The sequence below is a fragment of the Kribbella antibiotica genome (assembly GCF_004349055.1).
GTDB classification, from domain to species: Bacteria; Actinomycetota; Actinomycetes; order Propionibacteriales; family Kribbellaceae; genus Kribbella; species Kribbella antibiotica.
Genome location: NZ_SMKX01000031.1, coordinates 1 through 56,122, shown reverse-complemented (window position 1 = coordinate 56,122; position 56,122 = coordinate 1). Strand labels below are relative to the sequence as shown.

Annotated in this window: 55 protein-coding genes (1 of these 55 cut by a window edge); 35 read left to right on the top strand and 20 right to left on the bottom strand. The window is 67.4% G+C overall.

What is annotated here, in order from left to right; genetic code table 11:
• Both E1263_RS13640 and E1263_RS13635 read right to left on the bottom strand, forming a co-directional pair.
• Window positions 1–65, bottom strand: partial view of a FadR/GntR family transcriptional regulator gene (locus E1263_RS13640; RefSeq protein WP_132167645.1) — the start only. The gene continues 604 nt to the left of window position 1, outside the view; the window shows 65 of its 669 coding nt (coding positions 1–65); its start codon is at window positions 63–65; its stop codon lies beyond the left edge, outside the window.
• Window positions 62–982 (bottom strand): dihydrodipicolinate synthase family protein, encoded by a 921-nt coding sequence (locus E1263_RS13635; RefSeq protein ID WP_202868865.1) that lies wholly within the window; start codon window positions 980–982, stop codon window positions 62–64. Before E1263_RS13635 ends, E1263_RS13640 begins: the two co-directional genes overlap by 4 nt.
• A gap of 97 nt (window positions 983–1,079) precedes the next feature.
• Between E1263_RS13635 and E1263_RS13630 the strand changes: the two genes are divergently transcribed.
• A complete protein-coding gene (locus E1263_RS13630) occupies window positions 1,080–3,101 on the top strand; it encodes a HelD family protein (RefSeq protein ID WP_132167644.1) in 2,022 nt (673 codons plus the stop codon).
• Here E1263_RS13630 and E1263_RS13625 read toward each other — a convergent pair.
• A complete protein-coding gene (locus tag E1263_RS13625; RefSeq protein WP_132167643.1) occupies window positions 3,040–4,194 on the bottom strand; it encodes a fatty acid desaturase family protein in 1,155 nt (384 codons plus the stop codon). The two genes, E1263_RS13630 and E1263_RS13625, sit on opposite strands and share 62 nt — an antisense overlap.
• Before the next feature lie 13 nt (window positions 4,195–4,207).
• On the bottom strand, window positions 4,208–5,305 hold the full coding sequence (locus E1263_RS13620) for a ferredoxin reductase (protein WP_132167642.1): 1,098 nt from the start codon (window positions 5,303–5,305) through the stop codon (window positions 4,208–4,210).
• Between the two features lie 85 nt (window positions 5,306–5,390).
• On the opposite strand from E1263_RS13620, the gene E1263_RS13615 reads away from it, so the two are divergent.
• Window positions 5,391–6,641: a PucR family transcriptional regulator gene (locus E1263_RS13615; RefSeq protein WP_202868864.1), complete on the top strand. Its 1,251-nt coding sequence runs from the start codon at window positions 5,391–5,393 to the stop codon at window positions 6,639–6,641.
• Here E1263_RS13615 and E1263_RS13610 read toward each other — a convergent pair.
• The 3 genes from E1263_RS13610 to E1263_RS13600 are packed head-to-tail and all read right to left on the bottom strand — an operon-like array spanning window position 6,638 to window position 10,260.
• A complete protein-coding gene (locus E1263_RS13610) occupies window positions 6,638–8,038 on the bottom strand; it encodes a hypothetical protein (protein WP_132167640.1) in 1,401 nt (466 codons plus the stop codon). The two genes, E1263_RS13615 and E1263_RS13610, sit on opposite strands and share 4 nt — an antisense overlap.
• Window positions 8,035–9,045: a hypothetical protein gene (locus E1263_RS13605; protein ID WP_132167639.1), complete on the bottom strand. Its 1,011-nt coding sequence runs from the start codon at window positions 9,043–9,045 to the stop codon at window positions 8,035–8,037. The genes E1263_RS13610 and E1263_RS13605 overlap by 4 nt, the downstream gene beginning before the upstream one ends.
• A gap of 15 nt (window positions 9,046–9,060) precedes the next feature.
• Entirely contained in the window at window positions 9,061–10,260 is a 1,200-nt protein-coding gene (locus tag E1263_RS13600; RefSeq protein WP_132167638.1) for an MFS transporter, read from the bottom strand.
• 90 nt (window positions 10,261–10,350) lie between these two features.
• Between E1263_RS13600 and E1263_RS13595 the strand changes: the two genes are divergently transcribed.
• The 4 genes from E1263_RS13595 (at window position 10,351) to tuf (ending at window position 17,001) form a co-directional block, all read left to right on the top strand.
• Window positions 10,351–10,662 (top strand): ArsR/SmtB family transcription factor, encoded by a 312-nt coding sequence (locus tag E1263_RS13595; protein WP_238161226.1) that lies wholly within the window; start codon window positions 10,351–10,353, stop codon window positions 10,660–10,662.
• 22 nt (window positions 10,663–10,684) lie between these two features.
• Entirely contained in the window at window positions 10,685–12,943 is a 2,259-nt protein-coding gene (locus tag E1263_RS13590) for an outer membrane protein assembly factor BamB family protein (protein ID WP_132167636.1), read from the top strand.
• 214 nt (window positions 12,944–13,157) lie between these two features.
• A complete protein-coding gene (locus E1263_RS13585; protein WP_132167635.1) occupies window positions 13,158–15,539 on the top strand; it encodes an outer membrane protein assembly factor BamB family protein in 2,382 nt (793 codons plus the stop codon).
• A 274-nt stretch (window positions 15,540–15,813) separates the two neighbouring features.
• Entirely contained in the window at window positions 15,814–17,001 is a 1,188-nt protein-coding gene (gene tuf, locus E1263_RS13580; RefSeq protein WP_132167634.1) for an elongation factor Tu, read from the top strand.
• Window positions 17,002–17,017: 16 nt separating this feature from the next.
• Here tuf and E1263_RS13575 read toward each other — a convergent pair whose 3' ends face one another.
• A complete protein-coding gene (locus E1263_RS13575) occupies window positions 17,018–17,302 on the bottom strand; it encodes a DUF4031 domain-containing protein (RefSeq protein WP_132167633.1) in 285 nt (94 codons plus the stop codon).
• Window positions 17,299–18,003 (bottom strand): copper homeostasis protein CutC, encoded by a 705-nt coding sequence (locus tag E1263_RS13570; protein WP_132167632.1) that lies wholly within the window; start codon window positions 18,001–18,003, stop codon window positions 17,299–17,301. The genes E1263_RS13575 and E1263_RS13570 overlap by 4 nt, the downstream gene beginning before the upstream one ends.
• 113 nt (window positions 18,004–18,116) lie before the next feature.
• On the opposite strand from E1263_RS13570, the gene E1263_RS13565 reads away from it, so the two are divergent.
• The 10 genes from E1263_RS13565 (at window position 18,117) to E1263_RS13520 (ending at window position 24,249) form a co-directional block, all read left to right on the top strand.
• Entirely contained in the window at window positions 18,117–19,151 is a 1,035-nt protein-coding gene (locus tag E1263_RS13565) for a LacI family DNA-binding transcriptional regulator (RefSeq protein ID WP_132167631.1), read from the top strand.
• 73 nt (window positions 19,152–19,224) lie between these two features.
• The gene (locus E1263_RS13560; protein WP_132167630.1) at window positions 19,225–19,434 is read left to right on the top strand and encodes a hypothetical protein; all 210 of its coding nucleotides are present in this window, start codon (window positions 19,225–19,227) and stop codon (window positions 19,432–19,434) included.
• Between the two features lie 38 nt (window positions 19,435–19,472).
• A complete protein-coding gene (locus E1263_RS13555; RefSeq protein ID WP_132167629.1) occupies window positions 19,473–19,817 on the top strand; it encodes a hypothetical protein in 345 nt (114 codons plus the stop codon).
• An 87-nt stretch (window positions 19,818–19,904) separates the two neighbouring features.
• Window positions 19,905–20,270, top strand: coding sequence for a hypothetical protein (locus E1263_RS13550; RefSeq protein ID WP_132167628.1), 366 nt, complete (start codon window positions 19,905–19,907; stop codon window positions 20,268–20,270).
• Entirely contained in the window at window positions 20,267–20,653 is a 387-nt protein-coding gene (locus E1263_RS13545; RefSeq protein WP_132167627.1) for a hypothetical protein, read from the top strand. Before E1263_RS13550 ends, E1263_RS13545 begins: the two co-directional genes overlap by 4 nt.
• On the top strand, window positions 20,650–22,152 hold the full coding sequence (locus E1263_RS13540) for a multicopper oxidase family protein (RefSeq protein ID WP_132167626.1): 1,503 nt from the start codon (window positions 20,650–20,652) through the stop codon (window positions 22,150–22,152). The genes E1263_RS13545 and E1263_RS13540 overlap by 4 nt, the downstream gene beginning before the upstream one ends.
• Before the next feature lie 70 nt (window positions 22,153–22,222).
• On the top strand, window positions 22,223–22,561 hold the full coding sequence (locus E1263_RS13535) for an ArsR/SmtB family transcription factor (protein ID WP_132167625.1): 339 nt from the start codon (window positions 22,223–22,225) through the stop codon (window positions 22,559–22,561).
• Window positions 22,558–23,025 carry an SRPBCC domain-containing protein gene (locus E1263_RS13530; RefSeq protein WP_132167624.1) on the top strand — a complete coding sequence of 156 codons (468 nt, stop codon included), beginning with the start codon at window positions 22,558–22,560 and terminating at the stop codon, window positions 23,023–23,025. Before E1263_RS13535 ends, E1263_RS13530 begins: the two co-directional genes overlap by 4 nt.
• A 2-nt stretch (window positions 23,026–23,027) precedes the next feature.
• On the top strand, window positions 23,028–23,615 hold the full coding sequence (locus E1263_RS13525) for a dihydrofolate reductase family protein (protein WP_132167623.1): 588 nt from the start codon (window positions 23,028–23,030) through the stop codon (window positions 23,613–23,615).
• 10 nt (window positions 23,616–23,625) lie between these two features.
• Window positions 23,626–24,249, top strand: coding sequence for a DUF6928 family protein (locus E1263_RS13520; RefSeq protein ID WP_132167622.1), 624 nt, complete (start codon window positions 23,626–23,628; stop codon window positions 24,247–24,249).
• Here the strand turns inward: E1263_RS13520 and E1263_RS13515 are convergent.
• Complete coding sequence (locus E1263_RS13515) at window positions 24,234–24,884, bottom strand: peptidyl-tRNA hydrolase (RefSeq protein ID WP_238161225.1); 651 nt, start codon at window positions 24,882–24,884, stop codon at window positions 24,234–24,236. The two genes, E1263_RS13520 and E1263_RS13515, sit on opposite strands and share 16 nt — an antisense overlap.
• A gap of 33 nt (window positions 24,885–24,917) precedes the next feature.
• On the opposite strand from E1263_RS13515, the gene E1263_RS13510 reads away from it, so the two are divergent.
• From E1263_RS13510 to E1263_RS13455, 12 genes are all read left to right on the top strand, one after another.
• The gene (locus tag E1263_RS13510; protein WP_132167620.1) at window positions 24,918–25,709 is read left to right on the top strand and encodes a thymidylate synthase; all 792 of its coding nucleotides are present in this window, start codon (window positions 24,918–24,920) and stop codon (window positions 25,707–25,709) included.
• Complete coding sequence (locus tag E1263_RS13505) at window positions 25,706–26,161, top strand: dihydrofolate reductase (RefSeq protein ID WP_132167619.1); 456 nt, start codon at window positions 25,706–25,708, stop codon at window positions 26,159–26,161. The genes E1263_RS13510 and E1263_RS13505 overlap by 4 nt, the downstream gene beginning before the upstream one ends.
• A gap of 125 nt (window positions 26,162–26,286) precedes the next feature.
• Window positions 26,287–27,567 carry a toxic anion resistance protein gene (locus E1263_RS13500; RefSeq protein WP_132167618.1) on the top strand — a complete coding sequence of 427 codons (1,281 nt, stop codon included), beginning with the start codon at window positions 26,287–26,289 and terminating at the stop codon, window positions 27,565–27,567.
• 26 nt (window positions 27,568–27,593) lie between these two features.
• A complete protein-coding gene (locus E1263_RS13495; RefSeq protein WP_132167617.1) occupies window positions 27,594–28,178 on the top strand; it encodes a hypothetical protein in 585 nt (194 codons plus the stop codon).
• The gene (locus E1263_RS13490) at window positions 28,175–29,572 is read left to right on the top strand and encodes an AAA family ATPase (RefSeq protein WP_132167616.1); all 1,398 of its coding nucleotides are present in this window, start codon (window positions 28,175–28,177) and stop codon (window positions 29,570–29,572) included. Before E1263_RS13495 ends, E1263_RS13490 begins: the two co-directional genes overlap by 4 nt.
• Window positions 29,569–30,897 (top strand): hypothetical protein, encoded by a 1,329-nt coding sequence (locus E1263_RS13485; RefSeq protein ID WP_132167615.1) that lies wholly within the window; start codon window positions 29,569–29,571, stop codon window positions 30,895–30,897. The genes E1263_RS13490 and E1263_RS13485 overlap by 4 nt, the downstream gene beginning before the upstream one ends.
• Window positions 30,894–31,841, top strand: a complete 948-nt coding sequence (locus tag E1263_RS13480) for a glutamate ABC transporter substrate-binding protein (RefSeq protein WP_132167614.1) — start codon at window positions 30,894–30,896, stop codon at window positions 31,839–31,841. Before E1263_RS13485 ends, E1263_RS13480 begins: the two co-directional genes overlap by 4 nt.
• A complete protein-coding gene (locus E1263_RS13475) occupies window positions 31,838–32,962 on the top strand; it encodes a hypothetical protein (protein ID WP_132167613.1) in 1,125 nt (374 codons plus the stop codon). The genes E1263_RS13480 and E1263_RS13475 overlap by 4 nt, the downstream gene beginning before the upstream one ends.
• The gene (locus E1263_RS13470) at window positions 32,959–35,238 is read left to right on the top strand and encodes a serine/threonine-protein kinase (RefSeq protein WP_132167612.1); all 2,280 of its coding nucleotides are present in this window, start codon (window positions 32,959–32,961) and stop codon (window positions 35,236–35,238) included. Before E1263_RS13475 ends, E1263_RS13470 begins: the two co-directional genes overlap by 4 nt.
• On the top strand, window positions 35,235–36,296 hold the full coding sequence (locus tag E1263_RS13465; RefSeq protein ID WP_238161224.1) for a PP2C family protein-serine/threonine phosphatase: 1,062 nt from the start codon (window positions 35,235–35,237) through the stop codon (window positions 36,294–36,296). Before E1263_RS13470 ends, E1263_RS13465 begins: the two co-directional genes overlap by 4 nt.
• A 46-nt stretch (window positions 36,297–36,342) precedes the next feature.
• Window positions 36,343–37,620, top strand: a complete 1,278-nt coding sequence (locus tag E1263_RS13460; RefSeq protein WP_132167610.1) for a vWA domain-containing protein — start codon at window positions 36,343–36,345, stop codon at window positions 37,618–37,620.
• Window positions 37,617–38,330 (top strand): FHA domain-containing protein, encoded by a 714-nt coding sequence (locus E1263_RS13455; protein ID WP_132167609.1) that lies wholly within the window; start codon window positions 37,617–37,619, stop codon window positions 38,328–38,330. The genes E1263_RS13460 and E1263_RS13455 overlap by 4 nt, the downstream gene beginning before the upstream one ends.
• Here E1263_RS13455 and E1263_RS13450 read toward each other — a convergent pair.
• The 3 genes from E1263_RS13450 to E1263_RS13440 are packed head-to-tail and all read right to left on the bottom strand — an operon-like array spanning window position 38,327 to window position 41,662.
• Window positions 38,327–40,198 carry a S9 family peptidase gene (locus E1263_RS13450; RefSeq protein WP_132167608.1) on the bottom strand — a complete coding sequence of 624 codons (1,872 nt, stop codon included), beginning with the start codon at window positions 40,196–40,198 and terminating at the stop codon, window positions 38,327–38,329. The genes E1263_RS13455 and E1263_RS13450 overlap by 4 nt on opposite strands.
• 28 nt (window positions 40,199–40,226) lie before the next feature.
• Window positions 40,227–40,685 (bottom strand): hypothetical protein, encoded by a 459-nt coding sequence (locus tag E1263_RS13445; RefSeq protein ID WP_132167607.1) that lies wholly within the window; start codon window positions 40,683–40,685, stop codon window positions 40,227–40,229.
• A gap of 38 nt (window positions 40,686–40,723) precedes the next feature.
• Complete coding sequence (locus E1263_RS13440; protein ID WP_132167606.1) at window positions 40,724–41,662, bottom strand: GNAT family N-acetyltransferase; 939 nt, start codon at window positions 41,660–41,662, stop codon at window positions 40,724–40,726.
• Window positions 41,663–41,877: 215 nt separating this feature from the next.
• Here E1263_RS13440 and E1263_RS13435 point away from each other — a divergent pair, with 215 nt between their 5' ends.
• Complete coding sequence (locus E1263_RS13435) at window positions 41,878–42,246, top strand: guanyl-specific ribonuclease (RefSeq protein ID WP_132167605.1); 369 nt, start codon at window positions 41,878–41,880, stop codon at window positions 42,244–42,246.
• A 69-nt stretch (window positions 42,247–42,315) separates the two neighbouring features.
• Here E1263_RS13435 and groL read toward each other — a convergent pair whose 3' ends face one another.
• From groL to E1263_RS13415, 4 genes are all read right to left on the bottom strand, one after another.
• Window positions 42,316–43,941, bottom strand: a complete 1,626-nt coding sequence (gene groL, locus E1263_RS13430) for a chaperonin GroEL (RefSeq protein WP_132167604.1) — start codon at window positions 43,939–43,941, stop codon at window positions 42,316–42,318.
• A 215-nt stretch (window positions 43,942–44,156) separates the two neighbouring features.
• Window positions 44,157–44,492: an MmcQ/YjbR family DNA-binding protein gene (locus E1263_RS13425; protein ID WP_132167603.1), complete on the bottom strand. Its 336-nt coding sequence runs from the start codon at window positions 44,490–44,492 to the stop codon at window positions 44,157–44,159.
• Between the two features lie 33 nt (window positions 44,493–44,525).
• Window positions 44,526–45,386: a PASTA domain-containing protein gene (locus tag E1263_RS13420; RefSeq protein ID WP_132167602.1), complete on the bottom strand. Its 861-nt coding sequence runs from the start codon at window positions 45,384–45,386 to the stop codon at window positions 44,526–44,528.
• Entirely contained in the window at window positions 45,383–45,874 is a 492-nt protein-coding gene (locus E1263_RS13415) for a SigE family RNA polymerase sigma factor (RefSeq protein ID WP_132167601.1), read from the bottom strand. The genes E1263_RS13420 and E1263_RS13415 overlap by 4 nt, the downstream gene beginning before the upstream one ends.
• Before the next feature lie 134 nt (window positions 45,875–46,008).
• Here E1263_RS13415 and E1263_RS13410 point away from each other — a divergent pair, with 134 nt between their 5' ends.
• A complete protein-coding gene (locus E1263_RS13410; RefSeq protein WP_132167600.1) occupies window positions 46,009–46,341 on the top strand; it encodes a PspC domain-containing protein in 333 nt (110 codons plus the stop codon).
• A gap of 23 nt (window positions 46,342–46,364) precedes the next feature.
• Window positions 46,365–47,621 carry a M48 family metalloprotease gene (locus tag E1263_RS13405; RefSeq protein ID WP_132167599.1) on the top strand — a complete coding sequence of 419 codons (1,257 nt, stop codon included), beginning with the start codon at window positions 46,365–46,367 and terminating at the stop codon, window positions 47,619–47,621.
• On the opposite strand, the gene E1263_RS13400 is transcribed toward E1263_RS13405, so the two are convergent.
• The gene (locus E1263_RS13400) at window positions 47,618–48,583 is read right to left on the bottom strand and encodes a glycerophosphodiester phosphodiesterase family protein (protein WP_165956600.1); all 966 of its coding nucleotides are present in this window, start codon (window positions 48,581–48,583) and stop codon (window positions 47,618–47,620) included. The genes E1263_RS13405 and E1263_RS13400 overlap by 4 nt on opposite strands.
• Before the next feature lie 96 nt (window positions 48,584–48,679).
• On the opposite strand from E1263_RS13400, the gene E1263_RS13395 reads away from it, so the two are divergent.
• The gene (locus tag E1263_RS13395) at window positions 48,680–49,828 is read left to right on the top strand and encodes a DUF418 domain-containing protein (RefSeq protein WP_132167598.1); all 1,149 of its coding nucleotides are present in this window, start codon (window positions 48,680–48,682) and stop codon (window positions 49,826–49,828) included.
• Here E1263_RS13395 and E1263_RS13390 read toward each other — a convergent pair.
• Window positions 49,763–50,392 (bottom strand): lysoplasmalogenase, encoded by a 630-nt coding sequence (locus E1263_RS13390; protein ID WP_165956599.1) that lies wholly within the window; start codon window positions 50,390–50,392, stop codon window positions 49,763–49,765. The genes E1263_RS13395 and E1263_RS13390 overlap by 66 nt on opposite strands.
• Window positions 50,393–50,468: 76 nt before the next feature.
• Here E1263_RS13390 and E1263_RS13385 point away from each other — a divergent pair, with 76 nt between their 5' ends.
• Complete coding sequence (locus E1263_RS13385) at window positions 50,469–52,202, top strand: ABC transporter ATP-binding protein (RefSeq protein ID WP_132167596.1); 1,734 nt, start codon at window positions 50,469–50,471, stop codon at window positions 52,200–52,202.
• On the top strand, window positions 52,199–53,935 hold the full coding sequence (locus tag E1263_RS13380; protein ID WP_132167595.1) for an ABC transporter ATP-binding protein: 1,737 nt from the start codon (window positions 52,199–52,201) through the stop codon (window positions 53,933–53,935). Before E1263_RS13385 ends, E1263_RS13380 begins: the two co-directional genes overlap by 4 nt.
• Before the next feature lie 3 nt (window positions 53,936–53,938).
• Here E1263_RS13380 and E1263_RS13375 read toward each other — a convergent pair whose 3' ends face one another.
• Window positions 53,939–55,114, bottom strand: a complete 1,176-nt coding sequence (locus tag E1263_RS13375) for a CapA family protein (protein ID WP_238161223.1) — start codon at window positions 55,112–55,114, stop codon at window positions 53,939–53,941.
• A 128-nt stretch (window positions 55,115–55,242) separates the two neighbouring features.
• On the opposite strand from E1263_RS13375, the gene map reads away from it, so the two are divergent.
• Complete coding sequence (gene map / locus E1263_RS13370; protein WP_132167594.1) at window positions 55,243–56,010, top strand: type I methionyl aminopeptidase; 768 nt, start codon at window positions 55,243–55,245, stop codon at window positions 56,008–56,010.
• Window positions 56,011–56,122: the final 112 nt, after the last annotated feature.

Sequence of the window (56,122 nt, the reverse complement as noted above, 5' to 3'; positions counted from 1 at the left end):
CCGGCTTTCAGGCCGCGCTCGAGAATGTAGGCCTTCATCTGATCGCGGATGAAGGTTTGGTTCACGCTGGTGAGTGTAATCCGGCCTGGTCCAGCAGCGGCCGGAGCGCGGCCAGCTCTGCCTCGTCGAACGGGATGCCGGGGTAGGCGGTGACCGGGCAGTCGATCACTCCCAGCAGATACAGCGCGGCCTTGAAGGCACCCAGTGCGGCGGAGCTGGCGCCCATCCGCGACCGGTCCGCCACCTCGACGATGTCGAACAGCCGGATGAGTCGCTCCTGCTCGTCCCAGGCCTCCGCACTGGTCGCACCGAACAGCCGCACGTACCCAGCCGGGTCTACGTTCCCCAACCCCGGTACGACGCCGTCCACGCCGAAGGCGAGCGCAGAGTCGACCGCCACCTCCGACCCGGTCATGATCGCGAACTCCTTGAGCCCAGCGTCTCGCCGTTCCATCACCAGCCGGCGCAGACTCGGCTCCTCACCACTGGAGTCCTTCACGCCAGCGATCACTCCGGCCTGGGCGAGTGAAATGACCAGTGCCGTCGGCAACTTGGTCCCGACCCGCGCCGGAATGTCATAGGCGTACAGAGGTGTCCCCTCCGCCAGCTCGGACAGACGGGTGAAGTGCCGCTCGATCTCTGCCGGATGCGTTGCCGCGTAGAACGGCGCAGTGGCAACCAGCCCAGCCACTCCGGCCTTCAGAGCTTGGGAGATGTGCGCACCGACCCGTGCAGTCGAAGTGTCGATCACTCCGGCCAGCACTGGCACCTGGCCGGCCACCTCACCCACCACGGTCTCCAGCACGACCTGCCGCTGCTCGTCGGTCAGAAACGTCCCCTCACCCGACGTGCCGAGGAGGAACAGCCCATCCACTCCGCCGGCCAACTGGTACTGGACCAAGCGGGCTAGCGAGGCCGTGTCCACCTCGTACGACGGAGTGAGCGGTGTGACAAGTGGTGGGACGACACCAAACAGAGTCATAGGACGTACTATGTCATCGCGCGGCATAATTCGGTACCGCCGCGGCAGGTGCTCAAGTAACGTTGCCGGGCTCCCCACCCCCTGCCGGAGGTCACTCATGCCCGCAGACACGTCCGATGACACCCTCCAGGCCGAGAAGAACTATCTGAAGACCTCCCGGGAAGCTCTGGCCCGGATGCGGGAGAAGACCGGCGCACTGGAGATCCACAGCGCGGACCCGGTCAGCGAGGAGTTCCTGAAGGCCGCGATCTGGCGGCGAATGCAGGAGTTGGAGGACGACCCGGAGATTCCGCTGTTCTTCGGGCGGCTGGACTACGTCGACCCGGCGCCGGAGACGTTCCACATCGGCCGCCGTCACGTGAACGACGACCTGGGCGAGCCCCTGGTGGTGGACTGGCGAGCAGACATCTCAGTGCCGTTCTACCGGGCCAGCCGCACCGAGACGATGGGAGTCGGCGCCCGGCGACGCTTCGGCTTCACGCACGGCGAGATGACCGCCTTCGAGGACGAGGACCTCACCGCAACCGCTCCGGTCGCAGAGCACAGCGACATCCTGGACTCCGAGATCGAGCGCCCGCGCTCCGGCCCGATGCGCGACATCGTCGCCACCATCCAGCCCGAGCAGGACGTGATCGTCCGCGCCGGTGTCGAGGACACGATCTGCGTGCAGGGCGCCCCGGGTACGGGAAAGACCGCGGTCGGCCTGCACAGGGCGGCGTACCTGCTCTATGCCTATCGGGATCAGCTCAGCCGCAGCGGGGTGCTCGTAGTCGGGCCGAACGCGAGCTTCCTGCGCTATATCGGCGACGTTCTGCCCGCACTGGGCGAGATCGAAGCCAAGCAGACCACTGTCGAGGAGATGGTCGCTCGGGTCCGCGTGGATGGGCCAGGTCCGGCAGCGCTCGATGTACTCAAGGGCGACGCTCGGATGGCGGAGGTGCTGCACCGGGCCGTGTGGTCCCAGGTGCGGACCCCCGAGGAGGCGCTGGTGGTCCCACGCGGATCGCACCGGTGGCGAGTCGCGACCTACCAGGCTGAGGAGCTCCTCAACGAGCTCAGAACCCGAGGCATCCGGTACGGCGCCGGTCGGGCGATGCTGCCGCAACGACTGGCCCACGCTGTTCTGCTGCGAATGGAGGCGGCCGGTGACTCACCAGATGACCGCGTCCAGGACGCGGTGGCACGCAGCCGCCCCGTCAAGCAGTACGCCGAGGCGCTGTGGCCGGCCGTGGATCCAGCCAAGCTGCTGTTCCGTCTGTTCACCGAGCCAGAACTGCTGGCCAAGCATGCCGACGGCATCCTGACCGCAGAAGAGCAGGCCATGCTGGTCTGGGAGAAAGCACCGCGGTCTGCTGGTGCGGCCAAGTGGTCGGTTGCTGATGCCACCCTGGTCGACGAGATTGCCGATCTGGTCGACCGGACGCCGTCACTCGGCCACGTGGTGCTGGACGAGGCGCAGGACCTGTCTGCGATGCAGCTGCGTGCTGTCGGCCGCAGGTGCTCGACCGGATCGATGACAGTGCTCGGTGACATCGCGCAGGGCACCACTCCGTGGGCCACACCGTCATGGGACGAGGCCCTGAAGCATCTGGGCAAGTCCGGCGCTCACACCGAGGAGCTGACCGCAGGCTTCCGCGTCCCCGGCCAAGTGATCGAGTACGCCGCTCGGCTGCTCCCGATCATCGCTCCGCACCTCACACCGCCAACCGCCGTACGGCGTGCGCGCGGTGAGCTCACCATCACCCGGGTCAGCGACAGTCTGGCTGCCGCGGTGACCACAGTGACCGAGGTGTCGAACCGGCTCGGCTCAATCGGTCTGATCGTTCCCGATGCGCTCGTCCCGGCCACTCGGAAGGCACTCCACGAGCAGGGGCTCACGTTCGCCGTACTGGGTGATGAGGACGACGTCGAGTCGCACCTGGACGTCGTACCGGCCTCACTGGCCAAGGGTCTCGAGTTCGACCATGTGGTGCTGGTGGAGCCGGCCGGCATCGTGGCCGGTGAGGCCGATGAGCGCACCGGCCTCCGCCGGCTCTACGTCTGTCTGACGCGAGCCGTTACCTCGCTGGCAGTGCTCCATAGCGAGAGCCTGCCGGCCGTCCTAGCGACCGCACCCTAGCGCCGAAGTCGTTCGGCAAGGAGAGGCGGAACACCTTCGCCCAGGCCGATGCGACCTGCTTCGGCAGCGGTCCGGTGGTGTAGCGCAGGTTGTACTCGTCGAAGATCGCCCGCACCTTGGGTGCGATCTCCTGGTACCGGTTGCTCGGCAGGTCCGGGAACAGGTGGTGCTCGATCTGGTACGAGAGGTTGCCGGTCATGATGTGCATCGCGCGGCTGCCATTGATGTTGGCCGAGCCGAGCATCTGCCGCAGGTACCACTCGCCGCGAGTCTCACCCACGATCGACTTCCGCTCGAACGTCTCCACGCCCTCCGGGAAGTGCCCGCACATGATCACCGAGTGGGACCAGACGTTGCGGACCACGTTGGCGACCGCATTCGCAGCCAGCGTGTGCAGGACGGACGGTCCGGACAGCAGCGGGTGCACCACGTAGTCCTTGGTCATCTGGCCGCGGATCTTCTTCAGCACCTGCTTGGTGCGCGCCTTGAAGTCCGGGTCCTGACGGCGTTCCTTGGTGGCCAGGTTCTTGCCCAGCTCCAGGTCGTACGCCGCGATGCCGTACTCGAAGAACATCGCGTTTACGAAGTTCCAGAACGGCTGCGCCAGGTAGAGGGGGTACCAGCGCTGGTCCTCGTCGACCCGCATGATGCCGTAGCCGAGGTCGTTGTCCTTACCGACCACGTTCGTGAACGTGTGGTGCAGGTTGTTGTGCGCGTGCTTCCACTGCTCGGCCGGCGACGCGTGGTCCCACTCGTAGGTGGTGGAGTGGATCTTCGGGTCCCGCATCCAGTCCCACTGGCCGTGCAGGATGTTGTGACCGATCTCCATGTTCTCCAGGATCTTGGCCACCGACAGCCCCGCGGTACCGATCAGCCAGGCCGGCGGGAACAGCGACAGCAGCAGCACCGCACGACTGCCCAGCTCCAGCTTGCGCTGCACACTGATCACCTTGCGGATGTACGCCGCGTCGCGGGCTCCACGGGTGGCGATGACCTCGTCGCGGATCGCGTCCAGCCGACGGCCGATCTCCTCGATGTCTTCGGGAGACAGGTGGCCGATGGGGTTGGCGGCCTTCTTCTGCAGAACAGTCACAGGGGTCTCTCTCTCAACAGTCGATGTCGCAGGCGCCGGCCGCGGCCGAGATACAGGTCTGGATCAGTACGCCGTCGCCAGGCGCGGCGGTGGTGACCTCCCCCGAGCGGAGGTCACGCACTGCGCCGGAACGCAGCGGGAGGACGCAGGAGAAGCAGATGCCCATCCGGCAACCAGACGGCATCAGTACGCCGTTCTGTTCGCCGGCGTCGAGGATCGGCGTCGTACCGTCGAGCTCGACGGTGGTTCCGGTCGCCGAGAAGGTGACGCTGCCGCCCTCGCCGGGCTCAGCCAGCGCAGTGCGGAATCGCTCGGTGTGCAGCTCGCCGATCTCCGTGAGCGACGCCCACTGCTCCTCGATCGCGTCGAGCAGGCCAGCAGGCCCGCAGGCCCACGTCTCACGCTCCGCAAGATCCGGTACGACGTCTGCCAGCGCGGCGACGTCAAGCCGGCCATGGGTGTCGGTGTGCTGTTCGACCAACCGCAGGTGTCCAGCGGCTGCATAGTCGCGCAACTCGTCGCCGAAGATCACGTCGTCAGCCCGGGCCTCGGAGTGCACCAGCACTGCGTCCTCGAACCGGCCAAGACCTGCGCGCAGCATGCCCATCACCGGCGTGATGCCGCTGCCGCCGGTGATGAACAGGATCTTGCGCGGCGCCGGGTCCGGCAGCACGAAGTCTCCGACCGCCTGGTCGAGGTGCACCAGTTGGCCCGGCTGCAGCTCCTGTGCGAGGTGCGCACTGACCACACCGTCCGGGACGGCTTTCGCAGTGATGGTGATCAGGCCGTCGCCCGGCGCAGAGGTGAGCGAATAGGAGCGCCACAGCCGGACACCGTCGACGTCGAGCCCGATCCGGACGTACTGGCCCGGCTGGTGACCACGCCAGGCCTGGCCGGGTCGCAGCACGACGGTCACTGCGTCACAAGTCTCAGGGCGGACCTCCACCACTCGGGCGCGCAGGTCGGCGCCTGCCCGGAGCGGCCGGAACATGTCGAGGTAGTCGGCGGGGTCACGCGGGTGGGTGGCCGCCGCCGCAATCTGCCAGGCCCGATCACGCAGCCGGCTGCGGAACGTGTCCCGCGCGACGGGGTCAGAGGCAAAGGTCGTCATACGTTCCAGCATCCTCGACCCGAGGTGTAGTTTCATGACCAAGGACGGTGAATCTGAATCCAGCTTTTGTTCGGAGGGAACAGTTTTGGCAGAGATCGACCCGGAGCGGCAGACCAGCCGGACGGCTCGCGGAGCGGCCGAGCTACACCTCGGCGCGGCGGCAATCGATCTCCTGCGTGCCCGCCTGCCGGAGATCGCCGGTCGGACGGTCACGGCGATCATCCTCGAGGTCCCGGGCTATACCAACGCTCTGGCCGGTCCGATGGGCGCCAAGATCGAGGGCGCGGTCCAGTTCGCCCTCGGCGGCTTCCTGCGCCTGGCCGACAGCGGAGAGCCCAGTACACCGCTCGCACCCACGCTCGAAGCCGCGTACGTACTGGGCCGCGGCGAGGCCCGCAGTGGCCGGAGCATGGACGCCCTGCTCGCCGCCTATCGCGTCGGCGCCCGGGTGTCCTGGCGAGAGCTCTCCCGGACCGCGGTTGAGGCCGGTCTACCCGCCGACACCTTGGCCAAGTTCGCTGAGTTGGTCTTCGCCTACATCGACGAACTGTCCGCAGCGAGCGTCTCCGGCCACACCGACGAGCTGGCCACCACCGGCCGAGTCAGGGAGCGCTATCTGCAGGCGCTGAGCCGCAGCCTCTTGCACGGCGACGCCGCTGACCATGTGATCGGCAGAGCGAAGCAGGCCGACTGGGACCCGCCGCGGACGCTGACTGCGGTGATCCTGCCGAGCGCACAGGTTAGGGGCGTCCTCGGCGCTCTGGATCCGCGGACCCTGCATCCAGAGGATGACCTGGCCGAGCTGGGCGATCTCACTGCCTCGCTGGGTGAAGAGGACCCGGCCGAGGTCGGCGTACTGCTGATCCCCGATGCCGACGGACCGGCCCGCGCCCCCCTGCTGCGGAACCTCCGCGGTCGCCAAGCCACCGTCGGCCCCGCCCAACCGTGGATGACTGTCCGCACGTCGTACCTGCGTGCTCTGCAGGCCCGCAGGCTCCGGCTCACCGCGGAGACCAACGCAGCCGTCGACACCGAGAGCCATCTGGCCACGCTGGTCGTCAGCTCCGATCCGACAGCTCTGGAGGATCTCCGTCGCCAGGTGTTGGCACCCCTCAACGACCTGCGCCCAGCCACCGCGGACCGCCTCACCGAGACCCTCCGCGAATGGCTGCTCCACCTGGGTCGGCGCGACGACGTAGCGGCCGCCCTGCACATCCACCCACAGACCGTTCGCTACCGCATGACCCAACTGCGTCAGCTCTTCGGCCCGCGTTTGGACGACCCGCAGGTCATCCTCGATCTGACCATCGCCCTGTCGGTGAAACCCCAGGCCTAGAAGCCGCGAGAGCCACCTGAGCGGCGCGACGACCGTCGTGAGGAGCCGCCGCCGCTGGACCTCGTCCGGGACGAGTGGCGGCGGCGTGACGAGCCGCCGCTGGACCAGCCACCGCCGTCATCATCGTCATTCGATGACCCGGACGACGACCAACTGCTGACCGACGAGCCGACGTCGGAGCTCCAGCGACCGAAGCGGGCACTTGCGCGGCGGGAACCCCAGCGCGAGCGCATCCGGTCGCCTGCCCGGCGGGCTTCCTCATCTGGGAACCACCAGCGCCTACCGTCACCCTGCGACCAGTAGCCGTCCATATAGGCGGCCATCTCCTCACCGAACTCCCAGTAGGGCTTGGGATTCCGCCACAACGTGACCGTTCGGATCTGCGCTTCCTCACCAGCCTCATCCCGCCGCTTGCAGGCCGCACAGACATCCACCTCGCGGACGCTGCCACCTTCCGGCTGCCAGTCCACCCTGGCCGCACTGGGACCGTGCCGTGGGTCAAAGAAGCAGGGCGCTGTCGGCTTCGGGATCGGCTGCCCGGCGCGCACTGCGTCGATACAGACCAGCCCGTAGCGCGCAGAGCCCAGCAGCGTCGTCACTGCCTCGATGTCGGCGTCTCCCTTGGCCGCATCCAAGCGGTGCCGTGCTTTCTCGACTGTGTCGAGCACATCCTTGGAGAGCTTCGCCTGCTGGGGTTCATTCGTCGTCGGCAACGCTGACACCTGCTGCGACAGCGCAATGATCTCTTCGTTGAGCATCGGTTGCGTGACTGCCAGATGCGCCTTCTCGTCCTGCCGTCGCGCCCTGCGTGCGCCGAAGGTGACTGCGCCCCACCACAGGCCGAACAGCCCGGCAACGCCACCCGCCCAAGGCGCAACGTCGATGTACCAGGGCTTGTCGATCACCTGGGCACGCTGGATGAAGCGCTCCAGCATGCGGTCGTAGTCCGGCGCACAGCAGTCGACAGCCTCGTCCACGGCATCACCCACGTGGTACGTCGGACCATGGTCGGCGCGCTGGACCGCATGGAACCCGCGGCCCTTGCTCTCCGAGCTTGCATCGACCAGGACGGCGTACACACCTTCGACGCCGACACGGTCGTACAACTGGTCGGCGATCTCCTCGCCTTCCCACGCAAGCACGCGCGAGTACTGACTCTTCTTGAGCTTCTCGGCCGGGATAACCGCGATCCGGATCGGCGAGGCCGCACTCTTCGCTGCCGCGTTCAGCTCCGCGACCTCACTGGAGCTGAGCTTGCTGACGCCGGGATCGACCCACACACCAGGGTCACCAAGGTGGCCGGCCACTTCGTTCAGGTAGGCGTCCGGTGTGGTCGCGGCCTGTGCCGGCAGCACCGGGAGGACAACCAGGGCGAGTACTGCGAGCAGGCGCTTCATCGCCCGCTCCGCGCGAGCCGGGCCTGGCAGGCCTTGCAGACTGGGATCTCACGCGACTGACCGCCGCCCGGTGTGAACATCCAGTCGGTCACCGAGACACCATGCACTGGGTCGAAGAAGCAGAGCGCCCGGCGGGGCGGTGCATCCGTCCCCGCAACCTTTGCCTGCGCACAGGCCAGCCGCCAGCGTCCGTACTCGACGCGGGCACGCACATCGCGCAGCTCGTCGTCGTCCAGATCACCGTTCACCACCCGCCCGGCATCGGCGTACGCATCCAGTGCCGCTTGCACGTCCGCTGCGCTATCCACGCCATCCAGACGCACGTCCGCCGCATCCAGTTCCTCACCGAACCGCGTGACGTCTTCCCGGGCCAACCGCTGCCGCTCGGTCAGCGTGTCGGCCTCATCCGGCAATACGTCGTACGACGGCCGGTAGAGCGCCGGACCGGCCTCCTTGGCCGGCCGTGCCTTCCACCAACGTCGGACCAGTCCGAGCCCAGCAAGCAGCACCAGGGCGAAGCCCGCCAACCAGATCCAGCCAGGTGGACCGCTGGCTGCCTTCGGTACGTCGAGTTGGTCGAGTACTCCGTTGAGCGTGCCGACTGGATCGGACCGGCTGTGTCTGGCCAGCTCCTCCGTCAGGATCTTCGCTACCGGGCTGTCGACCCCGACTGCGCTCCCCCAGATCATCGCGCCGCCGAACACGACCAGATAGACGCCGTCCGCAGCCTGCTTGTCGACCAGTGCATCCACATAAGCCTTGGCCGCCGCACCGTTGTCGCCACCACCGTTGTTGAGCACGGCAGCCGGCACCACGGCGATCCGGATAGCTGGAACGCGCTCGTCGATCCGGTCCTTCAGCTCGTCCGCGTCCCGCTCCGGGACCAGCGCACGCTGCGTCGGATCGACGTACACAGGTGAGTTCTTCCACCCGTCAATGACCGGAGCGGGATCAGCCGCTCCGGTCATCGTGGTGGTCAGCAGCATCAGCGCGGCCAGCAATCGCATGGCCGCTACCTTGCCTTAGCTGGAGGGCGAAGCAGCCACTGCGTCCTCTTCGACATGCTCGAGTGCTTCGATGTCTTCCAGGCCCGGGTCGCGTCGCAGCGTCAGAGTGAGAGCGAGAACGAGAACGATCAGCGACAGTACGGCGGCCAGCGGCGGCAGGTAGCGCAGCCCGGCTACCTGAATGACCAGACCGCCGACCACTGCGGACAGTCCGGCGCCCAGGTAGATCGCAGAGGCATTGAGTGCGATCAGGAGTCCGCCACCGAGCTCGAGGAGCAGGTTCTGGATCGGCGGGTTGAAGGCCCAGGTGAACATGCCCCAGACGAACAGTGCGATCGCTGCACCCGGAACGCTGCGGGCCGTCAGGTCCAGTGTGCTGACGGCCAGGATGATGCCGATCAGCAGCACGATCAGGGTGCGGATGCTGCCGAAGCGGTCCGTAGCGCGACCACCGAGCAGGTTGCCGACCACTGCGCCGACGCCGTACACGAGGAGCAGCACGCCGGTGACATTGCCGGTCAGACCGGCAGTCTCCTTCAGCAGCGGCACGATGTAGATGTAGACACTGAAGGCACCGAGCACACCGAGCACAGACATCGCCAGCACGATCTGCACGCGGCGGTCAGCCAGTCCGGCGAAACGCTCACGCAGGCTGACCACTGGTGGCGCAAGAACCTTCGGAAGCGCAGTGCGCTCAACCAGAGCAACCAACACCGCAACTGCTGCGATCAGCGCGAACACACCCTTATAGCCAAGGGTCGGGCCCAAGAAGCTGCCGGCCGGGACACCCAGCACCAGCGCGAACGTCAGACCGCCGAACACCACGGCCACGGCGCGACCGCGCTCTTCAGGTGGCAGTAGTCCAGTGGCGAACAGAGTGGCCGCCGGCGTGTAGGCGGCGGCGCCGAATGCAGCCACCACCCGCCCGACCATCAGCACGGGGTAGTTGGTCGCCAGCGCGGCAATCAGGTTGCCCACCGCGGCTAAGACGAGTGCGGCGATCAGGAGAGTACGGCGCTCCCACCGGCCGGTCAGTGTGGCCAGAATCGGCGCACCGACGGCATACGCGAGTGAGAACGCGGTAGCGAGCTGACCGGCGGCGGTCAGCGAGACGTGGAGCTCGGAGCTGACATCGGGCAGCACACCGGACACGACATACGCGCTGGTGCCGACCGCGAACGCACCAGCACCGAGCAGGTAGATCCGTGCGGACATGAGGTCCTTCCCGGGGACGTATCGAGTAGTTCGATGAAGATCGTACTACGAAACTCATCGAACTTCGATACACGTCGTACTATGGGACTCATGATCAGGAAACAGCTCCCCCAGCCCGACCGGGCGGAGATCCGCGTCGAGGCGGTTCTGCAGGCCCTCGGCGAGCCGGTCCGGCTACAGATCGTCCGAGCGCTCGCGGACACTCCGGAAGGCATTGCGTGCGGCGAGATCGAGCTGCAGGTCACCCCCTCCACCCGGGCCCACCACCTGCGCACGCTGCGCGAGGCCGGCGTCCTCACCACGCACACCGAGGGCACGCGGCGGATCAGTAGCTTGCGCCGCGAGGACCTCGACGCGCTCTACCCGGGCTTGCTGACGGGAGTCCTGTCCGCGGCCCAGTAACTGCGACTGGCAGACTGATGCGGTGGTCGAGCTACGCGCGCGCTGGGACGGCCTGGTGCCTGGTCCTGGTGAACTCGCCGACGCGCTGATCACTCAGTACGTCGAGCGCAACCGGCGCGCCTACCGCGACCATTACCTCGAGATCGTCCTGGTCGCACTGGAGTCGCTGATCCAACTGTCGACCGACCCGGCGTCGGTCCGGCTGGCGGCCTGGTTCCACCGCGCCGTCCACGAGCCAGGTGGCACGCCCTCCGAGGACGCCGAAGCCTCTGCCCAACTGGCCGAGGAGATGCTTCCGCAGTACGGCATAGCGGCAATCCGGGTCGCCGAAGTCGCCCGCCTAGTGCGCCTGACCGGCGCACTAGCCGCACCAGCCGCCGATTCCTACGCACCACCTCGCCGAGACGCGAATGGCGACGTACTGCTCGATGCAGTGAACGCCATCTTCTCGGCAGATCCAGTCCGCTACGCCGTGCACGTTGCCGAGGTACGCCGGGACGCCGGTGAACGCCGAAGCACACTGGAACGCCGGTACGACGATGTGCGCGAACTGCTCGACGGTCACCTCTACCGGACTCAGCTGGCCCGGCAACGTCTCGGACCGGTTGCCCGGGTCAACCTCGAGACAGAGTTGGCTGGGCTCGACAGCGAGCTCCCCGCACCCTGGCGTGGTTGGCAGCAGGCCGCACTGACCGCAACAGCAACGTTCTGCGCGATCGCCGCCGCTGTCGTTGCCATCGCCGCCGCTGGCGCCTCCTGGGAGATCCCGACCGCACCTAGCGAGGCTGGTTGGCCACCGGTCGCCTTAGCCGTACTGGCGTTCTTCGGCGCACCAGTGTTGTTCCGTTGCGCACGGAGCTCCAGTCAACGAGCCTGTCTGATCGCAGGTGCCGTGGTGGCGCTTGCTGTCACCGGACTGCTGATCGCCTGGGCACGAGTTCCCCGCATCAACCCAGCGGTCGGTGTCGGCCTCCGAGTGCCCTTGCTGATCTCCGCACTGCTCCTTCTGCTGATAGCAGGTGGCGCAGCACTCGCCGCATCCCTGCTGCATACCCGAACCGCCCGCTTCCTCCCGAGCCGGAACCTCGGCCAGCAGCTGGCCTGGCTCGCCGTACCAGGTGTGGTTGCTCTTGCATTACTGCTGATCGTTCAGCCTCTGGCCCGGAACTACGTCCTGAGCACGAATGAGCGGATCGACCGGTCACCCCGCCCGGCTGGCAAGGCCACGCCGTCCGCCCTCAACGGCACGGTCGCCTGGGTGAGCAGGTCGACGCTCGGCGCCGGAGCCGAGGAGGCGGTCGCAACGCAGTACGGCATCGCAATCCCCCGGCCGAACGGCGTAGTCGACATGCTCGACGCTGCGACCGGTGACCTGCGCTGGCGCTACGCGCGCTCCGACTCCAACGAGCGCCCGACCATCTCGGCGACCGGCGACGGCGAGTACGTGCTCGGGCAGTTTCCTGGCGTCGGCTATCTACTGCTCGACGCCAACACAGGTGAGCGCAAGGCCGCCTGGCCGGGCCGGATGCGCGACCACCTCATCCAGCAAGCACAACCGCTACTGACCGGCGACCGGGCCAAGCGTGGTTCCGACAAGCTGCACGGCCTCGACCCGGACGGGCACGAGAGGTGGACCTTCGCGCCAGGCGAGTGCTCGGACCTCAGTGCGGTCTCCTCCACAGACACTGTGGTCGCGTTCCTGGGCAACTGCGGTGACGAGCCCGACGCGGTGGTCGGACTAGATCTGAAGTCCGGCAAAGAGCTGTGGAACAAGACTGCGACCGACACCTACCGGCGCCCGGTCGTCGCCGGCGGACTGGTCGTGCTGGCCGAGCCGGGCGGCGACTCCGACGTACCGGTGGCTCTGGCCGCGATTGAACCGCGGACCGGCGCCATCAAGTGGCGCTGGCCGGTACCGCAGACCTGGGCCTGCCGGACGCTTCTGAACGCGGCTGGGCGCTACCTGGTCGTGGTGGACTGCCCTGGCCCCAGCTCGATCCAGAACCGGCGCACCGTCGTGACTGCGATCGACACGGCCACCGGACGGACCGCCTGGCAGGTCACGGCGCGCATCGACCCGCGATCCAAGGTCACGGTCACCCCGGACGGCCGGGTGATCTCACTCAGCCGGGATGCCGCCACCTGCTGGGCCAACATCATCGAGCGGACCGGATTCCGCCAGGTTCGGCTACCCCTCGGAATTACCTGCAGTCGCGACGCCTACGCGGTCGGTAATCAGGTGCTGGTGAACGGGGACAACGCTGTCATCGCGCTGAACTAACTGCGCGTAGTCACCGACTGAAAGGTTTCGCCCGCCAGCTCGCCCCGGAACGAGCGCACTGTGACCCACGGCGCAATTGCAACGCTGCAATTCAAGTGTTCGACTCACCCTTCGAAGCGGAGAGGTGACGAGCCGGTATCGCTTTGGCCACGACCGTCTCCGGGAGCCCAGGATCGGTCGAGATGGACTCGTCCTGGGTGCGAGACTCGCAGCCATGGACCTGCGCGACCAGTGGAATCGCCTGCTGCCGCACGCGCAGCCGTTGGGCGATGATCTGCTGGCTCGTTACGCAGAGCAACATCGGCACTATCACGACCAGCGCCACCTGACCGAGGTTCTGCGCACGGTGGACGAGCTTTCCGCCCACACCGACGACGCGGACACTGTCCGGCTGGCTGCCTGGTTCCACGACGCGATCTACGACCCGCAGGCCGACTCCGGCGAGAACGAAGAGGTCTCGGCCCAACTGGCCGAGCTCGAGCTCGCCGCGTACGGCGTCGACGCCGCGAAGGTCGAAGAGGTCGGCCGCCTGGTCCGGCTGACCGCCAAACACGACTGTGCTCCCGACGACGCGAACGGCTCAGTGCTGTGCGACGCCGACCTTCGCATCCTGAGCATGCCCGCCGAACGGTACGACGAGTACGCGGCCGGCATCCGCCAGGAGTACGCGCACATCGACGACCGGGACTTCGCCCGCGGCCGGATGTCGTTCCTGCAGGGTCTGGCCGAGACCGACCTGTACGCGACCAGTCAGGGCCATGACAGCTGGGAGCGCGCTGCGCGCTCCAATATCGACCGGGAGCTCGATTCCTGGGGCCCTAAGGCGGCCCGACCGATCGGCGGGCTGATCCCGGTCGTGTACTTCGGTGCTTCCCTCGGTGCGGTTGTCGCCGCCTCAGTGCTGCTCGGCCGCGGCCTTGGCGCCGCGTCGAAGTGGCCCGCCGACCCCTCCGATGTCACCGGATTCCCGGTCTGGACTCCGGTCGCCGGGACCGCAATAGCTGCCGCACTGGCCTGCGCCTGGTTCCGACGCGTCAAGCAGCGACTGTTCGCCATCCCCGCCCTGGTGTTCGCAGTGGTCGGTGTGGTCGCGGTCGGCATCTGCTGGTGGCGCTGGCCGGCCGCACAGCCTGGCGCGGCGATGTCCGAGCGCTGGCCCTACCTGCTGCTCGCGTCGATCGCACTGATCCTCTCCGGCGGACTGCTGGCGTTGGCACGGCGCCTCCGCCGCTCACCGCCGTACTCGCAAGCTCCGCCGCCATGGCTGGGCGTCGCCGCTACAGCGGTCTGCGGAGCCCTGCTCGCTGGGATTGTGGTATCTGCCGGTGAGCCGTTCGTGCAGGCCCGGCTGGAGACCGCCAACACCGTCAGTACGACGACCACGGCCGAACCGACTCAGGTGCCGGTGCAGTTCGACGGCACCCTCGCCTGGACGCGCGAAGTTCCCGCATCCGGAGCGATCGCCGGTACGGCGGGTGGCGTGGCCGAGCTGCGACCGGACGGCGTGGTCATGTCCGATGCGAACTCCGGCCAGATCCGGTGGCGCTATGCCCGCGCAGATGTCAACGACGCGGCTTCCAGCGGCTCCAAGGGCCTACTGGTCTCCGGTGACGGCCGCATCGTCGCCGCGAACCTCCCGTACGCCGGAAATCGCGCACCGACCGGTATCGACCTGCCGACGTACGCCGTACTGAACGCAGTGACCGGTGAGGTGCTGACCGAGGTCCACACCGACGGTCGCGCGCTTGCGGTCAACCAGGACCAACTACTGATCGCCGAGGGCAACTACGTCGCTGCCCATGGCGTGAGTAACCCGACGCACTGGCGGACGCAGTTGGGCTGCAACGTGACGCAGGGCGAGTTGATGAGCGACCAAGCGGTCGTCGTCGAGGCCTGCGCAGGCACCGGCGCTATCGTGCGCGGCCTGGACCTGAAGTCCGGCAACGAGCTCTGGTCGGTTGACCTGGGGCAGCGGTTCGACCTGAGCCCCGAGCTGGATCCGGAGACCTGGGTCGGTGACCTGGTCGCCGTACCGGACACCCGTGAGGTCTCCGGGCTGATCTGGACCGCGGGTGCCGGCGGAACGCTCTACCAGTGGTCGATCGACGTCGGCGAACGCCGGATCAGCTGGACCACGCCCGTACCAGGCACGCCGCGACCGCGCCTCGGGCAGGCGTCCTGCGACGCACAGCTCGCCGCAACCCACTCGTCACTCGTGCTGATCACCTGCCGGAACACGACAGACCCAGCACAGCCGCAGGCGTACGACGTGTCGGCGGCCAACCCGGCTGACGGCACTCCGCAATGGCACCACCTGCTGCAGGTGCCGCCGAAGCTGCAGCAGCCCGAGTACCCCCGGGACGGCTTCGCACTGCTGCCGGACGGGCGAGTGGTCACGCTGATGCCGCAGCCGAACGGCAGCTGCTCACCAGTGATGATCGGCACCGCAGGCATCCAGCCCCGGCCGATCCTGCACGGCCCGACCGCTGCCTCGGTGGCCCGGTCCGAAGAGGTCACCTGCAACAAGCCGGTCACCACAGTGGCCGGTGCGCGCCCGGTCTTCTCCGACGGCACGCGCCTGTTCGCCCTGAACTAGCGGGCCGGGAATTACGTTGCGGTAGCCGGCGTTACTTCCTACCGTGATCCGCATGTACCGCGTGGTTTTCGAGCTGAACCTGTCAGGCACCGGCCTGACGGGCGCTCCCGCGTGGACTGCTGCGTCAGTCGATAGCCGACCCTCTTCCTGCTGATCAGGACCCGCGGAGGAGGGTGGCCCGAGACCGGCCCCCGACCGCGCGGTGACAGCGCCGGCCGGCCAGCCGGAGGGTCCTGGCTCATCAGTGAATCTTCTGACCAGCAAGGGAAAACTCATGGCCAAGAGCCAGTTCGTGCGGTCCAAGCCGCACCTCAACATCGGGACGATGGGGCACGTCGACCACGGCAAGACCACACTGACCGCTGCCATCACCAAGGTGCTCGCCGAGCGCGACCCGGACGTCAACTCGTTCGTTGCGTTCGCTCGCATCGACCGGGCGCCGGAGGAGGTCGCGCGGGGTATCACCATCAACATCTCGCACGTGGAGTACGAGACCGCGTCCCGCCACTACGCGCACGTCGACATGCCTGGGCACGCCGACTACGTGAAGAACATGATCACCGGTGCCGCGCAGGTGGACGCCGCGATCCTGGTCGTGTCCGCACAGGACGGTGCGATGCCGCAGACGCGGGAGCACGTGTTGCTCGCGCAGCGCGTCGGTGTGCCGTACCTGGTGGTCGCGCTGAACAAGGCGGACGCCGTCGACGACCCCGAGCTGCTCGACCTGGTCGAACTGGAGGTCCGTGAGCTCCTGTCGGAGTACGGCTTCCCGGGCGACGACGTACCGGTGGTGCGTGTCTCCGGCCTCGGGGCGCTGGAGGGCGACCCACAGTGGACCGCTGCGATCGGTGAGCTGCTGGATGCGATCGACAGCTACGTTCCGACGCCGGAGCGGGAGCTGACCGAGCCGTTCCTGATGCCGATCGAGGGTGTGCTCACGATCAGCGGCCGGGGCACGGTTGTCACCGGTGCAGTGGAGCGCGGCACGCTTCAGGTCGGTGCAGCGGTCGACGTGGTCGGTCTGGGCGAGACCATCAGCAGCACTGCGATCGGGATCGAGACGTTCGGCAAGACGCTGGAGACAGTGCAGGCCGGTGACAACGCAGCGATCCTGCTCCGTGGTGTGAAGCGGGATGAGGTTCGTCGCGGCATGGTGGTCGCAGTGCCCGGCACGGTGCGTCCGCACCGCGCGTTCCGGGCCACGCTGCACGCACTGTCCACCGCCGAGGGTGGCCGGCACACGCCGTTCGCCGCGGACTACCGCCCGCAGTTCTACTTCCGGACCACGGACGTGTCCGGCGGTATCGACCTCGGCACGACCACACAGGTCATGCCGGGTGACACGGTCGACCTGGCCGTGGAGCTGGTGAAGCCGATCGCCCTGAACGTCGGCCTCGGCTTCGCAGTCCGCGAAGGCGGTCACACCGTCGCCGCAGGCACAGTCACCGAGCTACTCGACTGACCGACAGCCCCCAACCTCACACGGTTGGGGGCTGTTGCCCATTACGGTGACTTTTGCGGTGCCGTAGTCCGGCTGCGGTGATGCGGGCGACCAGCTCGCGACTGGACACCGGTACGGCGCCGGCTGCGACCAGATCGTCGTACCGATCGCTGGGTACGTCGTAGTGGTCTCGGTCGAACCCGCGGGCAGGAATACCGGCGGCCTTGGCGAAGGCGTGCAGCTCGTCGTGCGACTCGTCACTGACGAGGTGCGACCAGACGCGGTTCCAGGCCGGCCAGGCGGGCGGGTCGATGAGGATCATCCGCGGGAATCCTGCGCATCGAGCAGATTGCGCCAGGAACGGACGAAACGCGAGTTCACATAGGCCTTGGTCCACGAGCCGTCCTGGCGGACCGACGAGCCGACGTGGAAGCGCCGTACGCCGGCCTGGTAGAGCCACGGGACATGCTCGGGCTTCAGCGAGCCACCGGCCATCATCACGCTCGCCACGGCCGGATCCGCCTTGGCCAGCTTGAGGAGATCGTCCAGGCCGTGGCCGACGCCCAGTGACGAGCCTGCGGTCAGCACACAGTCCAGACCGGACAGTGAACGCAACGCACGCCACGCGGCCGCCTGCTCCAGTACGGCGTCGATCGCGCGGTGGAACGTCCACGGCGTACCGGCGAAGGTGCTGGCCAGTGCGGCCACCGACTCGACGTCCACCACGTTGTCCGGGGTCAGGAAGCCCAGGACGAACCCGTCTGCACCTGCGGACAGGTAGGCCTGCGCCTGCGCGGTCATCCGGTTCAGCTCGGCACCGTCGGTGGTGAACGAGTCGGACAGCCGCAGCATCACCCGCAACGGCAGATCGGTCGCCCGGCGGATCGCACTGACCGTCGACACCGACGGCGACAGCCCGTCGGCCTCCATCGACGCACACAGCTCGAGCCGGTCCGCCCCACCCTCTTGCGCCGCCTCCGCATCCGCCGGATGCAGCGCAATCACCTCCAGCAACGAAGCCATGCGCCCATCATCCCAGGCGGGATCCCGCACGCTGGACAGTTGCACTCCTCCACGACCTTCTGTATCGTTTTTCTAGATCGATTTAGAAGAACGATACAGAAGGCGGTGCGGCGATGGCCGGAGTGACGTTGAAGACCGTGGCCAAGGCCGTGGGCGTCTCGCCGTCGACGGTATCCAACGCCTACAACAAGCCCGACCAGCTGTCCACTGCCCTGCGCGACCGGATCCTGGCCGCCGCCCACGAGCTCGGTTACGCCGGACCGGACGCGTCCGCGCGGGCACTGCGCAGCGGCAAGGCCGGGGCGATCGGGGTGCTGTTCACCGACAAGCTGTCCTACGCATTCTCAGATCCGTTTGCCGTGGGCTTCCTGGCCGGGCTGGCTGAGGTGGCCGAAGAGTTCCGCACCAGCTTGCTCCTGATGCCAGTGGGAACAGAGGACACCGCCGACAGCAGCACTGCGGTTCAGCAGGCCGCTATCGACGCCGCAGCGATCTTCTGCGTGCCCTACGGTCACCCAGCGCTGGACATCCTGGCCGCACGTGGCCTCCCGGCCGCAGCCACCGACCCCGACAACTACACGGACAGCTGGGTCGCCATCGACGAGGTGGCCGCGGCCATGAGCCTCGGCGAGCACCTGACCCGACTCGGTCACCGCGACATCGTCGTGCTGGTCGAGGGCGCCGGGGCCGCCGGCACCGGTCCGGTGGAGATGAGACTCGACGAGGTCCTCAGCGGGAACCCCACCCAGCGACTCGAGGGTCTGCAGAAGGCGATGCCGGAGGCACGCATCCGGCTGGTGTCCGGTGGGCACAACGCCTTCAACTCCGGAGTGGCCGGAGCCAGTTGGGTGCTGGACTCTCAGGACCGGCCGACCGCGATCGTCGGACTGAGCGACGTACAGGCGCTTGGTGCGATGGAGGCGATGCGGGTGCGCGGACTGGTTCCCGGGCGGGACCTGACCGTCACCGGCTTCGACGACATCCCCGCCGCCGAACAGGCCGGCCTGACCACCATCCACCAGCCCATCGGGGAGAAGGGCCGAGTGCTCGGCCGGCTCCTACTCGACCCCGCGACGACTGAGCGCCAGGTGCTACTGCCCACAGAACTGGTGGTCCGCGCCAGCAGCGGGCCCGCACCGAAGCGCTAACCCACATCACCCCACACCACCGACGGCCATCTGGCCGCCGGGCGACCCAGCACGCTCTCAGGAGGGAGCAACCATGACCTACATCGCCGGAAACACCGCAGTCGAGAACGCTCGCGCACTGTCCCAGTCAGCACTTCCGAACGCTCCGCAGCAGCCGTACGACGAGCCGTCCCACCGCATCGCAGCAGCCCGCGCCCGACTCAGCGCCGTACTCCGATCCGTTGCCGCTCGCGAGCTCCGCCTGGCCGAGCGCCTGGACCCCAGTCCCAACTGCGGCAGCTAGCTGGGGTTTGTCGGTGGCGTCTGGCACTCTGAAGGGCGATGAGTGAGCCAGGAGTGTTACTGACTGCGCGCGCCATGGTCTTGCACGACCTGGCTGCCCGCGGCTTCAACGACCCCGTCATGGTGACGGTGGTCGAGGACGCAGTGGCCGAGCGACAGTGGTGGCTCGACCAATGGCCGGACGGCGCGGAGCACATCGCCGGACTGGTCGCCCAAGACGTGCAGGACCGACTGTTCGACGACCAGATCCGCTGGCCACGCTGCACTGCCTGCGACGACCTGAACGATCACGAGCTCCGCATCGAGCCGGAGCTCGGCCCTGACCCGCACTGGGTCTGTGAGCGCGCCGGGATCATCGTCGCGCCGCTCGGCCACCTCACGTAAGCAGATCCAACCCCGACTCCCAGGAGAGCTCTGTCCGGGTAATACCTGATTGATCTACATGTAGCCAGGCTACTATTGTCTGTCTACATGAGATCGCTTGCTGTCCTCCGCCTGGTCGCGGTCCTGCATGCGGTCGCGATCTGCGCACAGCCGGTCGCGATCGGCATCTACCTGAACGGCGCGACCACCGGCCTCAAGATCCACGAGCCGGTGGGCATCGCCCTCGCCTTCGTCGGGCTCACCCAACTGATCGCCGCGCTCGTCTACTGGCGGCGCGGCGGCCGACCGCTCGCGCCGCTCATTGCCCTGCTGATCCTGGCCGCAGAGGCCGTCCAGATCGCCATGGGCTTCAACAAGCAGCTCACAATCCACATCCCACTCGGGATCGCACTGATCGGCAGCACGGTCGGCTTCGCCATCTGGATCTGTCGCCGGCGGACGGTGTCAGCATGAAGTCGCTGTGGGCGCTCCGCATCGTCCTGCTCCTGCACTGCATCCTGATCTGCGCCCAACCGATCCTGGCCGGCTACTTCCTGGCAGGTGAGGCCGATGCGATGAACCTGCACGGCCCCATCGGCTCGACGGTCTGGATGTTCGGGTTCTTCCAGATCGTCGCCGCGTGCATCTACTGGCTCGGCGGTGGCGGCCGCCCCTGGCCGCTACTGGCGTCCCTGGTGCTCGTGGTGGCCGAGTTCGTCCAGCTCACCTTCGGCTACCTGCAGAACTTCGCAGTCCACATCCCACTCGGTACGGCGATCGTCGCCGTCGTCATCTGGATGACCGTCTGGTCATTCCGCCCGGCCGCACGTCGCGGCCGTCAGGAGGTCAAGCAGTGAAGCTGTCCCGGCGCACTCTGCTCGCAGCCACCGGCGCTGCCGTCACACTGACCGGCTGCGGCCTTGACTCGTCACCGTCACAGGCCGGAGAACTCCTGCACAGTAAGGCGAAACTCCCCCAGCCCTTCACCGTCCCACTGCCGATTCCACCGGTAAAGAAGCCCACCTCTTCGGATCACTACCGCGTGGTGCAGCGCAAGGCCAGTCTGGAGATTCTGCCCGGTCTCAAGACTGAAGTCCTCGGGTACGACGGCCTGTTCCCCGGGCCGACCTTCGATGTCCGCAGTGGCCGGACCACTGTGGTCGAGCAGGTGAACGAACTCGACGTACCGACTGCCCTGCATCTGCATGGCGGGCACACGCCAGCTGCGAGTGATGGCTGGCCGCTGGACCTACTGATGCCAGCAGGCGGGCACCACGATCACTCCGGTCACCACACCATGCAGGGCGGTGATGTGAAGACCGGGAGCCGCACGCACACCTTTCCGAACACGCAGCGCGCGGCCACGCTCTGGTACCACGACCATCGGATGGACTACACCGGACCACAGGTCTACCGCGGACTGTTCGGCCTGCATCTGATCCGGGACGCCGAAGAGGACCGACTGCCACTGCCGCATGGTGATCGGGAGATCCCACTGGTCATTGCGGACCGCGCTTTCGCCGAGGACGGCTCATTCCTGTACCCAGCCGCCAAGGACCGCCCGGGTGTCGAGTCGGCTTACATGGAAGGCGTTGTGGCCGATGTGACGCTAGTGAACGGCGCACCGTGGCCCGTACACGAGGTAGACGCAGCGCGATACCGCCTGCGGATTCTGAACGCCGCCAACGCGCGCCGCTACGAGCTGGCGTTCGACCGTGGGCCGGCGAAGTTCGTGCAGATCGGGAGTGATGGTGGACTACTCGGCGCACCGGTCGAACACGAGACGCTGGTGATCGCACCGGCTGAGCGATTCGACGTGATCGTGGACTTCTCGTCGTACCGGCCCGGTGACGAAGTCACTGTGGTCAACCGGCTCGACAAGGACGCACCAGTACTGCGCTTCAAGGTCGCACGCCGGGCGAGTGACGACAGCAGCATCCCGGCGAAGCTGTCGACGTACGCCGCAGTTGATGTGCCGCGTGGCGTCGTCAAACGCCAGTGGCGGTTCCGCCGCGGCAATGCGGGCGGCCACCAGGGCTGGACGATCAACGGCAAGGCCTTCGACCCAGTGAACATGCAGGCGCAGGTGAAACTCGACCAGTACGAGATCTGGTCGTTCGTCACTGACGTGCACCACCCAGTGCACGTCCACCTCGCACCGTTCCAGGTGCTGAGCCGCCGCGGCCGCGAGCCAGGCCCGTACGACGCAGGCTGGAAGGACACCGTGGATGTGCAGCCGGCCGAGGTGGTGGAGGTGCTGGTGAAGTTCACCGCCCACAAGGGCAAGTACCTCATCCACTGCCACAACCTCGAGCACGAGGACATGGCCATGATGGCCGCCTTCGAAACGATCTGACCCCTTGACGCGGGGTGCAGCCTCTCCCTATATTCAACACATCAGTTGATCAAGGGAATGGTTGATAAAGATGCCGGTTGACGACAGCCAGCTCGATCGGGCCTTCGCCGCACTCGGCGATCCGATCCGGCGAGCGATGATCGCGCGACTCTCGCGGGGTCCGGCGACCGTCAACGAGCTGGCCGAACCGTTCCCGATCACCACGCAGGCGATCTCGCGGCACATCCAGGTGCTCGAGGCCGCCGGGCTGATCACCCGGACGCGGGACGGCCAGCGCCGTCCCTGCCACCTGGTGCCGGCCGCGCTCGAGGCACTGACCAGCTGGATCGACGAGTACCGGCTGGAGACCGAGCGCCGCTTCCGACGGATGGACGCGGTGCTCGCCACGATCAAGGAGCAGGAGAAATGACCACCACCATCAACACCCCCGCCGGTACGCCGTTCGTCGAGGTCACCCGTGAGTTCGACGCCACCCCGGCCCAGCTGTTCAAAGTGATGACCAGCAAGGAGCTACTGGGCCAGTGGCTCGGCCCGCGCAACCTGGAGGCCGACATCCAGGAGTACGACGTCCGCCCGGGCGGTGCGTACCGCTACGTCCACCGTGACGCCAATGGCGAGTACGCCTTCCGCGGGGTCTTCCACAGCGTCGTCCAGGACGAGATGGTCATCCAGACCTTCGAGTGGGAAGGCGCACCGGGCGAGGTCTGCATCGAAAAGCTGACACTGGAGCCCACCGAGACCGGCGTGCTGCTCCGCCAGCGCTCTGTGTTCCCCTCCGTCGAAGGCCGTGACCAGTCCGTCGAGTACGGCATGGCCGACGGCATCAACGACTCCATGGACCGCCTCGCCGAGCTGGTCGCCAAGGAGGGCTAGTCATGGGCAACGTGATCGCCTCTGCGGTCGTGTCACTGGACGGGTTCGTCGCGGACCTCGAGGACGGCGTTGGACCGCTCTTCGACTGGTACGGCAACGGACCGGTCGAGTACTACGGCACCGACCGCAGCCGGGCCTTCCACATCAGCCAGGCCAGCGCCGACTACCTCGACAGCACCTGGCCCAACGTCCGCTCCTGCATCATCGGCCGTCGCCTCTTCGACATCACCAACGGCTGGAACGGCGTCCCCGCCGTGGGCGACCACGTCTTCGTGGTCACCCACCAGCCCCCGACTGACTGGCCGTTCCCCGGCGCCCCCTTCACCTTCGTGAACGGCATCGAACAAGCAGTCACTCAAGCCAAAGCCCATGCCGGCTCCGACAACGTCTCCATCACCGGCGGCAATCTCACCGGGCAAGCCCTAGCCGCCGGCCTGGTCGACGAACTCGCCTACAACCTCGCCCCGGTAGTCCTGGGCGCCGGCCGCAAGTTCTTCGGCGACTACGTAGGCCCGCAAGTCCTCCTGGAAGACCCCCGCGTCGTACAAGGCGACCGAGTCACCCACCTGCACTACAAGGTCATCCGGTAGAACATCCCGCATGGGAGCCAAAGACTGGATGCTCGTGTACGCCGACCGCCCCGTGGCCGACGTACTGCGTGAGCAACCTGCAGTAGACCGCCAAGCAACACAAGCCTTCGTGGAGCAGCTTCACCCGGGCCGAACGCTGACCCCGCTCGACGACAGCACGATGGCGGAACAGTCGAATCCCCCGGACGGCATCATCTACGCCGGTGTCTTCCCAGGCGCGACGGTGCTGCTATCAGGTGAGGTGGCACTCGACTACCCGTCAGCACTGCCACAGCGCTTCGTTGACGAGGCGAAGGGCCGAACGCTCTATCTGCATGCGATGCACAGCGTGGTCGATTGGTTCGCCTATGCGATCTGGGAGGACCGCGTATTGCAGCGAGCGCTGAGTCTGTCGCCGGACAGCGGGGTGCTTGAGGACATCGGCTCACGGCTGCCGTTCGAGGCGCCGTACTGGGCCGGTGAGCACCCCGTCGACGACGAGGACGACGAGCAGCCGTACCCCTTCGTGTTCCACCCGTTGGAGCTGGCCGAGGAAGCACTCGGGACGCTCTTTGGGTTCGTCTATGAGGGGTACCCGCCGGACAACGAGCCTGAGCTGGCGGAGATCGTGTTGCTGGGTTATCGCCTGAGTTGAGGGTGTTCGGCGATGACTGTGCGGGAGCCGGGTTCTATTTCGGTGAAGCCGGCGTCCTGGATGACGGGGAAGTCGGTCTGGAGTAGCTGGGTCCAGTGCGCCGGGTTGGCTTTGCGGACTGCCAGGGGGAAGTTGGCGGCGGACCAGTCTTTGCGGGCTGCTTCTGAGAGAGCTAGCCAGGCCAGCTGGGCACCGTGGCCTACCTGGGCCATGGTCTTGCCGCTGGACATCTGCAGGGTCGGGTTGATCCAGATGACTGGTACGCCGGGGTGCGGGACGGCAGGGGGTTCTGGCTGGTCGAAGTCGGTGCCGGCTACCTGTAGCTTGGCGAGGTCTTTGGGAACGTCGTCCAGTGGGACTGGCGGGAAGACTCTGACCTCTGCGGTCCCCTGGATGACGGTGACGCCAGGGAGGGCTTCGGCTCGGCGCCACTCGGCTCCGCGGGCACGGCGGACCACCTTGCGGATGCGGCGGTCCTGCCAGGCAGTCATGGCGGCGGCCCACTCGCCCTCGCCGGTGGAGCGCTCGTCGGCAAGGATCGCCAGTACGGCGGTCGCTGCGGCCTCCAGAGCATCAGTCTGCTGAGGACGGGCGTTCTTCTCGACGCGAATGACCAGAGTCAGTACGTGCTCCACGGACGCGAGTCTGTCAGGAGGTAGGTTGGCCGCATGCAGCAGTACCTGGATCTTCTGAGGCATGTGTTGGACCACGGGACTCAGAAGGGGGACCGTACTGGCACGGGCACGCTGAGCGTGTTCGGGTACCAGTCGCGGTACGACCTTCGGGAGGGCTTCCCGGCCGTCACCACCAAGAAGCTGCATCTGCGGTCGGTGTTCGGGGAGCTGATCTGGTTCCTCAGCGGCTCGACGAACATCAAGTGGCTGCACGAGAACAACATCAAGATCTGGGACGAGTGGGCTGACGCGGACGGCGAGCTGGGGCCGGTCTACGGCTATCAGTGGCGCTCCTGGCCGACACCGGACGGCCGCAGCGTCGACCAGATCGCCGGACTGATCGAGGGCATCAAGAAGAACCCCGACTCACGCCGGCACATCGTCAACGCGTGGAACGTCGCAGATGTCGACAGCATGGCGCTTCCGCCGTGTCACACGATGTTCCAGTTCTACGTGGCCGACGGCAAGCTGTCCTGCCAGCTGTACCAGCGCTCCGCCGACATCTTCCTCGGTGTGCCGTTCAACATCGCCTCGTACGCGCTGCTGACCCACATGGTCGCTCAGCAGACCGGACTGGAGGTCGGCGACTTCGTCCACACCCTCGGCGACGCACACCTCTACTCGAACCACCTGGACCAGGCCCGCCTGCAGCTCACCCGCGAGCCCCGGCCGCTGCCGACCCTCAAGCTCGCGCAGCGCGACTCGATCGACTCCTACGAGATCGCTGACATCGAACTGGTCGGCTACGACCCGCACCCGGGCATCAAGGCCCCCATCGCCGTATGAGCATCATCCTGATCGCGGCGGTCGGCGCGAACGGCGTCATCGGCCGTGACAACGACCTGCCGTGGCGCATCCGGGAGGACCTCCAGCACTTCAAGCAGCTGACCCTCGGACACACGCTGGTGATGGGCCGCAAGACCTACGACTCGATCGGCCGACCACTACCCGGCCGCCGTACCGTCGTGGTCACTCGGCAACAAGACTGGTCGGCAGACGGCGTACAGGTTGTTCACACGCTCGAAGAGGCCCTCAAAGAGCAGGGCGACCTCTATGTGGCAGGCGGCGGCGAGATCTACCGCCAAGCCCTCCCGTACGCCGATCGGCTGGAGCTGACCGAGGTCGACCAGTCCCCCGCCGGCGACGTCACCTTCCCCGCTCTCGACCAGTCGGACTGGACCGAAACCGCTCGCGACCCGCACGACGGTTTCGCCTTCGTCAGCTACCGGCGTAGCTGAGCAGGCAACGACTACACAACGACACCACCACGTCGGCCGGGAACCGCGTAGATTGTCAGCGCGTCACGGAGGTGACAGCACGCGGGAGTGGGGGACGCTCGCGCAGCCACCGGAGGGGAACGACGATGACCGAAGCCGATAACACTGCTGGAGCAGCAGGAAACGCCGCTGGGGCAGCGGCTGCGCAGCCGGCGGTATCGCCGCTGCAGCCGCCGACCGCGACCGCACCGGGACTGATACTGACTGCTCCGGCGCCATCACAGGCAGTAGCTGCCACGGCGGCGCCGAGCCTGGCTCCGGCCGTTGACGCGGCCGCACTGCCGGGTCTGGACGCGAAGGTGGACACCTTCCTCACTGCGCTGATGGTGGCCGAGCCGCGGTCACCGGAGTTCGCGGCCAAGGCCACTGACGTGCGCAGCATGGGTGACGTCGACATCCGCAATGCGGCTGAGAGCTCCAACCGGCTGCTGCAGCAGCCGGTCAAGGCGCTGCAGAGCGGCGGCCTGTCGGAGGGGTCGACGGTCGGCAAGACGCTGCTCGACCTGCGCCGTACGGTCGAGGACCTGGACCCGAAGGGCGCTACCGGGACCCGGAAGCTGCTCGGGATGATCCCGTTCGGCGACAAGATCGAGGACTACTTCCGCAAGTACCAGAGCGCGCAGACGCACCTCGAGGGGATCCTGCACTCACTGCGGAACGGCCAGGACGAGCTCGGCAAGGACAACGCCGCGCTGAACTTGGAGAAGCAGAACCTCTGGGACGCCATGACCCGGCTGAACCAGTACGTGTACGTCGCCGAGCGCCTCGATGCACGGCTGTCCGCAGCGATCGCAGAGCTGGACACGACCAACCCGGAGAAGGCCAAGGCGTTCCGCGAGGACGTGCTGTTCTACGTCCGGCAGAAGCACCAGGACCTGCTCACCCAGCTCGCAGTGTCGATCCAGAACTACCTGGCCATCGACATCATCATCAAGAACAACATCGAGCTGATCAAGGGCGTCGACCGCGCCTCCACGACCACCGTGTCGGCACTGCGGACGGCAGTCATCGTGGCACAGGCGCTGGGCAACCAGAAGCTCGTGCTGGACCAGATCACCGCGCTGAACACCACCACGAGCGGCATGATCGAGCGCACCTCGCAGATGCTGCGGGACAACTCGGTGGCGATCCAGCAGCAGGCCGCGGCAGCCACCATCGGGCTTCCGCAACTGCAGGCCGCGTTCGCGAACATCTACGCGACCATGGACGCGATCGACCACTTCAAGTCCGAGGCGCTCGACAACATGGCGGCCACGATCGGCACGCTGGAGTCCGAGGTGACCAAGTCCCGCAGCTACCTGGACCGGGTCGCCGGACAGAACCAGCAGGTCGTCCAGGGCAGCCTGGACATCAACATCGGTCGCTGACACACCACCACTAGCAGGGGACGGGCATGGCTCTGGGGGACTTCTTTGCGCGACTCGTTGGTCGCCAGCAAGAGCCAGAGCCTGCCCCGGGACCACGTGCTCCCACGAACGATGACCTGCTCGCCGCGCTGGTTCGGGTCGAGCAGCTGATCGCGGAGGGCGCCGTACCGGCGGTGGTGGCGTCGCGGGTCAACCGGGTGGTGCGGATCGTGCGGGAGACCATCCCTCGGCTGGGCAACCTGGCCGGCAGCGCGCAGGCGTACTCCGTGATGGCTACAGCGACGGACTATCTACCGGAGGCCATCGGTGGGTATCTGCGGTTGCCGCGGCAGTGGGCCGACACCCGGCCGGTGGACCGCGGCAAGACCTCACTGATGATCCTGATCGACCAGTTGGACCTGTTGGGCGCAACGATGGACAAGGTGTTCGACGCGGTGAACCGGGCCGACGCGGCCGCACTGATCGCGCATGGCCGGTTCCTGCAGGAGAAGTTCGGCACTGGTTCTACCGGGGGAGGCTTGGCCCTTGGTCCGACCACTTCCACACCAGCACCTGACACCGGCCCGGATACCGGGCCACTACGACCACCACCAGGACGAGGGGGAGCATGAGCGGCGAGGGGGGACTGTCACTGCAGCAGGCGCTGGCCGCGCTGCTGGAGATCGCCGTACGTGCCGGTGTCGACGAGGAGCGGGCCCGCGCAGAGGCGCTGTCGTTGGCAGCCGCCCTGGCGGAGTCGGCTCCCGGTGCACCGGCGGACTGGGCCAAGGCCTTCCCGGGTGCAACCACCCAGGACTTCTTCGACGCTGCCGTTCGCGGACGACGCTGGCGGGGCGCACCAACCGCCGTACTGACTGAGCTGGTCACCGCAGGGTCGCCGGAGAAGGTCGCGTACGCCGAGGCGTTGGCTGAGCTCGCATCTGCCTCGTGCACGTTGGGTGAGCCGACCATGCGCGTTGTCGGCAACGCCTCCGTGGCTGCTGCGGCACAACTGCAGGCAGCCGGAGCTCGGCCGCTACAGGTCGGCTCTACGCCTGCTCCCGCAACACCTGCGGTTGCCAAGGCGGAAGAGAAGCCGGAGGTGCCGGCCAAGACGGTTGACGAGTTGCTGGCCGAGTTGGACGAGCTGACCGGGCTTGAGCGGGTCAAACGCGAGGTGCACCGACAGGTCGCCGTACTGCGAGTTGAGAAGCTGCGGACCGAAGCAGGGCTAAAGAGTCCGACCATCACGCGGCACCTGGTCTTCGTGGGCAATCCCGGGACCGGCAAGACCACCGTGGCCCGGCTGGTCAGTGGGATCTACAAAGCACTCGGACTGCTGTCAAAGGGACAGCTGATCGAGGTGGACCGCTCCGAGCTGGTTGCTGGTTACCTGGGCCAAACCGCGACCAAGACCGCCGAGGTGGTCGCGTCCGCAGTCGGTGGGGTGCTGTTCATCGACGAGGCGTACAGCCTGACCGCAGGTGACCTGGGCGCCGACCAGTACGGGCGTGAGGCCGTGGACACGCTGGTCAAGGAGATGGAGGACCGGCGCGACGACCTGGTCGTCATCGTCGCCGGATACCCCGAGCCGATGGCAGTCTTCATCGCCGCCAACCCCGGACTGGCCAGCCGGTTCCGGACCACGATCTCTTTCGACGACTACAGCGACGACGAGCTCACCGACATCCTCACCGGCCTCACCGCAGGCGCCGACTACGAGCTGGTGCCAGAGGCGCTGGAGCGGTTCGGGGAGATCCTCACCGAGACTCCGCGCGGCCAGTCCTTCGGCAACGGCCGGTTCGCCCGCAACACCCTCGAAGCCGCCATCGGCCGGCATGCGTGGCGACTCCGCGACGTGACGGCACCCACGACCGACCAGCTGCGTCAGATCGTCGCTGAGGACCTCAGCGACGATCCCCCAGCCTCCACAGACACAACGTCCGAAGATCCGGAGACGGGCGCCGACGATTCTTCGGACGTTGCGGATCCTTCGGACGTTCACGAGCAAGGAGTTGAGGCGTGACCCAGACTCAGAGTGCGCCGCCCGCGACCTGGTCGCCGCCGACGCCGGAGCAGACTGCAGCCCTGCAACGACCCGGTACGCCGACGCCGCGTGGAGCCGTTGCCCAGTGGTTCGAAGGCACACCGGGGCGGATGCGCGCCTTCCTCGTGCTCGCTGCCGCCGTCAGTGTCGTCTTCGGCCTGTGCGCCGCCCAGGGCTTCAACCAGTCCGACGGTGCGTTGCAGCGCGCCGAGGCGAACGCTGCTCAGCTGGTGCGGATCCAGGCGATCCATACCAACCTGGTCAGCGCCAACGCCGACGCGACGAACGCCTTCCTGGTCGGCGGCCTTGAGCCGCCCGTCCAGCGTCAGCACTTCGTCGACTCGATGGCCTCTGCTGCTCGCCTGGTCGCCGAGGCCGCCAGCGCGCAGCCCGCCGACCGCGATGCTCTCGGCCAGCTGAACACCACGCTGGTCACCTACCAGGGTCTGATCGAGCAGGCGCGGGCCAACAACCGCCAGGGCCTCCCGATCGGCTCGCAGTACCTGCGGGACGCCAATGCGACCCTGCAGAACGACTCCTTGCCGTTGGTGAAGGCGCTGGTCGCAGCCAACGAGAAGCGGGTCGACTCCGAGTTCGACGGCGTCGGTAACGGCGTCTGGTGGGTGCTCCTCGGTGGTCTGGTCTCAGTGCTCGTTCTGTTCTTCACACTGCGCTGGCTGGCTCAGCGGACGCACCGCTACATCAACGTGCCGATCGCAGCCGGTGGAGTCGTCGTACTGCTGACCACACTGATCGGTGGGTTCGCCCTGTTCGCCGCCTCTGGTGACGCCAAGGACGCGCACGACGGCGACTACGCCTCGACGCTGGCACTGTCCCGAGCCCGCATCGCGGCGTACGACGCCCGTTCGAACGAGAGCCTCACGCTGATCGCCCGCGGCTCCGGAACGGCGTACGACACGGCCTACAAGGAGTCTGCGGCCACCGTCGATGCGCAGCTCAAGAAGATCTCCGTCTCCAGTCCGGGCGCCGGACTGTGGGCGAAGTACCAGGAAGCCCACGCAGAGGTCCGCAAGCAGGACACCGGCGGCAACTGGGACCTGGCAGTCCAGATCGCCACCGGCTCGCCGTCGGTCACAGTGGCCCAGAACTCGGTCGAGGCGTTCGCCGCGTTCGACAAAGCGACGGCGAAGGACCTGGACGGCACCAGCAGCGGAGTCAGCACCCAATTGAAGAGCGCCCGGGACGGACTGCCGCCGATCGGGTGGCTGGGGCTGCCGATCGGGATTCTGGTGGCGTTGCTGATCGCCTGGGGCATCTCGCAGCGACTGGGGGAATACCGATGAAGAAGCTGATCGCCGCCTCGGTCGCGGTACTGATGACGGTCACCGCCTGCGGTTCCGGCGCGTACGACGCAACCGTGATCCCGCCCAAGCCACAGCCGAAAGCTGCAGCTGCTCCTGTGGCACCCGCACCGTGCGGTGACACCAAGAACCCGCTGCGGTCGTACGCACCGGAGAACGTGTCCCTGAGCAGCCCCACCCTGAAGAAGATCATCGAGCGCAAACGACTCATCGCCGGCGTCTCCGCGGACAGCCTGAACCTCGGCTCACGGAATCCGATCAGCGGTGAGATCGAGGGTTTCGACATCGACATGGTGAAGGCCGTCGCCAAGGCGATCTTCGGCACCGACGTCGGTCATCTGGAACTGCGGGTGATCTCCAGCCCGCAACGTATTCCGGTGTTGCAGAACAACGAGGTCGACATCGTTGCGCGCAACATGACGATCAACTGCGTGCGCTGGCAGCAGATCGCCTTCTCCGCCGAGTACTACCACTCGGGGCAGAAGACGCTGGTCCCGCGGGACTCCACTGCGAAGAGCACCACAGACCCGGAGCTGGACGGGCAAACGATCTGTGCCCCCGCCGGTTCGACCAGCCTGGACAATCTGCAGAAGGTGAACCCGAGGGTCAAGACGATCACTGCAGACACCGACACCGGATGTCTGGTGCTGTTCCAGTCGGGTAAGGCGTACGGGATCAGCGGTGACGACACAGTGCTGGCCGGGGATGCAGCTCAGGACCCGTATGCGAAGGTGCTGAAGGAGAAGGCGTTCAGTGCGGAGCCGTACGGCCTGGGGATCAACAAGGACAACACGGACTTCGTGCAGTTCGTGAACCAGGTGCTCGCGAACATCAAGGCCAACGGCGAGTGGGCGGCGTCGTACAAGAAGTGGCTTGAGCCTGCCCTAGGGAAGGCCACTGCGCCGGCGCCGGTGTACGGGCGATGACGGTTCGGACGCCTACCGCGGCGGCGCCGGCGCCGCCGGGGCGGATGGGGAGCAGCGTTCCGGCTTCGGAGCTGCTCTCGTTCCTGAGTGCTTTGGGGCGTTGGCGGGATCAGCGGAAGGCTGAGCTCGACGAGTTGGACGAGGCGGCGCTGCGGGCGCCGGACGCGGATTCGCTGAGTGCTGACATCGTGCTGGGGATGGCGGTCTGGAAGGCCGTGTCGGACCGGTACGAGCTGATTCTGGTGACGTGGGATTCGGGGCGGGTCGGGGCGACCGAGACCGAGCGGATCTCGACGTTGATCTGGGGTGGGCTGGACACCGGCAGCGCGGGCGGGTCACTGGCGGTTTCGTTGCCGGAGGCATGCAAGTTGTCGGATGCGCTGGCTTCGAGTCTGCGGGCCAAACTCGCACTGGAGCCAGGGGACGCCGATCGGGCCGCGAAACTGCGTCAGCTGCGCGCACAGGTCGAGCGGATCGGGGATCTGGTCAAGCTCGAGCCGGCCAACGTGCGCAACACGGCGCTGGCTGAGCACCACGATCTCGACCGGCGACTGACGGACCTTGTCGATCGCAACAAGCGCGGCGCGGACATCGGTGGGCTGATCGGCCCGTTCGAGATCGACGCTGCGCACACTGAGCGAGACCTGATCGTCGGTGCGGCCACGCGCAAGGAGCGTGCGGCCGATGTGGCCCGCGCCCGGACACTGCGGGGCGACTTGGAAGCACAGGGCACCGCGGTGCGCGCGCTGGCTGACAACGCGGTCGCTGCGGTCACACCGGCCCCGCGGCTCGCCGTTCCGGATGTCACTGCGCTTGGACCGGTTCCGAACACCCCGGCTGAGCTGGAGAAGTACCTGACCCGATTGGACGCCGTACGGCGGGCGCTCGGGCAAGCACAGACGGCGTACAGCGCGGCTGTCGCGCGGCGGGACGAGTTGGCCGCGCTACTGGACGCGTATCAGGTGAAGTCGGGGCGGGTAGCCCCGAACAACGAAGACCTTGCGGAGTTGTACCGGCGTGGCCGTGCGGTGATGGAGACGGAGCCGGTGGACACTGTCCGGCTTGCTGCGCTCGTCACGGCGTACCAGGCCTACCTGGAGAGCACAGGAGGGACCAGATGACGACCATCGCCTGCACGGAGCCCGGTTGTACGGGCACCATCGTGGACGGCTACTGCGACGTGTGCGGAGCGCCTGCACCGGCTGGAGCAGTCAGCCCGTCGGCAGTAGTCGGAGCCCCTGATGTGATCGCACCGGACCAGCCGGACCTGGATCCGGTCAGCACGCCGTCCACGGTTTCCCGCGCGTCGAACCGCCTCGCGTCCACACCGCTCGGCTCTGCGCGCGCTGCGCAGGCAGGGTCGAAGCTCACGCGCCGGCTGGGCACGTCGTCCACTCGTCTGCGCGGTGCGCGGCTGGGTGCCGGTCTGACCCACGTACCGACGATTCCGGCGATCGACGCGAGCAAAGCGATCCTGTCGAACCCGATGGTGCCGGAGGACCGCCGGAACTGTCCCAGCTGTGGCAACGCGGTCGGCCGGTCCCGAGACGGTCAGCCGGGCCGCACCGACGGCTTCTGCCCCAAGTGCCGCAACCCGTTCTCGTTCTCGCCCAAGCTGCAGGACGGTGACCTGGTCGGCGGCCAGTACCTGGTCAAGGGCTGTCTGGCGCATGGTGGCTTCGGCTGGATCTACATGGCCCAGGATCAGAACGTCTCGAACCGCTGGGTGGTTCTGAAGGGCCTGCTGAACTCGGAGGACCCGGACGCCGTGGCGGCCGCGATCGCCGAGCAGCAGTTCCTGGCCCGGGTCGAGCACCCGCTGATCGTCGAGATCTACAACTTCGTCACCCACGACGGCGCCGGCTACATCGTCATGGAGTACGTCGGCGGCACCTCGCTCAAGACGCTGCTCAAGCAGCGCATGGCGGCCAACAACAACCTGTACGACGCGCTGCCGATCGACCAGGCGATCGCCTACATGCTGGAGATCCTGCCCGCGTTCTCGTACCTGCACGACCTGGGCCTGGTCTACTGCGACTTCAAGCCGGACAACATCATCCAGGTCGGTGACGCGGTCAAGCTGATCGACCTCGGTGGTGTGCGGCGGATCGACGACATGGACTCGGCCATCTACGGAACGGTCGGTTTCCAGGCGCCTGAGGTGGCCGAGGTCGGAACGTCGATCGCCTCAGACATCTACACGCTCGGCCGGACCCTGTGTGTGCTGGCGATGGAGTTCCGCGGCTACCAGGGTCGCTACGTCACCTCGCTGCCGCCGGTGGGCGACGTACCGCTGTTCCAGAAGTACGACTCGGTCTACCGGCTCCTGCTCAAGGCCTGCGCCAAGGACCCGGCAGACCGCTTCCAGACCGCTGACGAGTTCCGCGTGCAGCTCCTCGGCGTACTGCGTGAGGTCGTGGCCGACAAGCAGGGCACCCAGGCTGCACAGCACTCCGCATCGTCACTGCTGTTCGGTACGCCGGGCGACAAGTCGCTGGGACTCGGTGACGCGGCCGCACCGTGGCAGCGGCTGCCTTCACTCATCGCGGACGACAGCGACAAGATGGCAGGCTGGTTGAAGACCGTCAGCGTGCCGGATCCGGACAAGCGGCTCGAGCTGCTGGTCGATGCGCCGGAGCCGTCGCCGCAGATCCTGCTGGAGATCGCTGAGACCTCTCTGGAGGTTGGGGCCGAGCGTTTCGACATGGTCGACACTGCGGTCGCAGATCTGCTCGCATCGGACCCCTGGGAGTGGCGGGCGGTCTGGATGGCCGGGCTGGTCGCTCTGGCCCGCGGTGACGCGAAGGCAGCCCAGTCCGCGTTCAACGCCGTCTACGGCCAGGTGCCGGGTGAGCTGGCGCCCAAGCTCGCGCTGGCGATCGCCTGTGAGATGAGCGGCGAGTTCGACGTTGCCGAAGGCCTCTATCAGACCTGTGCGCGCACTGATGCCAACTACATCGCACCGTCGGCCTTCGGGCTGGCGGACATCCGGACCCGGCGCAACGACCTGGACGGAGCCCTGGCCGCACTGGACCTGGTTCCGCGAACCAGCGGCGCGTATGTGCGCGCCCGCCGCCAGCGAGCCGGACTACTGGCAGGATCGGGGCGTGGCCTGGATGCGCTCGCTCAGGCGATGGACAGCATCGACTCGCTGACCATCGACCCGGTCGACCGGGCCAACCTGGCGGCGAACGTGTTCCGGGCCGCGCTGGAAGAGGTACGGCAGTCCGGTCCGCAGGAAGGTCTGCGGATCGACGGCCGGGAGGCGACCGAGCCGGCCCTGCGGGACGGACTCGAAGCCACCTACCGGCAACTGGCCACCCAGGCTGAGAGCCGGCCGGAACGGATCGCCCTGGTCGACCTGGCCAACGAGGTTCGAGGATGGACGTTGCGATGACGAGTACGACCGACACGGTCTGCCCCACGTGTGGGGGCCATGTGTCCGAGGCCGACCGTTTCTGCGAGGCGTGTGGCATGGAGCTGAAGCCCGGCGAGCTCGCACCCGCCGAGGCAGGCACATCGCCGGCGCTGGACACCGACACGGAGCCGACCGTCGAGATCAACGCCCTGCCACCGGTAGGACCCTGTACGTCGTGCGGTGGCGTCATTGGTGCGGACGGTTACTGCGGGACCTGCGGAGTGAAGGCTGCCAAGCCGCGCGACCACTTCAGTGAGCAGCCCGCTCCGTGGGTGGCCGGCGTCTGTGACCGCGGTATCCGGCACAGCCGCAACGAGGACTCGATGGCGATCGCTGCCGACCCAGAGCAGGGCAGTAGAGCGCTGCTGGTCGTCTGTGACGGCGTGAGCTCCTCACTCGACTCCGATGTCGCGTCGCTGGCCGCAGCACGCGCCGCTCGCGAGGTCCTGGTTGCTGGGCACGCACAGGGCATCGGCACCGAGTCGTCGCGCAGCGGTGCGATCGTGGCCCGGCTGAATGCTGCGGCAGATGCCGCCAGCGACGCCGTACTGGAGAACACCAGTCCCGACAGCCCGAATCCGGCGTCCTGCACGTTCGTGGCCGCCGTACTGGAGGACGGGCTGCTCGTCGCGGGGACCGTCGGCGACAGCCGGGCGTACTGGTTCCCGGACGCGTCCGAAGCGGTCGCGCTGACCGTGGACGACTCCTGGGCCGCTGAGCTGATCGCCACTGGCATCTCTCGCGCCGAGGCCGAGTCCGGCCCGCACGCCCACGCGATCACTCGCTGGCTGGGCAAAGACGCACCGGACCACACCCCCCGTACGACGACTGTCCGCGTCACCGAGCCCGGCTGGGTCATGGTCTGCTCGGACGGATTGTGGAACTACTGCTCCGAGGCGGCACCGTTGGCCGACCTCGTCCGTCAGACCGCTGCGGCCAACGGCGGCGAACCGCTTGCCACCGCATCCGCACTGGTCGACTGGGCGAACGCCCAGGGCGGCCAGGACAACATCACCGTCACGCTTGCGCGTGTCTAACCAAATACGTTTCCCCACCCCACCGCCCCGAACGAGAGGACCCGAGATGGCAGACTTCACCGCCGCTGTTTACCAGAACGAGTTCCTGCCTGACGGCGGTACCGACGTGCACGCGATCGTCACCGTGAACTGCACCGGCGCTGGTGCGGCCGGCCAGTCCGGCACGGGTGACGCGGGCGAGATCATCATCGTCGACACCTCCGGCTCGATGGGCCGCGAAGGCGTTCAGGCTGCTGCCTACGCCGCACAGACCGCGCTCGACCAGATCCTCGACGGGGTCTGGTTCGCGGTCATCTCCGGTAATGACCGCGCCCAGCTGGCGTTCCCGGCATCCGCCGAGCCCGTGATGGTCAAGATGGACCCGTACACGCGGCAGGCGGCCAAGGACGCTGTCTCGCGCTTCTACGCCGACGGTGGCACCGCCATGGGCACCTGGCTGCGGCTGGCGGCGCGGGTGTTCGCCACCGTCCCGTCGCTGTCGCAGAAGCACGCCATCCTGCTGACGGATGGCGAGAACCAGCACGAGACGCCGGAGGCGCTGACTCAGGCGATCCAGGCTGTCACCGGTCAGTTCCAGTGCGACACCCGTGGTGTCGGCGTGGCCTGGCAGGTCGACGAGGTACGGCGGATCGCGCAGGCGCTGCTCGGCACCGTCGACATCATCCCGGCCCCGAACCAGCTGGCCGCCGAGTTCTCCAAGCTGATCCAGAACGCGATGAGCCGTGGTGTCGCCCAGGCCGACCTGCGGGTCTGGGCGCCGCAGGGTGCCGAGGTGCTGTTCGTCCGCCAGGTAGCCCCGACCGTCGAGGACCTGACCGCCCGCCGGACGATGATCAACCCGCTGACCGGCTCCTACCCGACCGGCTCGTGGGGCGACGAGTCCCGCGACTACCACGTGTCGATCCGCCTTGCTGCCAAGGGCATTGGGCAGGAGCAGCTCGCTGCGCGCGTCCAGCTCATCATCGGCGACAACGTCGTGGCGCAGGGCCTGGTGAAGGCGCTTTGGTCGTCCGACGAGGCTCTGACCACGCGGATCAGCCCTGAGGTCGCGCACTACACCGGGCAGACCGAGCTGGCCGAGGCGATCCAGGACGGCCTGGCTGCGAAGGCTGCCGGCGACACGGCCACGGCGACCACCAAGCTGGGCCGTGCGGTTCAGCTGGCCGCCCAGACCGGCAACGAGGAGGCCACCACGCGGCTGCGCAAGGTGGTCGACATCGACGACCAGGACACCGGTACGGTCCGGCTGAAGCGGACTGTCGAGAAGGCCGACGAGATGGCGCTCGATACCGCGTCCACGAAGACCACTCGGGTGAAGAAATGAGCACAGCGACCTGTCCGAGCGGACACCCGTCCGTCTCGACCGACTACTGCGACGTCTGCGGTCTGCCGATCGGTGCGGCGGCTACACCGACGCCTGCACCTCAGGCGGTCGCACCGGCTGCTCCGGCCGTGGCCATGCAGACCTGTCCGAACTGCTCGGACTCGGCGGCTGCGGACGCCCTGTTCTGCGAGAGCTGCGGCTACGACTTCACCACCGGCACCATGCCGCGCGCAGCCTCGTCACTCGATCTGTCCGCCACTCCCCCGACCGCACCGCCTGCACCGTCGCCGGTGGTTGCCGAATGGGTGATCGAACGCTGGGTCGACCCCGACTGGTACGCCGTACAGCAGAGTGACGACCCGTGTCCGTCACCAGGTCTGCCAGTGGTGATTCCGGTGGCGGAGAAGAGCGTCCTGGTCGGGCGCCCGTCTCGTAGCCGCGGAATCGCTCCTGAGGTCGACTGTGGCGATGACACCGGCGTGAGCCGGCGCCAGGCCCAGCTGACCACAGACGGCCAGCGCTGGTGGGTGGAGGACCTGCAGTCCTCCAACGGCACCTACGTGGCCCCCGCCTCCGGTCCACTGCCCGAGATCCCCATCCCGCCAGGCCAGCGCCAGGAGCTCAACTCCGACGACCGCATCTACGTCGGCGCCTGGACCCGCCTGGTCCTCCGCAGGGCCACCCCTGAAGAACAAGCCGGCCAGGCCTAGCGCAGGTGGCGGTTGAGCCAGTCGATCATCGTCTGGTTCCAGAACCGGGCGTTGGCCGGCTTCAGGATCATGTGGCCCTCGTCCGGGAAGGACAGGTACGCCGACTCGACGCCCCGGCGCTGTAGATCCGCGAAGAGGTGGTTGCCCTGGCCGGTCGGGACACGCTCGTCCCGACCGCCGTGGGTGACCAGGATCGGCGTACTGATGTTCTCGAGGTACTGCGCCGGCGAGCGGTCGGCGTAGCGCTCCGGCCGCGCTTCCGGCGTGCCGAACTGGCGGGCGAAGTAGCCCGAGTAGTCGGCGGTGCCTTGGAAACCGCCCAGGTGCCAGATGCCTGCATGGCTGATCAGGCAACGGAACCGATCAGTGTGCCCGGCGATCCAGTTCACCATGTAGCCGCCGAACGAGCCTCCGATCGCAGCGGTCCGGGTGGCATCGATGTCCGCCCGCTGCTCGACCACATCGGTCAGCGCGATCACATCGTCGTACACGGTGGTGCCCCAGCCTTGCCAGCCGCGTTCCATACACTCCATGCCGTAGCCGGTCGACAGCGCAGGATCTGGCAGCAGTACGGCGTACCCGGCGGCCACGAGCCACCATGGATTCCAACGCCAGTTCCAGCCGCCCGCTGACGCGCTTGGGCCACCGTGCACCCGCAGAACCAGAGGTGCTGGCTCGTCAGAGTTGGGGAGCAGCAGCCAGCCCGGAACGGTCGCACCGTCCGGAGCAGTCGCCTCTACCCGCTCCACACGCCCAGGCAACTCGACCTCGGACGACATCAGCCGTACGACGTCGCCCGTGGCAAGGTCGATCCGGACCGGCGTGTGCGGTGAGTCCATGTCGTGGTGCAACGCGAAGAGCGCCGTACCGTCGGGTGCTACCTGGATGGCTTGGTAGGAACCCGCACCGGTGAGGCGGGTCTGCGCACCGGTCGCGAGATCGACGCGCACGATCGGCCGATCGCCATGGTCCTCAGCCACGACGTACAGCGCACTACTGTCGGCGGCGAAGGCAGGGCTGGTCGTATCGGTCGGCCACAGCTCCCGTCCGTTCACCACCTCGCGAAGGTCACTGGTCTCTAGGTCAACCAGCACCAGCCCGAGCACCGGCGCAGTGTCGGGCTGTGGGTCCTCCCAACGAGCCGCAACGACGTACCGGCTGTCAGGCGAGATAGCGGGGTCGTAGAAGCCCGCTGCCGGGTCCTCCGCCAGCACACGGCGGTCACCCGTCGCAGTGTCGATCGCGACCAGCTGTGCGAGCGGCCAATCGAGCCGGGGCACGAACCACTTGGCAATCACGGTCCGGCCGTCCGGGGCAACGACGTACTCGGCCTGCACTAAGGCGTTGCCGGGTGTCGGCGTGAGGTCTCGGCCATTGGCCAGCTGCAGGCGGGTCTCGTCCGGGCCAAGCTCCTGGTCCCAGACACGCGCTGGGCTGCTGGTGTGCAGGACGCCGCTGGTCTTGCGGTCCTTGCGCTGCGCCGCGTCATCAGCTGCGTCCTTGGCACCAGGGAGCATCGAGGTCGTCACGACAACCGTGCTGCCACCGATCCGGAAGCCGTCCGCTACACAGACCTGCTCCGCCTCACCAGAAGCAGGCAACCGCCAGACGGCGGACTTGTCATCGTCACGGGTCGAAACGAAGTACAGGGAGCCGTCGGCGTGGAAGGCGGGCTGGCTCTCGCCGCCGGCGGATCTGGTCAGGCGCTGCGGCTCGGCAGTGCCACTGGGATCGAGCTCCCAGAGCGCACTGATCATTTTGCCGGTCTCGTCGTCGTACTGCCCGATGGCCGCAATCAAACGGGAGCCGTCGGGCGAGAGCGCGAGAGAGGACGGACGTGGCAGGGCGAGATAGCTGTCGAAGTCCACGGGTGAGGCTAACCCGCAAGCAGCTCTCCTATAGCTGTTCTTCCGTCCGCTCCGCCAAGGCACGGTTCGCCGGCCTAAGGCACTGCCACTCGATCAGAGCGCTACCGATCACTATCGGAGCCACCCACGTCCAGGGGTGATCCGGCACGCTGGTGATCACGATCGCGGTCCACACCGCCACCCACGCACCGCCGTACCCGCGGAGCACTCCGCGGTACCAGAGTCCGCCCGGCGACTCCGCCGACCGTTGCCCCAGATAGACGAACAGGTACGTCGCCAGTGCGACCGGCCAGAAGAACCAGAGCCGCTTCCAGTCGTACGGAACCATCACCAGAGCGCTCAAGCAGACCAGCGCGATCACCCAGTGATAAGCCTCGCCGACCCAGTTCAACCGGCGCCGGCGCAGCGTGACCACGATGGCCGGGATCCCGAGCAGTACTGCCAGGACCCCGGCCACGACGTGCAGTATCAGCGCGAGATCTCGCACCGGAAACTCCCTGACATGTCAGGGAGCATAGGACGGGCTCACTCCTCCGGGAAGGACAGAACCCGCCGTACGGCGAAGTTTCGGTAACCGCCGCGTTCGAACGCCTTCGCCATCGGCACATTGCCGAAATCGGTGTCGGCGCGGATCCGCTCGGCCCCCGTCTCGACCAACTGGTGGGTCAGCTCCGCCAAGAGGTCGTCGATGTACCCGTGACCACGGTGCTCGGGGAGGACGCCGAGGTAGCCGACGACCGGTCCGCCGTTGTTGGCCGAGGGGATCTCGAACCCGATCAGCTTGTCCTCGGCGTCGTACGCGAACCGCCACCAGCTGCGGTCGCCCACCAGCATCGTCTGATACAGCTCGACCTCCTCCCGCGCCGCGGCCTCAGGGCCGAGCCGGGCGACGTCACGCGCGGTCGCCGCGTCGAGACTGCCTTCGCTGATCCGCAGGAACATTTTGACGAAGGCCTCGTCGTCGGCCGGCTCGAAGCGCAGCCGGGTCGACCGCGGCGGCAACCCGTACGACGGCTCCCACTCGTAGCGCAGCCGATCGGTGACCGCGGTCCAGCCGGCCGCTGCGGCCGCCTTCTGCCGCGGCTCGAGCGCTGCCACCACGACGGGGTCGGACTCCCACTCGCCATCGAGGAAGAAGTGGTACTCCGGCTGCTCGGCGTCCGCCGGCCGGCTGTCCATGCCGGCCTTGATCAGCGCCGTCCAGACCGGGACCGGGTCACCGTCACCGACGTAGTACAGGCCGTCAATGCTGTACGGGTGCTTCTCGTCGGTGCCGCCCCACCAGATGGCGAGCGCCTTGATCGCGCCGTCCTCTTCGACGACCCAGGTCCAGTCGTGCTTGTAGTAGCCGGAGCCGATGTACTCGTTGTAGCGCTCGAGCGTGACGGTGTTGACCGTCGGCTGCCGCTCGATGAGGGTACGGATGGTGTCGAGGTCAGCCTCGACGGTGGTGCGAATGCTCACTTTTCCTCCAACAGGAGGCGCGCCGCTCCGCTCAGTGCGAGCTGTGATCGCGGGCAGGTCGCGCCGGAATACCAAACAGGGTGATCATCGGTCGCTCCTTCCGCTCGGGGCATCTTTCTCGCCGCCCCAGACTTTAGGGGCCCCAGGGGTCATTGTCCAACTGTTATTCATACTTGGGATGTGCGGACGTTTCCCGTGCCGGGCAGCCTCTCGGCATGAGAAACCTCATCACCGCCCTCACCCTCGCCGTCGCGACCACGCTCGCCCCCACCGCGGCGTACGCCGCCCCTACCGCGATCTCGAACTGCGCCCTGAGCTCGCTGCCGTCACAGGCCTCGGACACCCTGGACCTGATCCACTCCGGCGGCCCGTTCCCGTACAGCCAGGACGGCACGGTCTTCCAGAACCGGGAAGGCATCCTGCCGAGCCAGTCGACCGGCTACTACCACGAGTACACCGTCAAGACGCCCGGGTCGTCCAACCGCGGCGCCCGGCGGCTGATCGGCGGCGGCTCACCGGTCACCAGCCCGCAGTACGTCTACTACACCGGCGACCACTACGCGTCGTTCTGCAAGGTCACCTGACACAGCGAAGCGGTCCCGGGCCGAAGCCCGGGACCGCTCTGCTTGCTGTCTAGCTGAACTTCTAGCGGATCAGAAGTCCATGCCGCCCATGTCGGGGGCACCGCCCGGGGCGGCACCGGCCTTCTCGGGCTTGTCGGCAATGACGGCCTCAGTGGTGAGGAACAGGGCCGCGATCGAGGCTGCGTTGAGCAGCGCCGAGCGCGTCACCTTGGCCGGGTCGATGATGCCGGTGGCGATCAGGTCGACGTACTCACCGGTCGCGGCGTTCAGACCGTGACCCGGCTCGAGGTTGCGAACCTTCTCCACCACAACGCCACCCTCGAGGCCGGCGTTGAAGGCGATCTGCTTCAGCGGAGCCTCGACCGCGGACAGCACGATCGCTGCACCGGTGGCCTCGTCACCCTCGAGCTCCAGCTTCTCGAAGGCGAGCACCGAGGCCTGCAGCAGCGCGACGCCACCACCGGCGACGATGCCCTCTTCGACGGCAGCCTTCGCGTTGCGAACGGCGTCCTCGATGCGGTGCTTGCGCTCCTTCAGCTCGACCTCAGTGGCCGCGCCGACCTTGATGACCGCAACACCGCCGGCCAGCTTGGCCAGGCGCTCCTGCAGCTTCTCGCGGTCGTAGTCGGAGTCCGACTTCTCGATCTCGGCGCGAATCTGGCTGACCCGGCCACCGATCTGGTCCGCGTCACCCTCGCCCTCGACGATGGTCGTCTCGTCCTTGGTGACGACGATCTTGCGAGCCTTGCCGAGCAGCTCCAGGTCGACGGTCTCGAGCTTGAGACCGACCTCCTCGGAGATGACCTCGCCACCGGTGAGGACGGCGATGTCGACGAGCATGGCCTTGCGGCGGTCACCGAAGCCCGGCGCCTTGACGGCGACGGCCTTGAAGGTGCCCTTGATCTTGTTGACGACCAGGGTCGCCAGCGCTTCGCCTTCGATGTCCTCGGCGATGATGGCCAGCGGCTTGCCGGTCTGCATGACCTTCTCCAGCACCGGGACCAGGTCCTTGATGCTCGAGATCTTGCTGTTCACGATGAGGATGTAAGGGTCGTCGAGGACCGCTTCCATCCGCTCGGTGTCGGTCACGAAGTAGGGCGAGATGTAGCCCTTGTCGAAGCGCATACCCTCGGTGAGCTCGAGCTCGAGCCCGAAGGTGTTGCTCTCCTCGACGGTGATGACACCTTCCTTGCCGACCTTGTCCATCGCCTCGGCGATGATCGAGCCGACCTGGGTGTCAGCGGCCGAGATGGACGCCGTCGCCGCGATCTGCTCACGGGTCTCGACCGGCTTGGCCAGCGCCAGCAGCTGCTCGCTGATGGCCTCGACCGCCTTCTCGATACCCTTCTTCAGGCCCATCGGGTTGGCGCCGGCGGCGACGTTGCGCAGCCCCTCGCGAACGAGAGCCTGAGCGAGCACGGTGGCGGTCGTGGTGCCGTCACCCGCGACGTCGTCGGTCTTCTTCGCGACCTCCTTGACGAGCTCGGCCCCGATCTTCTCGTACGGGTCCTCCAGCTCGATCTCCTTGGCGATCGAGACGCCGTCGTTGGTGATCGTGGGGGCGCCCCACTTCTTCTCCAGGACGACGTTGCGGCCCTTCGGGCCAAGCGTCACCTTCACGGCGTCGGCGAGGGTGTTCATTCCCCGCTCGAGGCCACGGCGCGCCTCTTCATTGAAAGCAATAAGCTTCGGCATTTCTCCGCGAGTCCTCCCGCGTCGATACTTGGCAGATCAGCCGGCCCAGATGCCCGCGACGGACGGCACCGGAGTCGTGGCGCTCATGTCCCGCCCCGCTTCCGGTCCCTCATCTGGACCGTCATATGTCTTGACTCCAGAGCGCGAGTGTTATCACTCTCGCCCTGTGAGTGCTAACCAAGTATTAGCACTCGCCCCAAACGAGTGCAAGCCAGCTAGCTGTCCAGCTGGGCAATCAGGTACTTCGGAGCGGTCAGCCGCCACGCCTCGGTGAGCAGCTCACCCACCTCATCGTCGTCCGCTGCCGCCAAGGTCACATCGACCCAGGCGAAGCGACCGCTCTCCCAGGAGGGCGCGTAGACATCAGGGCTCTCGGCGATCAAGGCCTCCTGCTCTTCGCGGAAGGCCTTGACGATCAGACGAGTCTCGTCCTCGGACAGGTACGCAAAGCCCTTCTTGCGCACCTTGAACGCAGGCTGCCCGGCCCAGCCCTCGTGTTCCTCGGCCCCGGGCAGCCCCTGCACCAGCTTCTGCACCGCCTGCGCATCCATGGCTCCAACGCTAAGCGGGACCACCGACACTTCTCAGCCGGCGACCGTCACCGTCACGGTCGACCCGTTCGGCACCATCGTCCCGGGCACCGGCGACACCTCGATCACTGCGCCCTTGGGTGCACCGGCCGCCGGCTTGCTGACAACCGTCGGCACCAGCCCGTACGCCTTCAAGGACGCCTCGTACATCGCCTGCGGCGTCTCCAGCCCCTGCCCTAGGAACTCCAACTCCAGATTCTGGAACCCGGGGATGCCGGTCTGGTCATCCACGATCCTGAACTGGTCCAGCATCTGGTCCAGCGCCTCGCAGTCCTTCGCGTAGGCCGTGATCCAGAGCTTCTGCGATGGAATCTTCACCGATTCCCCGCACAGAGGCGCGTCGGTGAGCGCCACCGACTCCCGGTACGCCGGCACGCCGTCGATCGTGCCGTTGGGTTTCACCTCGATCGTGCTGCCGGGCTTCTCGGGGTTCACCGGCATCCGCGCGATCTCGATGCTCTCCACGTTGCCCCGCGGCAGAGCGCAGAGGGCTTGAGGGCCGACGTCCACGATGACAGTGGCAGCTGTCGGCGTACCGCACTTCAGCTTGTTCGTGGGCCAGTCCTGGGGCACAGCGATCGCAGCGTGGCCCAGTCCGACCAGGCGCATGCCTTCCGGCACCGGGTTGGCGGCTACTGGCGGCTGCGGGAACGGAGTGGTCTCATTGTTTGTCAGGACGGTCGAGCCGCCGATCACGGCAGCCACGGCGACCGCCGTACCGGCCGCGGACCAGATCGCCGTACGGCGGCGCCTGCGGCGGGTCGCACCGGACCGCATGGCGTCGATCGGGGGCGGGCTGACGGCGGTTCGGTCGCCGACTTGTTCCAGGAGCTCGGTCAGTTTCGCTTCGTTCATAGGATCTCTCGCAGTTCTGCCAGATCGGGGTCCTGGGCCAGCACTTTCACGGCCCGGGACAGGCGGCTCTTCACGGTCCCGGCGGCGACGCCGAGCACGGAGGCCATCTGCTGTTCGGTCAGGTGTGCGTAGTAGCGCAGTACAACGGCTGTCCGTTGATCAGTCGGCAGCCGGTCGAGGGCACGTGTCATCAGGTCAGCGTCATCCACGCCGGAGGTCCGGTCGTGGTCGGTCTGCTCAGGCAGGACCGCTGCCGGTCTCTCCCCGGTCCAGCGCCGCCTGCGGGCGGAGAGGAAGCTGTTGATCAGCATCCGGTGCACGTAGGCGTCCCGGTCGTCCACCGCGCTGACCCGCTTCCACTTCACCAGGCACCGCTCCAGAACTGTCTGGACCAGGTCCTCTGCCTCCGCATGCGAGCACCCGAGCAGCACTGCGGAGCGCACCAGCACCTGCCAGCGCGCCGCCACGTATTCGGTGAAGTCATCCATTCGGCACCCTCCTTCCCCGTAGAGACAGGCTGGCCCACCCCTGAGGTTCCACGAAAGTCGTAAGGGTTCAGGTCAGGGGTCAGTCGGTACCGATCCTGATGTGGTGGAGGGTCCCCGGACGGGAGAGTAGAGCCATGACGAACTCCAACGCACCGTTCTCGAACCTGTCCGGCAAGACTCTCCGTCGCTCCAGCTCCCAGCGGATGCTGTCCGGCGTCTCCGGCGGCCTCGCCGAGTACCTCAACATCGACGTCACCCTGGTCCGCCTGGGCATCGTCGGCCTCACCATCATCACCGGTGGCACCGCCATCCTCGGCTACGCCATCGCGTGGATCGTGATGCCGGAGGGCGACGGCAAGGCTGTCTGGCAGAACGTCCAGCAGTCCACCAACCACCAGACCCCGACCCCGGAGAGCGACATCGCGTCGCGCCTCTACGACGACGCCCCCAAGCCCCCCGCCGCCTGACCTCTCCCTGTCACACTCTGCCTGTGCAGAGTGCCGAAGAGATCACCAGGTGCCCCGACTGCGGACAGCAGATCCGTGTCGACCGGCGCTACGTGACCTGGTGCGAGAAATGCGACTGGAACGTCGACCCGACGCCGTTGCTCGACCTGACACCCGCCTGGCGGCTCAGAGTCGAGCAACGGCTGGTCGACTCGCTCTACCGCGAACTTGAGCAGGGGGCGATCCATCGCCCCGGCTGGGACGCTGCGCGGATCAGCGCCAACCTGCTCTCCGTACTGCTTCTTCTGCTGCCGCTCGCTGCGTTCCTGACCGGCACTGCGCTCCTGGTCTTCTACCGGCCGTTGTGGCTCAGCATCATCCTGGCGCTGCTCGCTCTGACCATCGCCTTCGTGCTCCGGCCACGTGCCGGCCAGTTGGACGACCACCAGCTCGTCCACCGCGAGCAGGCGCCCGAGCTGTTCGCCGTACTGGACGAAGTAGCTGAGGCTGTCGGCGCCCGGCCAGCAGCGGCCGTCGCGCTCACGGACGAGGCCAACATCTGGTACCACCAGGTCGGCTGGCGCTTCGAGCCGGTCGTCGGCATCGGACTGCCTCTCTGGATCGGGCTACGCCCCCAGGAGCGGGTAGCCATCCTGGCCCACGAGTTCGGCCATGGTCGGCACGGTGACCTGCGAAGCAGTTGGCTGATCGGCAACGCGCATAGCGTCCTCGAAGGGTTGCTGGCGACGTTCAGTGAGAGCCCGCTCGATCAGGCACGCCGCGAGTGGGGTGTCGAGGAGCTCAGCGGCGGGACCCTGTTCAGCCGGATGGTCAATGCGACAGTCGGCGCGGTGGTGCGCGGGCTGAGCGCCGTACTGAATCGTCTTGAGCTGCGGAGTGGCCAGCGCAACGAGTACCTCGCGGACCGTAGAGCCGGTGAGGTTGCCGGGTCCGAGGCTGCCGCGCACGCGTTGGAGCGCACGGTGCTGGCTGACACCTCGTACGACGCGATGCTCCGAGCGCTGCGGTTCCCGAGCGAGCTGTCGCCACTGGACGCCGTACGGCGCGCAGTGACCGAGGTGCCTGCCCGGGAGATCGAGCGACGGCTGCGAGTGAGCCGGATCCACGGGACTCGCACCGACGCCACGCATCCACCGACCTACCTGCGGACCAAGCTGCTCCGGACCCGCCCGGCCACCTCAGCACGCGTCGTCCTCGGCACTGACCGGTCGCGTGCCCTCGACCGGGAGCTGATGGAGCCGGCCGAGCAGGTGCTTCGAGAGCTGAAGGCTGAGCTCTAGCCGGAGATCGATGCGGCTTTCAGCGTGGCTGCCGCGATGTCGGGGTGGTCGGCGAAGATGCCCTGGAGACCCAGACTGGCGAAGCGCGACAGTTCGGTGCGGAAGTCGGTGTTGGTCGGCAGGAAGCGCCGCTCGGCCCGGAAGGTCCAGGCCTGGACGTCGAGGCCGGCGCGGTGCGCCTGGTCGACGAGGCGAGTGGGCTCACCTAGCTCACCGGAGGCGGTGCGCGGAATGATCAGGTCCTTGTGCGAAGCCAGGACCTGCGCGTACGTCGAGATCTCCCGCAGCCCGGCCGGGTCGAGCATGTCGGTGAAGGTGCGGCCGTCACCGACCCGCAGGAAGTCGTACGGCGAGCTCTCTGAGTCGACGAGCTGGACCAGCGGCACCCGGGTCATCACGGCCAGCCGGCGCAGACTGGTCGGCTCGAACGACTGGATCATGATCTCGTCCGGCTGCAGCGCCAGCGCGAGGATGCGCTCGGTCAGCAGTTCCTCGAGCGGCAGACCGAGCCGCCGGAAGTACGTCGGGTGTTTGATCTCTGGGATCACACCGATGGTCCGGCCGAGCCGCTGCGACTCCTGCCGGGCCAGTGCGACCACGTCGTCGAACGTGGGGATCGCCTCGGTGCAGTCGTAGCCCGTGTTCGCCGACCGCAGCGCAGGCATCCGCTCGCGGGCCCGCAGCATCCGCAGCTCGGTGTAGCTGAAGTCCTCGACGAACCAGCCGGTCACGGCCTCCCCGTCGACCACCTTCGTGATCCGCCGGTCCGCGAAGACCGGGTGGTCCGCGACATCCGTCGTACCGGAGATCTCGTTCTCGTGGCGGCAGACCAGGACGCCGTCCAGCGTGGCGACCAGGTCAGGTTCGAGGTAGTCGGCCCCTTGGGCCGCGGCCAGGCGGTAGGCCGCCGGCGTGTGTTCCGGACGGTACCCACTTGCTCCGCGATGCGCGATCACCAGCATGGTTCCAGGACAGGCGGTGCACATGGCCCGCCGGGAACTCGTTGCCCAACGCAAGATGAAGGTCACCGGACCGAACCACGGCCTACGCTCTCAGTCATGACCGGCCCGACAGCTCTCAAGGACCGCGCACTCGGGCCTGACCTGGCGCGTGGCCTGCTCCTGCTCTTCATCGCGCTGGCCAATACGCATGGCTTCCTGCATCCGCCAGGTGTCGGCGACATCCGCGCGATGCCGATCCCCACGACCCTGCCGGACCGGATCGTCGCGTTCCTGGAGACCACTCTGGTCGACGGCCGCTCGTACACGATGTTCGCTGCACTCTTCGGCTACGGCATGGTGCAGATCGCCCGCCGTCAGTCCGGCGACTGGACGAGCACCCGCAAGCTGCTCCGCCGCCGGGGGGCGTGGCTGCTGCTGCTCGGGCTGCTGCACGCCGTACTGCTCTACTACGGCGACATCCTGAGCGCCTACGGACTGATTGCGCTTGCCTTGGTCTCAGCGATCCGCTGGAGCAAGCAGCGGCTGCTCATCTCCGCAGCGGTGTTGGCATTGCTCGGATCGTGGTCCTATGCTCTCCTGTCCACTCCGAACCCGCCGGACTCGGCTGCGGAGATGTACCCCTGGGCGCTCGATCACAACCCGCTGCTGGGGATGGCCGGCCGAGCCATCGCCATTCCCCTGAGCGCCTCGGTCGTGGCGGTCAGTGCGGCCGGTGCCTTCCTGTTCGGCATCTGGGCCGCACGTCGCAAGCTGTACGAGCGGCCGGAACAGCACGAGCGGACGCTGCGCCTCATGGTGGCCATCGGCATCCCGCTGTCGTTCCTCGGTGGAGTCCCGCTCGCCCTCTACACCGCTGGCCTGCTGCCCGCGACCGACACTGCCGTCGTCCCGCTGGCCGGGCTGCACGCACTGACCGGTTTTGCGGGCGGTCCGGCGTACGCGGCTCTGATCGCACTCTGGTCCATCCGGGTACGGCGCACTCCCGTCATCACCGCTATCCAGGCGACCGGCCAGCGCTCCCTGACCTGCTATCTGGCGCAGTCCGTGGTCTGGACGATCGCATTCGCGCCCTACCTGCTCGACCTCGGCAGCCACCTGACGCTGTGGCAGTCCGTTCTCCTGGCTCTCGGCACTTGGGCACTGACCGTCCTCATGGCCGACCTGATGCGCCGCCGTGGGCTACGCGGCCCGTTCGAGGTCCTGCTCCGTCGGCTGACCTACCGCAACCAGACTGCTCGCCAGTAGGTACTGCGCGGCACAGTACGTCGCCATCACCAGATACGGCCGCGCGCCGAAGTCATGCCCGGCCAGTTCCACCCCGATGAGCGCATCCGACACCAGAAACACCGCACCGCCGATTCCAGGCCGCCAGCCGTTCCACGCACTCGTCACCGCGGTAGCGATCAGCAGCAGCGAGTAGGCGGCCACTGGGATACGCACATCGCCCAGATCCGGCCAGAGCAGAGCCAGTACGCCGACCCAGAGCACGCCGTACGCCGTGACCACCACAAGCGACCGCCGCGGCGACCGGCGGACGAACAGCAGCACATAGCAGACATGCGCGACGCCGAAGGCCGCCATACCGGGGATGAGGTGGTCGACCTCCAGCAGGAAGTCGCCGACCAGCGATGCGGCCAGCCCGACCAGGAGGGTGACCGGTCCGCCGCGTAGGCGCACCCAAACTGCCAGCACGGGCATCAGCAGCACCTTGCTGACCGCGGCAGCCCAGGGGTCGCCGACCCCGATCGTCACCAGGTGTACTACTGCGATCACGGCAAATGCGCTGAGCCAGGCCGAGCTTCGTTTCACGTCTTGATGATGCCTGGTCCAGGCGCGATTAATTCGCATGCAAGTTGTCGGTGGGGGCGCCTAGCCTGAAGGGACCATGCGAAATCTCCCTCTCGCCGATCCCGGCGTCCCCGATGACCGCTCGCCGGCCCGCTATCTGCTGTGGGTCGCACGAGGGCAGGCTCGGACGCTCGCGGGCGGGATGTCGTTCGGGATCCTGTGGATGGCGTCGCAGGCGTTCATCCCGGCGATCCTGGGCAAGGCGATCGACGAGGGCATCGCGGCCAAGAACGGCGAGAAGCTGCTCCAGTGGGGCGCCGCGCTGTTCGCGGTCGGTGTCGTCCAGGCGCTGGCCGGGGTGATGCGGCACCGGTTCGCGGTGACGAACTGGCTGATGGCGGCGTACCGGACGGTGCAGGTGATCACGCGGAAGTCGGCCGACCTCGGCGCGACGCTGCCCAAGCACCTGGCGACCGGCGAGGTGGTCAGCGTCGGTGCAAGTGACCTGGCCTCGATCGGGACCGTGATGGAGGTGGCCGCCCGTTTCGCCGGTGCGATCGTGGCGTTCGCCGTGGTCGCGACGATCCTGCTGTCGACGTCGACCGTGCTCGGCCTGGTCGTGCTGATCGGCGTTCCGGTGATGTTGTTCTGCCTCGGCCCGATGCTGCGGCCGCTGCACGGGCGGCAGTCCGCCCAGCGGGAGGCGGTCGGCGAGCTGAACTCCCTCGGGTCGGACATCGTGGCCGGTCTGCGGGTGCTGCGCGGGATCGGCGGCGAGGACTCCTTCTCGCAGCGGTATCGCCGCGAGTCGCAGCAGGTGCGCCAGGCTGGTGTCCGGGTGGCCCGGATCCAGTCTGTGCTGGACGCGATGCAGATCCTGCTGCCGGGCACCTTTGTGGTGCTGGTGGTGGGCATCGGTGCGCACTTCGCTCTGGGCGGTCAGCTCAGTGCGGGTTCGCTGGTCGCGTTCTACGGCTATGCGACCTTCCTGGTGCTACCGCTGCGGACTGTGACCGAGTTCGTCAACCAGCTCATGCGTGGTCTCGTCGCGGGCGCTCGGGTGATCCGGGTGGTGTCGCTGCGGCCTGAGATCACCGATCCAGCCCACCCAGTGCGCCTGCCGGAGCGGGGCGATCTGGTCGACCCGGTCTCCGGAGTCCGCGCTCGGGACGGTCTGCTGACCGCGATCGTCGCTGCCGAGGCAGACGTGTACGGCGAGTTGGCCGACCGCCTGGGCCGGTACGACCTGGCCAGCGATGTCCGATTCGGCGGCGTCACCCTGGCCAGCGCGACCCGTGCCGATATTCGTGAGCGAGTCCTGGTGAGCGACTCCGGCTCCCAGTTGTTCACGGGCATCCTGCGCACCGAGCTTGACCCGACAGGCCGCCGTACCGAGGAGGAGTTGCTCGCTGCGATCTGGACTGCCTCGGCTGACGACGTTCTGGTCGCGCTGGCCGACGGGCTCGACTCTGAGGTCGAGGAGAAGGGCAGGTCGTTCTCCGGTGGGCAGCGGCAGCGCCTGGTGCTCGTGCGTGCCCTGTTGAAGGACCCGTCCGTGCTGGTGCTGGTCGAGCCGGCCTCGGCCGTGGATGCGCACACCGAGGCGCGGATCGCGGACCGGCTCCGCGAGCACCGCGCAGGGCGCAGCACCGTCGTACTGACTGCGAGCCCGCTACTGCTGGATCGCGTCGATGAAGTCATCTTCGTTGCGGCCGGGCGCGTGGTTGCTACCGGCAAGCACCGGGACCTGCTCGCCAGCGAACCGCGGTACCGCCAGACAGTGACCAGACAGACCGAAGAAGAACACCTGACCGAGGGGGCGCACCGATGAGGCAGATCCTGCCCGTGGCGGACAGCGCCGAGATCCGTCGGCATGCACGCCGCTTGGTCCGTCAGCATCCGCGCGCGCTGCTGATCGCGCTCGGGCTGCATGCGCTCGCTGCGGTGGCCGGGCTCGCTGCGCCGCGTCTGATCGGTGACCTGGTCCAGGACGTCCAGCGTGGGACGACGGCAGCCAACGTCAACCTGGTGATCGGCTTGATCGCAGCATTTGTCGTTGTGCAGTCGCTGCTCACTCGCTGGGCCCGCTACCGGTCGTTCGCGCTTGGTGAACAGGTGCTGGCCGAGATGCGCGAGGACTTCGTCGACAACGCGCTCGCACTGCCGATCGGCACGGTCGAACGCGCCGGCACCGGTGACCTGCTGTCCCGCACTTCGCGGGACGTCGACACGCTCTCGCGGACGGTGCGCTTCGCCGTACCGGAGACGATCATCGCGATCATCACCTTGCTGTTCTCGCTGACAGCCACTGTGCTCGTCGGCGTCTGGCTTCTGCTCCCACTGGTCGCCATGGTGCCGTTGCTCTGGCTGAGCACCCGGTGGTACCTGCGCCGCGCCAAGGACGGCTACCTGCGAGAGAACGCGGCGTACGCCCAGATGACGAGCTCTCTGGCCGAGACCGTCGAGGGCGCGCGCACGATCGAGGCCCTGCGCCGGTACGACGACCGCGTCCGCCGCGGTGATGAGGATGCCCGCGGCTCATACCTCGCGGAGCGGTACACGCTGGGTCTGCGGACCCGGTGGTTCCCGGCCGTCGAGGTCGGCTATCTCGTGCCGATCGTGGGCACGCTGCTGTTCGGTGGCTGGCTGCACCTCAACGGACACGTCACGCTTGGCGCCGTCACCGCCGGTGTTCTGTACGTGAACCAGCTGATTGACCCCGTCGACCGCCTGCTCCAGTGGATCGACGAACTGCAGTCCGGTGGCGCCGCATTCGCCCGCATCCTTGGCATCAGCGACGTACCGGATGACCGGACACCGTCAGGCCGCACACCGGATGGTGAGCTGGTCGAAATGCAGGACGTGCGCTTCTCGTACGTCGATGGTCGCGACGTGCTGCATGGCGTGGAGCTGACCGTGCAGCCGGGTGAGCGGATCGCCATGGTCGGCCCGTCCGGCGCAGGGAAGTCCACACTGGGTCGGCTGGTCGCAGGGATCCACCCGCCGCGGACAGGAAGCGTCACGGTCGGCGGTGTCGGCATGACCGAGCTACCGCTGGACGAGCTGCGCAGACAGGTCGCACTGGTCACGCAGGAGCACCATGTCTTCGTTGGCACCCTGCGCGACAACCTGTCGATGGCCCGTCCAACAGCAACCGACAACGAGCTGTACGACGCACTTGCCGCAGTGGATGCGCGCGAGTGGGCCGAGGCGTTGTCGGACGGGCTCAACACCCGGGTAGGTTCCGGCCAGCACGCGCTGACGCCAGCTCAGGCGCAGCAGCTCGCGCTGGCACGCCTGGTGCTGGCCGACCCGCACACCCTGGTCCTGGACGAGGCGACCTCACTGATCGACCCACGCGCCGCCCGGCACATGGAGCGTTCACTCGCCGCCGTCCTTGAGGGCCGCACCGTCATCGCCATCGCCCACCGCCTCTACACCGCCCACGACGCCGACCGAGTCGCGGTGGTGGAAGACGGGCGGATCAGCGAGCTCGGCACGCATGACGAGCTCGTTGAGCGCCAGGGGTCGTATGCCAAGCTCTGGAAGTCCTGGAACGGCTAACGCTCAAAGCTTGTTTGGTGTTGCGCCCATCGAGAAGACGGTCTCATCGGTACGGCGCTGCGCCAGCTGCAGGCGGCTCCGCTTGGCGGCGGAAAGGTCCGGTTTCGCGAGCTCTCGCCGTACGTCGAGAATCCGGACCGGCAGCGCATCCGTCATCAGCAGCGGGGCGTAAGCGGCCTGCTCGGTGGTCCACTTGTCACCGTCGCGCTTGAAGGTGAAGCGAGTCAGCAGGCCCTCGGCCCGGGTGCTGTTCGGCTGACGGTGCGCCGCGACCAGGTTGCCGTGACCGTAGGCGACCCATTTACCGTTGTGCTGTTCCATCGGCTGGACGACATGGGCGTGGTGCCCGATCACCAGGTCGATGTTGCTGTCGGCAAGTAGTTGGGGCGCGAGTTCACGCTGCTGGTCGTTGATCCTGGCCGAGTACTCGGTCCCCCAGTGGCAGCTGACGACGATGATCTCGGCGCCTCGGTCGCGAGCCTCTTTCGCCATCCGGCTGATCGCGGTCGCGTCGAGTGTGCCGGCCCGCCAGGTCTGGCCGTTCGGGTAGGGCAAACCGTTGAAACCGAACGTGTACGACAGCGATGCGATCTTCACCCCGCGGACGTCGATGATCGTCGGCGCCTCGGCCTCCTTGCGGTTACGCGCGGTGCCCGCGGTCCGCAGACCGGCCTTCTCCAACGTGTTCAGCGTTCGGTCGACGCCGGCCGCGCCACCATCGAAGCTGTGGTTACTGGCCGTCGTCGCCAGGTCGTAGCCGGTCTGCTTGAGTGCCGTCGCGATCTGTGGCGGTCCCAAGAACAGCGGGTAACCCTTGTAGGGCCCACCCATGGGCGCGAGCGGTGTCTCAACGTGCGCGATCGCCAGGTCGGCTGCCTGCACATGCGGCTTCACGCCTGCCAGCAGTGGCGCGAAATCCCAGGCACCGCCGCGACCGTCGCGCCGAGCCGTTGTCCATAAGCGCTCATGCAGGAGAACGTCGCCGGTGGCAACGATCGAGATCCGGTCCGGCCGGCTCTGGTCACTCGTCCGTGGAACCGTTGCCGTCGGCACTCCCCCGGAGCCGCCGTTCGGCGGACCGCCAGGCGAACCCAGGTCGGTGTCCGCACATCCCCCGACGACAGTTGCCCCCGCGCCGGCCAGCAGTGCGCCCAGCACTGCGCGCCGTCCTATCACCATCACAGCCCCCAAGATTCGGTGTCTATCGCTCATCGGACGGCCTGGCGCACCTCCGAGTTCGAGCGGTAACCCGATCGTGTCCTTACGGGTAACGTTTGGCGGGCCCAGAACAAGGAGGACGCGGACCGATGGTTGAGCTGAAGACGCCGACGGAGATCGAGGCGATGCGTGCGGCCGGACGAGTCGTCGGCAGCGCGCTGGCGGCCGTGAAGAAACATGCCACGGTCGGAGTCTCACTGCGGGAGCTCGACGAGGTCGCCCGCGAGGTGCTCCGCGCCGCCGGAGCCGTCTCCCTGTTCGAGGGCTACCAGCCGGGTTTCGCGACGAAACCCTTCTCCGGCGTCATCTGTACGTCGGTCAACGATGCCGTCCTGCACGGTCTCCCGTCGGACCTCAAGCTCGCCGACGGCGATCTGCTGAACGTCGACTGCGGCGCCTCGATCGATGGCTGGTGCGGTGACGCGGCAACCAGCTTCTGCATCGGCACGCCGCGCCCCGCGGACCTGGAGCTCATCGAGATCACCGAACGCGCCCTGGCCGCCGGGATCGCCGCCGCCCAGCCCGGCAGCCGCCTCGGCGACGTCGGCGCCGCGATCGGCAAGATCGGCAAGGACGCCGGTGTCGGCACCAACCTCGACTTCGGCGGCCACGGCATCGGCCGCCGCATGCACGAAGAACCACACGTCCCGAACGGCGGCCGCCCCGGCCGCGGCTTCAAACTCCAGGTCGGCCACACCTTCGCCATCGAGCCCTGGTTCTGGTCCGGCCCCGGCAACACCTACGTCATCGACCCCGATGGCTGGACCCTCCGCTCCGCCGACGGCACCCGCGGCGTCCACGCCGAACACACCATCGCCATCACCGCCTCCGGCCCCGAAATCCTCACCCTCCCCTAAAACAGAGGTTCTTGGGCTGGGGGATTTGGTGAGCGAGTGGTTTGGGGTGTGCGAGTGGGACCGCGGAAGCGGGGGTGCGACGCGGCGGGTTCGCCCCAGCCGGAGGTGGGGG

Excerpts from the sequence above, each read along its gene's own strand:
- E1263_RS13490 (WP_132167616.1), top strand. The coding sequence starts at position 28,175 with ATGAGCGGCGAGGGGGGACTGTCACTGCAGCAGGCGCTGGCCGCGCTG.
- E1263_RS13595 (WP_238161226.1), top strand. The coding sequence starts at position 10,351 with ATGATCAGGAAACAGCTCCCCCAGCCCGACCGGGCGGAGATCCGCGTC.
- E1263_RS13480 (WP_132167614.1), top strand. The coding sequence starts at position 30,894 with ATGAAGAAGCTGATCGCCGCCTCGGTCGCGGTACTGATGACGGTCACC.
- E1263_RS13500 (WP_132167618.1), top strand. The coding sequence starts at position 26,287 with ATGACCGAAGCCGATAACACTGCTGGAGCAGCAGGAAACGCCGCTGGG.
- map (WP_132167594.1), top strand. The coding sequence starts at position 55,243 with ATGGTTGAGCTGAAGACGCCGACGGAGATCGAGGCGATGCGTGCGGCC.
- E1263_RS13410 (WP_132167600.1), top strand. The coding sequence starts at position 46,009 with ATGACGAACTCCAACGCACCGTTCTCGAACCTGTCCGGCAAGACTCTC.
- E1263_RS13465 (WP_238161224.1), top strand. The coding sequence starts at position 35,235 with ATGACGAGTACGACCGACACGGTCTGCCCCACGTGTGGGGGCCATGTG.
- E1263_RS13460 (WP_132167610.1), top strand. The coding sequence starts at position 36,343 with ATGGCAGACTTCACCGCCGCTGTTTACCAGAACGAGTTCCTGCCTGAC.
- tuf (WP_132167634.1), top strand. The coding sequence starts at position 15,814 with ATGGCCAAGAGCCAGTTCGTGCGGTCCAAGCCGCACCTCAACATCGGG.
- E1263_RS13560 (WP_132167630.1), top strand. The coding sequence starts at position 19,225 with ATGACCTACATCGCCGGAAACACCGCAGTCGAGAACGCTCGCGCACTG.
- E1263_RS13385 (WP_132167596.1), top strand. The coding sequence starts at position 50,469 with ATGCGAAATCTCCCTCTCGCCGATCCCGGCGTCCCCGATGACCGCTCG.
- E1263_RS13600 (WP_132167638.1), bottom strand. The coding sequence starts at position 10,260 with ATGTCCGCACGGATCTACCTGCTCGGTGCTGGTGCGTTCGCGGTCGGC.
- E1263_RS13510 (WP_132167620.1), top strand. The coding sequence starts at position 24,918 with ATGCAGCAGTACCTGGATCTTCTGAGGCATGTGTTGGACCACGGGACT.
- E1263_RS13380 (WP_132167595.1), top strand. The coding sequence starts at position 52,199 with ATGAGGCAGATCCTGCCCGTGGCGGACAGCGCCGAGATCCGTCGGCAT.
- E1263_RS13570 (WP_132167632.1), bottom strand. The coding sequence starts at position 18,003 with ATGGCTTCGTTGCTGGAGGTGATTGCGCTGCATCCGGCGGATGCGGAG.
- E1263_RS13520 (WP_132167622.1), top strand. The coding sequence starts at position 23,626 with ATGGGAGCCAAAGACTGGATGCTCGTGTACGCCGACCGCCCCGTGGCC.
- E1263_RS13470 (WP_132167612.1), top strand. The coding sequence starts at position 32,959 with ATGACGACCATCGCCTGCACGGAGCCCGGTTGTACGGGCACCATCGTG.
- E1263_RS13575 (WP_132167633.1), bottom strand. The coding sequence starts at position 17,302 with ATGATCCTCATCGACCCGCCCGCCTGGCCGGCCTGGAACCGCGTCTGG.
- E1263_RS13610 (WP_132167640.1), bottom strand. The coding sequence starts at position 8,038 with ATGAAGCGCCTGCTCGCAGTACTCGCCCTGGTTGTCCTCCCGGTGCTG.
- E1263_RS13425 (WP_132167603.1), bottom strand. The coding sequence starts at position 44,492 with ATGGATGCGCAGGCGGTGCAGAAGCTGGTGCAGGGGCTGCCCGGGGCC.
- E1263_RS13375 (WP_238161223.1), bottom strand. The coding sequence starts at position 55,114 with ATGGTGATAGGACGGCGCGCAGTGCTGGGCGCACTGCTGGCCGGCGCG.
- E1263_RS13545 (WP_132167627.1), top strand. The coding sequence starts at position 20,267 with ATGAAGTCGCTGTGGGCGCTCCGCATCGTCCTGCTCCTGCACTGCATC.
- E1263_RS13530 (WP_132167624.1), top strand. The coding sequence starts at position 22,558 with ATGACCACCACCATCAACACCCCCGCCGGTACGCCGTTCGTCGAGGTC.
- E1263_RS13635 (WP_202868865.1), bottom strand. The coding sequence starts at position 982 with ATGACTCTGTTTGGTGTCGTCCCACCACTTGTCACACCGCTCACTCCG.
- E1263_RS13565 (WP_132167631.1), top strand. The coding sequence starts at position 18,117 with ATGGCCGGAGTGACGTTGAAGACCGTGGCCAAGGCCGTGGGCGTCTCG.
- E1263_RS13550 (WP_132167628.1), top strand. The coding sequence starts at position 19,905 with ATGAGATCGCTTGCTGTCCTCCGCCTGGTCGCGGTCCTGCATGCGGTC.
- E1263_RS13630 (WP_132167644.1), top strand. The coding sequence starts at position 1,080 with ATGCCCGCAGACACGTCCGATGACACCCTCCAGGCCGAGAAGAACTAT.
- E1263_RS13620 (WP_132167642.1), bottom strand. The coding sequence starts at position 5,305 with ATGACGACCTTTGCCTCTGACCCCGTCGCGCGGGACACGTTCCGCAGC.
- E1263_RS13475 (WP_132167613.1), top strand. The coding sequence starts at position 31,838 with ATGACGGTTCGGACGCCTACCGCGGCGGCGCCGGCGCCGCCGGGGCGG.
- E1263_RS13495 (WP_132167617.1), top strand. The coding sequence starts at position 27,594 with ATGGCTCTGGGGGACTTCTTTGCGCGACTCGTTGGTCGCCAGCAAGAG.
- E1263_RS13505 (WP_132167619.1), top strand. The coding sequence starts at position 25,706 with ATGAGCATCATCCTGATCGCGGCGGTCGGCGCGAACGGCGTCATCGGC.
- groL (WP_132167604.1), bottom strand. The coding sequence starts at position 43,941 with ATGCCGAAGCTTATTGCTTTCAATGAAGAGGCGCGCCGTGGCCTCGAG.
- E1263_RS13455 (WP_132167609.1), top strand. The coding sequence starts at position 37,617 with ATGAGCACAGCGACCTGTCCGAGCGGACACCCGTCCGTCTCGACCGAC.
- E1263_RS13415 (WP_132167601.1), bottom strand. The coding sequence starts at position 45,874 with ATGGATGACTTCACCGAATACGTGGCGGCGCGCTGGCAGGTGCTGGTG.
- E1263_RS13435 (WP_132167605.1), top strand. The coding sequence starts at position 41,878 with ATGAGAAACCTCATCACCGCCCTCACCCTCGCCGTCGCGACCACGCTC.
- E1263_RS13555 (WP_132167629.1), top strand. The coding sequence starts at position 19,473 with ATGAGTGAGCCAGGAGTGTTACTGACTGCGCGCGCCATGGTCTTGCAC.
- E1263_RS13605 (WP_132167639.1), bottom strand. The coding sequence starts at position 9,045 with ATGCGATTGCTGGCCGCGCTGATGCTGCTGACCACCACGATGACCGGA.
- E1263_RS13525 (WP_132167623.1), top strand. The coding sequence starts at position 23,028 with ATGGGCAACGTGATCGCCTCTGCGGTCGTGTCACTGGACGGGTTCGTC.
- E1263_RS13420 (WP_132167602.1), bottom strand. The coding sequence starts at position 45,386 with ATGAACGAAGCGAAACTGACCGAGCTCCTGGAACAAGTCGGCGACCGA.
- E1263_RS13400 (WP_165956600.1), bottom strand. The coding sequence starts at position 48,583 with ATGCTGGTGATCGCGCATCGCGGAGCAAGTGGGTACCGTCCGGAACAC.
- E1263_RS13535 (WP_132167625.1), top strand. The coding sequence starts at position 22,223 with ATGCCGGTTGACGACAGCCAGCTCGATCGGGCCTTCGCCGCACTCGGC.
- E1263_RS13395 (WP_132167598.1), top strand. The coding sequence starts at position 48,680 with ATGACCGGCCCGACAGCTCTCAAGGACCGCGCACTCGGGCCTGACCTG.
- E1263_RS13585 (WP_132167635.1), top strand. The coding sequence starts at position 13,158 with ATGGACCTGCGCGACCAGTGGAATCGCCTGCTGCCGCACGCGCAGCCG.